Genomic DNA, 55,857 nt, shown 5'->3' on the forward strand with positions numbered 1-55,857 from the left:
CCCCGAGTCGAGTGTCGCCCTGGCGTGGCCCGAGGACGCGACGACGGACCAGGTGGAGGACTTCATCGGCATCGTCCGGGGCCGCACGGTCAACAGCACGCGGGGCCGCAAGCAGTCTCCGGCGCAGGAGAAGCCCGGGCGCGCGGACAAGGACGGGCCCCGGCGGAAACCGACGGCAGCCGGGCAGTCGGGCGGGAACCGGCGCGGGAGCGGTTCCGGCGGCTCCTCGAAGGGCGGCAGGCGGGGCAGGCCGCGCCGCCGGTCGTAGCGCTCAAGGACTGGCCCGGTCCCGCCGCCCTCGCTCACCCCGCCGTCGGAGTCGGCTGCGGCTGCCCGAAGGACGGGTTCGGAGCGACCGTCTGAAGATCCTTCAGTTCCTCGGGGATCGGCAGCACCCGCACCGGCGCACCCGCCTGCGGAGGCGGCGGCGTCGTCTGGTCCTGGGGCAGCTTGGCCGGGGCGGTGATCTGGAAGCTGACCTGCTCGTAGTTGATCAGACCGGTCTTCTCCAGCACCGAGATGTGGTCGAGCACGGTGTCGTTGGTCTGGTCGGCGAGCTCCCGCACCAGGCTGTTGCGGGTGGTCGCCCGGATCTTGGCGACCGTCGGGAAGATGCCCCCGTGCGCGACGCGCATGATGGTCACGGCCGTGGAGTCGAACTCCTTGCCGGTGCTGCCCTCCGCCGTCGCCACGAACTGCTGCTGCTGCGGCGACGCCTCGTTCGGCAGGGTGATGCCCAGGTCCTGGGAGATCTTGCGGCAGGTCGCGTCGAGCCGGCCGTGGCCCACGAGCAGGTGCTCACCGGCCTCCTTCATCGCCGGCGTCGTGCCCCGCTGGAGCACCAGTTGCCCCAGGGGGTACTCCCACAGGCCGGCCGCGCGCACCCGGACCACGAAGTCGCGGTCCGCCTCGGTCAGCGGCCCCCACTGGGTGTTGGCGATGATGCGGTCCTGGCCGGAAGCCGCGTTCTGCACGCCCATCATGCTCGGGTAGGCGAGCGCTGTGAGCGTCAGGATCATCGCACCGCCCACGAACGCGGTTCCTGCCGTGCTGCGCGAGATGCGCATCGTGCCTCCTGGGATATGAACGGCCCAACACCAAGAGGTACGGATGCCAGGGGCGAAACAATCACCTCTGCCGCAAAAAAGTTCGCGCACTCCCCAGGCCCGGTGCCGCAGGCCGCACGGCACCGGACCCGGACGCGGGTGCTCAGGGCTGGTACGAGGCCGCGCCCGCCGTGCTCACCACCTTGTCGCCGTCGGCCCTGCTCAGCAGCCCGGCCGTCACCCACGCGTCCACCGTGGACCGCACCCGCGCCACCAGCGCCCCCTTGTTCCGGAAGGGCGCCCCGGCCCAGATCTCGTCCAGGAGCGTGGTGCCGTCGGCCTTCGCCGGGTTGGCGACGCCCGAGTCCCTGCCACCGAAGACGACCTTCGGCTCCGCGCGGCGGAAGTACGCGTGCGTCGGATCCTCCGTCCCCTCGGAGAACGGCGCCCACTCCCGTCCGCCCAGCGTGAAGTGGAGCGGCTTGCCCGGCACCGGTGTCAGGGAGTGCGCCAGGTCGCCGGAGAGACCGGCGTTGCCGTACAGCCCGACCTTCAGCCACTCGGTGGACGCGTCACGGGCGACCAGGTTGACCGGGCCGTGGAAGAGGGTCTGGAGCGACGGGTCGTCGAGGGCCTTCTCCACCCGTGTCCGGAACGGCATGGCGATGCGGACGGTGTCGCCGGCCCGCCAGGTCCGGGACACCTCGAAGTAGCTCCCCGGCTTCGGAGTCCCGGACACAGCCCTCCCGTTGACGGTCACCCGGAACCCGGCGGTCGCCCACGACGGCACCCGCAGCCGCAGCGTGAAGGAGGCCCGGCTTCCCCCGAAGGTCAGCGTGCTGCCCTGCTCCTCCGGGAAGCGGGTGGTCTGGGTGACCGTGACGCCCTTCTCCGCCCAGGTCAGCGTGGACGGGCTGTACAGGTTGACGTACAGGGCGCTGCCGTCGGCCTTCGCGAAGTACACCGAGTCCTGGTACTTCGTGGCGCTCTCCATGCCGGTGCCCTCGCAGCAGGTGGTGCCTTGCTTGGGCGTGTAGTCCCGGACATGACCGGGCGTCAGCCCGATGAAGTACGTGACGAGCGGCTTCTCCGCGTCCGGCTTGTCCTGCTTCGAGCCGAGGACCTGGTTGTACAGGGCCCGCTCGTAGTAGTCCATGTACTTCGGGTCCTGCTCGTGGAAGAACAGGGTCCGGCTCAGCTTGAGCATGTTGTACGCGCAGCAGGTCTCGGCCGTGGTCGCGCTGATCGTGCCCGCGATCACGTCCCGGGCCTTCCAGAACTCTCCGGTGCTGGTGCCGCCGATGCCGTACATGCGGTGCGGTACGACCATGTCCCAGAAGTTCTTCGCCGACGTGAGGTAGCGCTCCTCGCGCGTCTCGTCGTACAGCCGCACATAGCCGGTGAAGATCGGGATGTGCTGGTTGGCGTGCAGCCCGTCGAGGATGTCGTTGTTCGCGGCGCACGCGTCGATCAGCCGGTCCAGGTCGAACAGCTTGGCCAGCGCGAGGTGTTCGGCCTTGCCGGTGATGGTGTGCAGGTCGCAGATCGCCTCGACGATGCCGCCGAACTCGCCGCTGGAGAAGATCCCCCACATGCGCTGGAGCGTGGACTCCGGCAGCTTGGACAGCCGCGAGTACATCCAGTCGCACATGCCGGACGCGAGATCGAGGGCCCGGGCGTCGCCCGTGGCGGTGTACGCGTCCAGCAGACCGCGGAGGATCTTGTGCGCGGTGTAGTACGGCGCCCACACCTTGGTGTAGTCGGGGGTGGTCCTCGACTCCAGTTCGATGAACTGCGTCTCCGGGTACGCCGCGAGGAACCCGGGGTGGCTGGGCCCGCCCCAGGTGCGGCGCAGGGTGGCGCTCAGGCCCCGGCCGGAGGCGTCCGCGAAGCTCCCGCCGGTCGTCTCGTCGAAGGCGTACGACGCCAGGTCGCCCCGGCCCGTCGAGGCGTCGGCGGCGCGGCGGCCCTGCAACTCGGTGATCTCGGCGGCGGTCAGGGCCCGCGAGAAGACGTTGAACTCCTCGAAGGCGCCCGCGAAGGCCGGGTCGGCCGAGTAGTTCGAGCGGCCGAGCCAGTTGTTCTTCAGCGTGCCGAGCGCCGCCGGGGTGAGGTTCATCGCGGTGTTCCGCGCGACGGCGGTGCCGTTGACGTAGAGGGTGCCGGTGCCGCCCGCGATCGTGACCGCCAGGTGGCTCCACTGGTTCAGCGGCAGCGGGGCCGTGCCGTTGAGGCCCTGCTCACCGCCGGGACCCGAGGTCGTGACGGCGAAGCGCGGCACCCCGGCCTGGTTGCGGGCGGCCAGGTACAGGTACCGGTTCGTGTCGTTGCCGAAGTCGAAGATCCGGGCCCAGTCGGCGTCGTGCGTGGGCTTCACCCAGACCGACAGGGTGACGGCCGAGGCCCCGCCGAGCACGGTGGCGGGCAGGTCGACGTACTGGTAGGAGCCCCGTACGTTCTCCGCCGCCGTCCCGAACCTGCCGGCGACGCTGAGCACCGCCGGATCACGCCGCAGCGCCGCGCGCACCTCGGTCAGCGCGCCGACCATGGTGCCGATCCGGTCGGCGAACACCTGCTCCTTCGTGCTGCGGTACGCCTGCGCCAGCATGGTCAGGAAGTGGCCGGGGTAGTGGCCCCGCAGGTTGCCGTTGGCCTCGCCGTCCAGCCCCTCCCAGCCGCCGGGCGCGACCGCGCCGCCCGTGGACAGGCCGGCGTTGGCGCGGAACACCTGGAGCAGCCGGTTCACGTCGTAGCCGCGGGCGTGATCCAGCATCAGTTTCCGCTTGTCCGCGAAGACGCCCCGGCCGAGGCGCACCTCCTCCAGCCCGAACGGCCGTACGGTCCAGGCGGACGGGGCGGCGGCCGCGGCGAGCGCCGCGGCGGCGGGGGCCGCCGTGGCCCGCCCGGTCGCCGTCCGGGAGAGCGCGGGTACGGCCGCGGCGAGGGTCGCGGCCTGGAGAAGGGATCGTCTGGAGAGGGGCCGTGCCATGTGTGTGCTCCTCCACGGGTCCACGTGCTCAATAATGTTCGGGATATCGAACCTTGTGCGAGTGATCGACCAGACCCTAGGGAGGGGACGGGGGAGCGTCAACGGGTCGGGAGAGGTGAGTTCAGGAAAGACCGGCCGAGCGCACCAGCCACTCGTACGCCGTCCGCGCCGTGAACTCCTTCTGGCCACCCGGCAGGAGCAGGCCGGCGGTGCTGAACTCCGGTGCGTCCGCCTGCGCCGGGACGTACGGGATCGCGATGCAGCGCATCCCCGCCGCGTGCGCGGCGGCCGCGCCCGGGGCGGCGTCCTCCAGTACCACGCAGTCCCCCGGGTCCGACCCGAGCCGGCGGGCCGCCTCCAGGAAGACGTCCGGGGCGGGCTTGCCGTGCGCGACCTCGTCGGCCGAGACGACGGTCCGCAGGCGGGTGTTCAGGCCCGTGCCGGCCAGGACCGCCTCGATGGCCTCGGGCGAGGAGCCGGAAGCCACGGCCATGGGGACGCCCTCGGCCGCCAGCAGCTCGACGAACTCGCGCATCTCGGGGTAGGCGCGCGTGGAGGCACGGGCGAGTTCGAGATAGCGGCGGTTCTTGGCGGTGAACAGCTCCTCCACGGAGGCCCGCAGGCCGTACCGCTCCTTCCAGTCCGCGACCGTCTCCTGCGTGCTGATGCCGACGTACCGCTCGTGGTCCGCCCAGCCGAAGTCGGTGACGCCGTGTTCGGCGAGGGTCCGCCGGCCCGCCTCGTAGTAGTTCGGCTCGCTGTCCACGAGCGTTCCGTCGAGATCGAAGATGACCGATATGCCGCCGAGATTGCTCATGGTGTCAGCATGTCAAAGACCAAGATCCAACGACCGGGAGGGGGTCAGGACCGGGCGGCGCGGCCGATCGACTCCACCAGCGGCAGCAGCCGGTGCGGGACCCGCTCGCGCAGGGCGACCTCCGTGCGGGTGCGGACGACCCCGGGCATGCTGATCAGCTTCTGGACGACGTCCTCCAGATGCGCGTTGTCCCGCGCCACGACCCGGGCCAGCAGATCCCCGCCGCCCGTGATCGAGAACGCCTCGACGATCTCCGGGACCGCCGCCAGTGCGTCGCCCACCTCGTCGAGATGGCCCTGGGTGACCTCGATGTGCACGAACGCGAGCACCGGATGCCCGAGCGCGGCGGGGGAGAGGGCCGGTGCCGCGCCCGTGATCACGCCCGCGCGCTCCAGGCGGTCGAGCCGCGCCTGGAGCGTGCCCCGGGCGACACCGAGGATCCGGGCGTACTCGCGCACGCTCGTGCGCGGCTGCTCCAGCAGCAGCCGCAGGATGCGGGTGTCGAGCTCGTCCACGGGCATGCCGCGCCCCTCCTCGTCCGTTGGCTCTGCCGCGGCCGCTCCGCAGCCGCTCTCGCTGTACCAATGGCCCAGTCTAGAAGGAGCCTGTTGAGCCAGTGGCGCCCGGGATGCTGATATGGATGCGTCGATGGCGCTGCGGACCCCGCGGCGCCTTTTTCATGTGTTCTCGTGCCGGGCGTCGAAGGGGGCGGTAAACAGTGCTGAAGAGGGTGTTCGTGGCTCCGGATCCGGGGCGCACGCGGTTGCGGTTCGGCGCGCGAGCCGTGCTCGGCGTCGCGCTCGCGGTCGCCGTGTGCGGTCTCGCCGGGCACTCCCTCACGGGGGCCGTCACCGGCGGTCTCGCCGCCCTGCTCGCCCTGTTCACCGTCACCGACGCCACGGTCCGCGGCCAGGCGGTCACCACCGCGCTGCTGCCCGCCGTCGGACTGCCCGTGCTCACCGCCGCCGCCGAACTGCACGACCACCCGGTGGCCCGGGACCTCGCCTTCCTCGCCGTGGTCGGCGCGGGTGTGTACGCGCGCCGCTGGGGACCGCGCGGCCACAGCCTCGGCGTGTTCGCGTTCATGACCTTCTTCGTGGCGCAGTTCCTGCACGCCACCACGGACCAGCTGCCCGAGCTGTACGCCGCGGTCCTGCTCTCCGTCCTCACCGCCGCCGCGGTGCGCTTCGGGCTGTGGTGCTACGAGCGCCGCCTGCCCCCGCCCGCCGTGCCCGCCCCGCCGGGCGGCACGGGCCTGGCCCGGGTGACCACCCGCCAGGCGATCCAGGCCACCGCCGGAGCGGGTTTCGCCCTCGTCGTCGGGCAGCTGGTCTCCGGGCAGCGCTGGTACTGGGCCGTCGGCGCCACCTGGTGGATCTTCGTCAACACCACCTCGCGCGGCGAGACCCTGGTCCGCGGCTTCCGGCGGCTGCTCGGCACGGTCATCGGCATCGCCCTCGGCCTCGTCGTCGCCCTGCCGGTCGACGGGGACCCGGCCGTCACGGCCGTCCTCGCCGCCGCCTGCGTCTTCGGCGTCTTCTACACGGCCGCCGTGTCCTACACCTGGATGATGCTGTGGGTCACCCTCCTCGCCGGGCTGCTCTACGGCCTCCTCGGCGTGCTCGGCCCCGGCCTGCTCGCCCTGCGGCTCGCCGAGACCGGCGTCGGGGCGCTCGGTGCCGCGCTGGCCGTGATCCTCGTCCTGCCCGTCACCACCCACAGCGTCACCGACGCCTGGATCCAGCGGGCCCTGCGCTGCGTCCACGCCTGCGCCGCCGAGACCGCCCGGCGCCTGGCCGGAGCCGCGGACGCAGACCCGGCCCCGCGGGTCGCCGAGCTGGAACAACTGCTCGCCCGGGTACGGCTCTCGGTCGCCCCGCTGGTGCACCCGCTGAACCCGATGCTCGGCCGCAAGCGGCGGGCCCGGCATGTGCTCGCCCTCCTCGACGACTGCGCCCGCGAGGTCCGCGGCCTGGTCGCCGTCGCCGCCGACCCGGAGGCCTCCCACGACGCCCGGCTGGCCACGGCCTGCCGGCGGGTGGAGGCCGCGGTCGAGGCGCTCACCGAGGGCGGGGACGTCCTGGTCCAGGCGGACGGCCCGTCCGCGACCGAACCGGTCCTGGCCCATCTGCACGGCCTGGAACGGGCCCTGGCCGAGCTAGCCCGGCCGCTGCGCACCCCCTCGGGCTCTCCGCTGGCCGGGGCCTGAGGCGGTCCCGCACGGCTGCCGCCGAGTGCGTGCGGTGGCGCCGGGGCGAGCCACGCCTCCCCGACTCCTTGACCCTTTGGTCTAGACCGCGCATGATCGGCTGCGCGGTCGTTCCGGGCGGCCCGGGGACGAGAGGGGACAGCGGTGGCGGACAACGGCAGGCGGCGGGCATTCATCGGGTCGTTCACGGCGGCCGGCGGCCCCGGCATCGTGACGGCGGAAGCCGACCCCGACAGCGGCGCGCTGACCGTCCTCGGCAGCGTCGAATCCGTCCTCGACCCGTCCTATCTGGCCCTCTCGCCCGACGGTGAGACGCTGTACGCGGTCAGTGAGACGGCCGAGGGCGCCGTGGCCGCGTACCGGGTGAGCGGGGACAGGCCCGAGCCGGCCGGGCCGCCCGTGCCGGTCGGCGGCAGCGGGCCGACGCACCTCAGCCTCTTCGACGGGCATCTCCTCACCGCCAACTACGGCTCCGGCAGCGTCACCGCCGTCCCCGTCCGCCCCGACGGCACCCTCGCGCGCTCGGTCTCCGGCGTGCTCCGGCACACCGGCGCGGGCCCGCACACTCCACGCCAGCAGGGGCCGCACGCCCACCAGGTGCAGCCCGACCCGAGCGGCCGCTGGGCCGTCAGCGTCGACCTCGGCACCGACTCGGTGCGGGTGTGCACGCTGACGGACGGCACCCTCGCCGTGCACCGGGAGACCGCCCTGCGGCCCGGCTCGGGCCCGCGTCACCTGGCCTTCCACCCGGGTGGCGGGCACGCGTACGTCGTCAACGAGCTCAGCCCGTCCATCACCGTCTGCCGCTGGGACGCGGCCGAAGGCGTGCTGACCCCGCTGGCCGAGACCCCGGTCCTGCCCGGCGCGCCGGCGGGCGACGCCTACCCGTCGGGCATCGCCGCCTCGCCCGACGGCCGCTTCGTGTGGACCGCGACCCGCGGCGACGACGTCCTGTCCGTCCTCGCCGTCGAGGGAGAGGGACTGCGGCTGGTCGCCACGGTGCCCTGCGGCGGCCACTGGCCGCGCGCCCTCACGGCCTCCGGCGGCTTCCTCTACGTCGCGAACGAACGCTCGGGTGACGTGACGTGGTTCGCCGCGGACCCGCACACGGGAATCCCACGGCGGGGCGGCTCGATCAGGGTGCCGGCGGCATCCTGCGTGGTCCTCGGCTGAACGGCCCCAAGGGGCGCGGGGCTGTGACATGTGCGGCTCCGCCGCGTGGGCGCGACCAGCCACAACGCACCCGCATCCGGCCGACAAACCAGACCCCGAACGGCGAAGGCCCGCTCCGAACACCGAAGCGGGCCTCCTGAGGAACGTCAGCGAACCGGCGCCCCCTGCGGCTGCTGCGGCGTGATGCCCAGCGCCGTCGTGTACTTGGCCAGGGCCAGCTTCCCGATCGCCGGGTAGGGCCCGAGCGACTCCGCGGCGGAGCACTCCGCCTCCTTCGCGGCCTCCTCGACCAGCCCCGGCTCGATCTCCGGGCCGATCAGATACGGCGCGAGGGCCAGCTGCTGCGAGCCCGAGGACCGCAGCTGCTCGGCGACGGACGCGATGGAGCCCTCCTGGTCCAGGGCCGCAGCCATCACCGGCACCGCGAGGCGCGCGGCGAGCAGCATGCCGGTGATCCCGGCCGCCTGCACGGCCTCGTCACCACCGACGGACGCCAGGATGATGCCGTCCGCGGCGGTCGCCACGGTGAACAGCCGGGCGCGGTCGGCGCGGGCCAGACCGGCCTCGGAGAGCCGCACGTGCAGCGCCTCGGCGAGCAGCGGGTGCGGACCGAGGACGTCGGTCAGCTCAGCGGCGACACGGCTCTCCATGAGGGCCTGGCGGACCTGGCGCAGCAGGGCGCTGTCCGGGCCGGCGAGCAGCGGCACGACGACGGCGACGGGGCCGTCGGGCATCTTGACGTCCATGCCGGCGGCCCGGGCCTGCTCGAAACGGGCCGTGCGCTCCTCGGCGGCGTGCACGAGCACGGCCTGGAGCGAGGGAAATTCCGCGTTGCCCCCGTCGAGGTACCCGATGCGGGCGTCGAGGCCGGGCAGCTCGGAGCGGGCGATGCTCACGACCTCCTCGGCGAGGCTGCGCGTGGCGCTACTGGGCGTCCCCGGCACGGCGAGGACGAGCGCGGGCGCGCCCTCGGGAGCAACCAGCGGCTCGGGACGGCGGTGCCGTCCGGGCTGGCGGGGGCGCGGCATTCGTACTGGCAGGCCATCCGCGGGCCCAGTGGGGGAACTCATGGCGCCGCATGTTACTGGCTTCTTGGGCTCCCCTGTTCGGGGAGGGGGCAGGTGAGCGGTATCCGTCCGGTTTTGTCTGATGAGTTACGTACGGATAAGTTGCGTACGGCTCGGGCGTGATCGGATCAATCACCCGACAGGGTGGTCACGGACAGCATCGCCGCGTCACCCGGCAGGGTGAGCGAACCGGTGCTCAGCTCTGCCGCCATGCGGACCGCGCCGTGCAGCGGGTCGCCCTCGGCCGGCACCCGCCGCGCCCGCGGCAGCCGCGTGGCCAGTTCCTCGTCCAGGGGCCCGAGGAGCGGGTCGCCCAGCTTGAACAGGCCGCCGGTGACGGCGACGCGGGGTTCACCGGCCGCGGGGCACACGGCCGCCGCGGAGTCGGCCAGGTGCCGGGCGGCGGCGCGCAGGATGCCCGTCGCCACGGGATCCGCGTCCGCGCAGGCGGCCACCCAGGGCGCGAAGGAGGCGAGCACGGCGGGCCGGTCCGGCCGTGGATACAGCGCGCCGGGCAGCCCCGCCACGGGCCCGAACATGTCCTCGGCGCACGCCAGCAACCGGGCCGAGCCGCCCTCCCGCCCGTCATGGGCCCGCAGCGCGGCCTCCAGGCCCGCCCGGCCGATCCAGGCGCCGCCGCCGCAGTCGCCGAGCAGATGCCCCCAGCCGTCCGCGCGGCGCCAGCCGGTCAGGTCCGTGCCGACCGCGATCAGTCCCGTACCACCGGCGATCACCGCGCCCGGCCGGGGCCCGAGGGCCCCCACGTACGCGGTCACCGCGTCGGCGGCCAGCGCGACCCTCCGCACCCCCAGCTCCCGGGCCAGGGCACCCGGCAGTTCGGCGCGCAGCGCGTCCCCCAGGGACGCGAGCCCGGCCGCGCCGACGACGGCGGCGGTCAGCGGCACCGGCCCGGCCTCGGCGGTCAACGCGCGGACCAGCGGCAGCAGTTGCGCCATGAAGTGCCCGGGGTCGAGGCCCCGCTCACCCGTGCGGACCGGTTCCCCGGACGCGCTCCGGGCCAGCGGCCCGCGCTCGGCGGTCCCCACGACCGCCCGGAGCCCGGACCCGCCGGAGTCCACGGCGAGGAACCCGGAGCCGCCCGACGCCCCGGTCACGGCAGGCGCCAGTCCACCGGTTGGCCGCCCTGGCGGATCAGCAGGTCGTTGGCCCGGCTGAACGGGCGGGAGCCGAAGAAGCCCCGGTCGGCCGACATGGGGGAGGGGTGGGCGGATTCGACGGAGGGCAGGTCGCCCAGCAGCGGGCGCAGATTGCGGGCGTCACGGCCCCACAGGATGGACACCAGCGGCTTGCCGCGCGCCGCCAGGGCCCGGATCGCCTGCTCCGTGACCTCCTCCCAGCCCTTGCCCCGGTGGGCGCCGGGCTTGCGCGGGGCCGTAGTGAGCGCCCTGTTGAGCAGGAGCACGCCCTGCTGGGTCCAGGGCGTGAGGTCACCGCTGGAGGGCTGGGGCAGCCCCAGGTCGGCGTTCAGCTCCCGGAAGATGTTGATGAGGCTGCCGGGCAGCGGCCGCACCTCGGGCGCGACCGAGAACGACAACCCCACCGCGTGCCCCGGGGTGGGGTACGGGTCCTGACCGACGATCAGGACGCGTACGTCGTCGAAGGGCTGCTGGAAGGCCCGCAGGACGTTCGGCCCGGCCGGGAGGTAGGTGCGTCCCGCGGCGATCTCCGCGCGGAGGAAGTCCCCCATCGCGGCGACGCGTTCGGCCACCGGTTCCAGGGCCTTCGCCCAGCCCGCTTCGACGATTTCATGCAAGGGTCGTGGTGCCACGCGCGTCACCCTACTGCCGTACGGGCAGCGGCCATCAACCGGTGGCCAAGGCCCGCACGCGAGCGCGTCCCAACACCCTCCCGCCCCCCTGCACCTTCCGCGCCTCAGCCGACGACCGCGGCCCGCACGCACAGCACGTCCGGCAGATGCGAGGCGAGCTGCTGCCAGCTGTCGCCGTCGTCCGCCGACGCGAACACCTCGCCGTTGCGGTTGCCGAAGTAGACGCCCGCCGGATCCGCGTCGTCCGTGCACATCGCGTCGCGCAGCACCGTGCCGTAGTGGTCCTCCTGGGGCAGCCCCGCCGAGAGCGGCTCCCAGGTCTTGCCCGCGTCCGCCGTCCGGTAGACGCGGCACCGGCGGTCGGCCGGGACCCGGTCGGCGTCGGCGTTGATCGGGAACAGGTACGCCGTGTCCCCTCGGTGCGGATGGGCCGCCACCGCGAAACCGAACGTGGACGGCAGGCCCTCGCCGATGTCCGTCCAGTGCGCGCCCGCGTCGTCGCTGCGGTACACGCCCCAGTGGTTCTGCAGGTAGAGCCGGTCCGGGTTCGCCGCGTCCCGTGCGATCTTGTGCACGCACTGGCCGAACTCCGGGTTCGGGTCGGGCAGGAACACCGCGGCGACCCCCGAGTTCGACGGCGCCCAGCTCGCGCCGCCGTCCCGCGTGCGGAACACGCCGGCGGTCGAGACGGCGACCGTGACCGCCTGCGGGTCGCGCGCGTCGGTGAGCACCGTGTGCAGTCCCTCACCGCCGCCGCCCGGCATCCACTTCGAGCGCGTCGGGTGCTCCCACAGGGGCCGGACGAGCTCGAACGTCTCCCCGCGGTCCTCCGAGCGGTACAGCGCGGCCGGTTCGGTGCCCGCGTACACCACGTCCGGCTCGGCGGCGGCCGGGTGCAGCTGCCACACCCGCTCCAGGGACGCCCCCGTGTCCTTGGGGAACTTGACGGCCGGGTGGGCCGGTTCGGTCCATGTCCGGCCCAGGTCGTCGGAGTGGAACACGGACGGGCCCCAGTGCGCGCTGTCGCCGCCGGCCAGCAGCCGCGGGGCCGCGGTGCGGGTGTCGATGGCGACCGAGTACACGGCCTGCGCGTTGAAGTAGGGACTCTCGTCGAACTCCCAGGCGCCGCCACCCCTGCGGCGCCCGATGAACAGGCCCTTGCGCGTGCCCACGGCGAGCATTACCTCGGTCATGCCGATCACCTCCGCGGCGTCCTCGTCGACGCCCTCGTCCCAGACACCGGCCAGTCTGCACCCCACCACTGACAGTGACCCCTGGAGCGGGCTCCGGAGCAGGTCAGGAGGGTGTCGGCGGGCGTCGGCACGGACCAGGGGACGCACGCGCGGCCCCCCGCCGACCAGGTGCGGTGAGCATCCAGTGGCCCTCTTCCGTATGGGGAGGGCGGCGGGATGGCCATGGGCTCGTGAGGAGGATGCCCGCGATGGCATTACGTGGTCCGCAGGTGTGGCTGTGGCGCTGGCGGCGCAATCCGCTCAAGCGCCGCGCCGACAGGGTGGAGGCCTGGGTCGTCCTGGGCGTGTGGCTGCTCACCGCGTTCGTCGGGGTGCTGGCGGGCACGGCGGTGGGCCGGTCCGTCGAGGACGGGCTGGACCGGGAGCGCGCCGAGTGGCGTCCCCTCGTGGCACGGCTCACCGAACGGGCTCCGGGGACGGCCGCCGGGAACCACAGCGTCTCCCGCGCCGAGCAGGTGTGGGCGGAGGCGATGTGGACCGCCGCGGACGGTTCCCCGCACTCCGGCCAGGTACGGGTCCCGGCGGGCAGCGCCGCCGGCAGCCCGGTCACGGTGTGGACGGATCCCGAGGGCCGCCAGGTGACCCGGCCCGTCACCGAGACCCAGGCCCGTGTACGGGCCTGTCTGACCGGCGGCGTGGCGGGCCTCGGGGCCGCCGCCGTGCCCCTCGCGGCCGGCCGCGCGGTCCGCGGCCGCCTGGAGCGCCGCCGCATCGACCAGTGGGACGCCGAGTGGTCCCGCTTCGGGCCGATGTGGGGGCGGACGACGGGATGACGCCCTCCCGGCGTCACACCGCGGGGAGCCCATACGGGCGCCACGCCACGGGGAGCCCCTGCTGGTGTCAGGCCACGGGGACCCCTGCCGGCGTCACGCCAGGGGCCGTCTACTGGCGAACGCCACCGGTGACGCCTGCCGGCGCCCTTCCCCGGCCGGTGTCACCGGGCGGCGTTTGTCGGTGCTCTTTCTCGGCCGGTGTCACCGGGTGGCGTTTGTCGGTGCCCTCTCCTCGGCCGGTGCCACCGGGAGGCGTCTAACCGGCACCCCTCCCCGGCCAGTGCCACCGACTGACGCCTACCGGCACCCTCCCCGGCCAGTGCCTCCCGGCACACCCGCACCAACCCCAGGTCCGCGTGGATGCCGGAGCCGCCGGAGTCGGCCAGGTGCCGTCGTGGGGAGGCGAGTTCCGCTCGCAGCAGGTCGTGCAGGGGCGCTCCCGCCGGCCCCAGGGCGGCCACGCACTCGGCGATCGTCGTCCGTGTGCGCGGGTGTTCCGTCCACGCGGAGCGCAGGACGGGAAGGACCTGTTCCGGCTCCCCGGCCGTCCGCCACACCGCACACGCGGCCGTGGCCCGCTCCCGCGCGTCGCCGGAGCCGGTCATCCGGCGCAGTCCGGGCAGGCCGGGACGGGCCGCCGGGCCCAGCCGTCCGAGCACGTCCGCAGCCGCCGCGCGGCGGTGCGGGCCGCTCCCGGGGTCGGTCAACGCCCCGAGCAGGGCGGGCAGTACGGCGTCCACGTCCCCCGTGACCGACCACAGGGCGTCCGCCGCCGCGACGGCGCAGTCCGTCTCCAGCAGCCTCCGCAGATCCGGTATCGCCTCGCCCGCGGCGCTGCCGAAGGCGCCCAGGGCCCGCACCGCCGCCTCCGTGACGGCGTCACGCCCCGGCAGCTCCTCCGGCATGCCGCGCAGCAGGCGCAGCACCGCCGGTAAGGACTCGACGTCGCCCAGTGCCGTGAGCGCCGACAGCAGGGGAACGGCCCGCTGCTGGGTGTCGGGGCCGTCCAGCGGCACCCGCGCGAGGCGCCGGCGCAAGGCCGGAGCGAGCGGCGCGGCGGCCCGGCCCAGGTGGGGTATCACCCGCCCCAGATCGTGCGGTACGACCGGGCCCGCCAGTACCTCGCCCAGCACCGGCACGGCCCGCGTGTCCCCGGTCCTGGCCAGTGCCTTGAGCGGGCCGCCCAGGGTCGGCCCACCCCGCTCCCGGTGCCGTATGCGCAGCTCGGGGCGGTACGTCACCAGCGCGTGGAGGGAATCCGCAGCGGGCGCGGCCAGCTCGTGGAGTTCCACCAGGACGGCGACCGCCGCGTCGTGCAACCGGTCCTCCTCGGCGCCCAGTTGGGTACCAATGAGGGTGACCGGCTCCGCCTGGTCCGTACGCCACTCGCGGAACAGCCCGGCCGCCATCCACACGGCGTTGCACCGGTCGAGGGCATCCGGGCTGGTCAACTGCCCGCACAGCAGGGCGACCCGGTCGGCCACCCGGCTGCCGAGCGCGGAGTGCAGCGTCCGCAGCAGCTGGGAGCCCTCCTCGTCCGAGGGGCGCAGGCGCCGCAGCCGCCCGGCGAGCGTGTCCCCGCCGGGACAGTCCGGTGCGGGTGCCGACCGGGTGCGCTGCCCGGATCTCTCCCTGAGCAGCCGGACGACGGCCGGTACGAGATCCGCGGGAAGCCGCTCCGGGGCGCATGCCGCGAGCTGGCCGAGCGCGGCGAGCCGCAGCCCGGGGCCGTACGGGGGCCCGCTCAGCTCGGCCAGCAGGCGCACCGCCTCGGCGGCGTGGGGATCGCCGGCCGGGCGGTACCGCTGTGTGAACGCGCCGAGGCCCTCGGCCAGGGCGATCAGGACCCGGTCGTCCCGCTCCACGCCGATCCGCTCCCGCACCAGGGCGAGCACCCGCTCCGGCCGGTCGAGGAACCGGACGACCGCCCCGGCGGCGGCCCGGCGCACCCCGGCGTCCGCGTCCCCGGCCAGCCGGACGAAGACCTCGGCGCCCGCGCGCACGGCCTCACGGGCTCGCGCGGCGAGCGCACCGGAGGCCCCGTCGATGTCGCCGATGCTGACGAGGAGCTCCACGACCCCCGCCCGGTCCCGCACCTCCTCGCGGACGGCGAGCGCGAGGAGAAACGGAACACAGGCGAGCGTCGAGTCGTACACGTCTCCCTGGTGGTGCACGGCGCCGTACATCCCGTCGAGCGCGGTCTCCCGCTCGGCCGGGTCGGCGGAGGCCAGTCCCCGCAGTAATCCGGGCACGTCCTCCGCGCTGCCGTACGCATGGCGCAGTGAGGCCCAGTCGACCTCGTCGATCCCCCTGAACACGTTGTCCTCCCCAGCGAAGTGGCGACTGACGGGGAGTCTGCACCACGGCACTGACAACGAAGCGGAATCGGGAGATGACTGTGCGCGAACTGAGTGCTGGTTGGCTGACTGTGGTTCAGTCCCCGCCGGGCAGCGCACGCTCCAGGATCGTGTCGAGCCCCGTCCCCTCGGGCAGTGTCCCGAACGCGTTCCCCCAGTCGCCCCCGAGCCGCGTCGCGCAGAACGCGTCGGCGACGGCCGGTGGGGCGTGCCGGACGAGGAGGGAGGCCTGGAGCGTCAGCGCCATCCGCTCCACGAGCCGGCGGGCGGTCGCCTCGGTCGCCTCGGACAGCTGGTGCTTCAGCCCGGTCACGGCCGCGTCCAGCCGGGCGTCCGCGCCCCGCGCCAGGGCGAGTTCCCCGAACAGCGCCTCGGCGGTGCCCGGTTCGCGGCTCAGCGCCCGCAGCACGTCGAGGGCGTTGACGTTCCCCGAGCCCTCCCAGATCGACAGCAGAGGAGCCTCGCGGTAGTGCCGGGGCATGCCCGAGTCCTCGACGTAGCCGTTGCCGCCCAGGCACTCCAGGGCCTCCGCGGTGAAGGCCGGGCCCCGCTTGGTCACCCAGTACTTGCCGACGGCCGTGGCGATCCGGCGGAACGCGGCCTCGCCCGCGTCCCCGCGGACCGCCCGGTCGGCCGCCCCGGCCAGCCGCAGGGCGAGCGTCGTGGAGGCCTCGGACTCCAGCGCCAGATCGGCCAGAACGTTGCGCATCAGCGGCTGGTCCACCAGCCGGGCGCCGAACGCGCTGCGGTGGCGCGCGTGGTGCCCCGCCTCGACGAGGGACTTGCGCATCAGCGCGGCCGACATCATCACGCAGTCCAGCCGCGTGCAGTTGACCATCTCGATGATGGTCCTGACGCCCTGCCCCTCCGGGCCGACCAGCCAGGCGACGGTCCCGTCGAACTCGGGCTCGGCGGAGGCGTTGGACCGGTTGCCCAACTTGTCCTTCAGACGCTGGATGCGGAAGGTGTTGCGGGTGCCGTCGGGCAGTACGCGGGGCACCAGGAAGCACGACAGCCCGCCCGGGGCCTGCGCCAGCACCAGGAACACGTCGCACATCGGCGCCGAGGTGAACCACTTGTGCCCGCGCAGGGTGTACACGCCGGGCTCGGCCGTGGGCGTGGCCGCCGTGGTGTTCGTCCGGACGTCGGAGCCGCCCTGCTTCTCGGTCATCCCCATGCCCGCCAGCAGGCCCGGCTTCTGCGTGGGCACCCGGAGGTCCGGGTCGTACTCCCGGCTGGTCAGCAGCGGCTCGTAGACCTTCGCCAGCTCCGGCTGCCTGCGCAGCGCGGGGACGGCCGCGTAGGTCATCGACGTCGGGCAGCCGTGCCCCGCCTCCGTGTGGCCCCACACCAGTCCGCCCGCGGTCCGGGCGACATGGGCGCCGGGCCTGTCGTCGGCCCAGGGCGCCCCGGCCAGTCCTTCGGCGATCGCCGTGCGCATCAGGTGGTGCCAGCTCGGGTGGAACGCGACCTCGTCGACACGGTGGCCGTACCGGTCGTGGGTGCGCAGCTCCGGCTCGTGCCGGTTGGCCAGGTCGGCCCACTCCTGCGCCTGGGCGCTGCCGGCCAGCCTGCCGAGCCGCCGCAGGTCCTCCTCTGCCCAGCCGGCCCCCTCCCGCCGCAGCCCCTGGAGCAGCGCCGTGTCGTCGGAGGCGTCGTACGGAGCGAGGGGCGGGGCCTGGTTGGTGACGTCGTGCGTGGCGGGTCCGCCGGGAGCCCGCTGTCCGTCGCGTGTCGAGACCATATTCCGAGTGTTGCACTCTTCCTACGGCCGCAGCAATCGTGCAACACCGAATTCCGCCGCGTACAGTACGTGACCATGCCGATGAACGACCCGGCCAGGTCCGGCGCGCTAGACCTGCGCCCGCTGTCCGCGCGGTCGGTCGTGCTGAGCCTGCTGCTCGGCACGCATCCCGCCGAACTGCCGGTCAGGGAGCTGGTGCGGCTCGTGGAGGGCTTCGGTGTCGGCGGCTCCACGCTGCGGGCGGCGCTCAGCCGGATGGTGGCCGCCGGCGATCTGCGCCGCACGGACGCCGGCTACCGCCTCAGCGACCGGCTGCTGGAACGCCAGCGCCGCCAGGACGACGCCGTGCACCCGCGCACGCGCGCGTGGGACGGCGACTGGGAGATGGTGGTGATCACCGCGACGGGCCGCGGCCCCGCCGAACGCGCCGACCTGCGGACCCGGCTCACCGCTCTGCGGCTCGCCGAACTCCGCGAGGGCGTCTGGCTCCGGCCCGCCAACCTGAGCCGGACCCTGCCCGACGACCTCGACCGGGTGGCCGAGCGCTGCACGGCCCGCCCCGCCCGGCCGGCACGCGAGCTGGCGGCGAGCCTGTGGCCGCTGGAGACCTGGTCCGCCACCGCGCGGGCGCTGCTCGCCCACGTCACCCGCGCGGACCGCCCCGCCGACCGCCTGACCGCGTTCGCGGCCGTCGTACGCCATCTGCTGTCCGACCCGGTACTGCCGGCCGAACTGCTGCCCGCCGACTGGCCGGGCGCCGAGCTGCGCGCCGCGTACACCCGCTATCAGCGGGAGATGGCCGACGGGCCGCGAACGCGCCGGGCGTGACGCAGCGGCCGTACGAAGCACCGGGGTGCTCCGTACGGCCGCGTTCACCGTGGGAGGACTACCTGTAGGTGATGTCCGAGGTGCTGTACTTGCAGTTCGTGCTGTCGGGGCCGGTGCCCACCGCCGTGTTGTTGTTGTACTTCTGGCAGGGGACGACCTTGCGGGAGGCGTCGTTGCGGATGGTGATGCCGCGCAGCGTCGCCACGTCGTTGCGGTTGACGTTGATGCCGACGATCCGCGCGAGGGAGCCCGTGCCGGTCACGTCGATGGTGTTGAGGTTGACCTTGCGCGTGTGCTGCTGGGAGCAGTCGCCGCAGGAGCGGTAGAACGTCTTGAACTCCTGCACCGCGAAGTTGGAGATGTTCACCGTGCCGCCGCCGTTGTGCTGGAACACCTTGTCCGCCGCCTTCTTGGCGCCGCCGCCGATCACGTGGTACGTGGCGCCGGAGCCGCCGCGGAAGGTGGCGGCGTCCTCGCCGACGTCCTCCCACCAGACGTTCTGGAGCGTGCAGCTGCCCTCGCAGTGGATGCCGTCGGCCGCGGGGGCGCCGAGGATGACGTTCTTCAGCACCGCGCCGTTTGCGAGCTTAAAGATCGGGTCCTGGCCCTCCTCCTGGCCGTCACCGGCCAGGCTTCCGGTGCCGTAGAACCGCTTCATCCCGTAGTCCTTGGTGCCGGACACGGAGATGGTGGAGGAGGTCCCCTGGCTGCCGTTGGGGGTCGGCCAGGTGGCGGCGCTCGCCGTGGGGGCATTGGTAGTCATGATCATGCCAACCGACAGGCCGAGGGTGGCCAGCGCGCCGGTCAGCGCGCGCCTGCGGGCGCGCGGACGTGTCGCAGAAGTCATGTCCCGATTCCTTCTGTCGTGGGGGTGGTTGGGGCTCACAGCTTCCCGGCGCCCGCCTGCGACGTCACCGAGGCGACGACGGAGGAGGCGGGCTCGGCCGAGTAGCCGTAGGGCGGGCTCGTGAAGCTGCCGACCCGCGAGATCTCGGTAGCGGCTCCACCGAGATCATTGCCGCGCAGGTTGGCGTATCCGTCGACGTCGCTGCTGCGGTTCGTGGTGACCGCGACCTTCGTCGAGCGGAAGACGTTGTTCTCGACCAGCATCTGGGCGCCCATGCGCGAGTGGCAGGCGGTGTCGGCGCCCTCGACGTAGTTGTTGTAGAAGTGCCCGGTGCCGAAGCGCAGGCTGGGGATGCGCGAGTAGACGTTGCTGAAGTGGTTGTGGTGGTACGTCACCTTCAGGCGGCCCGTGTCCTCGCTCGCGTTGTTGTCGCTGTGGCCGACGAGCGAGCCCTTGAAGTGGTTCTTGAAGGTGTTCCAGGACACCGTCACGTTGTCCGCGCCGTGGTTGATGTCCAGCAGGCCGTCGTAGTAGTCCTTGTCGTGGTCGCGGTCGGCCGAGAAGGAGTTGTGGTCGATCCAGACCTTCGTGGACCCCTCGACGGTGATGCCGTCGGCGGGTGCGACCGGCTTGCTGATGTTCAGGTTGCGGATGACGACGTTCGTGACCTTCTTCAGCCGCAGCCCGCCGCCCGTGAATCCGGAGGCCGAACCGACGCCCAGCACCGTGGTGTTGGACCCGACGTCGACCTGGCCGCTCAGCGAGATCAGGCCGTTGACCCGCACGACCTTGGCCGCGTTGCCGGTCACGGCGGACTTGAAGGCGCTCAGTGACGAGACGGTGACCGCCGAGGCGCTGCCGCCGCCGGTCGTCCCGGCGCCGAACCCTACCGGTGAGGACTCGGCGGCCCCGGCCGGCTGGGGAACGGCCAGGACCGCCATGGTTACCAGGGCGGATGCGGCGGCGACGGCCAGGGTGGATCTGTGTACGGCTGTGCGTGGGGGGCGAGTACGCATGTGGGGTGCGTCCCTTCGTGGTGCCGTGATGGTGCCTGGTGGTGCCTGGTGGTGCAGATACATGAACTTCGTCCGCCAGGTTGTTCACCGCGCGCGCTGCGGATGGCCGATCCGGAGGCGTTGCCATGCTCCAGGGGTGCACGTCCCCGGTGCTGGCAGCCTTCGTCGGGCGTCTTCGCGTGGCGGCGCGATGACGCTGATGGGTCACACTGCTGAACGGAACGTAGGGGGCAAGCGCTTTCTAGTCAACGCCTCGCGCAGAACACATTCGGCCAGCCCTGGTCATCGGGAGACGATGGTGTGGGAGCGCTTCCATGAAAGCCATGTCCATGTCACCATGCCGAGCGGACGCTTCCCTTCAGGAGAGGGCGGGTCGATGAGGACTCCGCGTATGCGTACGTTCGTCAGCGGGCTGGTGTTCATGCTGGTGGCCGTCGGCGCCCTGACCCTGTCACCGGGACCGGCCGCCGCGGGCTCGCCGCAGCCCGGCCGCGAGGGCTCCCTGCCCGGGTCGTTCACCTGGTCGTCGAGCGGCCCGCTGATCGGCCCCCGGCCGGACGCCGCCCATCCGGTCCTCTCGGTCAAGGATCCGACGGTGTTCCGGTACCGGGGCCGCTGGCACGTCTACTTCACCACCGCCGACGCCGCGGGACGCTGGAGCCTCGGGTACACCAGCTTCGCCCAGTGGTCGGACGCCGCCACGGCGCCGCAGACGTTCCTCGACGCCAACCCGAACATCGGCACCCGGTACGCCGCCGCACCCCAGGTGTTCTACTTCGCGCCGCAGAAGACCTGGTACATGGTCTACCAGACGGGGCCGCCGTCCTACTCCACCACCAAAGACCCCTCCGACCCGCTCAGTTGGAGCGCGCCGCGGAACTTCTTCGCCGGCGAGCCCCCGATCGTCACCGAGAACAAGGGCGAGGGCGCCTGGCTGGACTTCTGGACGATCTGCGACGCGGCGGACTGCTACCTGTTCTTCTCCGACGGCAACGGCCACCAGTACCGCTCGCGCACCACGCGCGCCGAGTTCCCGAACGGCTTCCGCGACACCGCCATCGTGCTGTCCGAGCCCAACCGCTTCGACCTCTTCGAGGCGGGCAACGTCTACCGGCTCGGCGACGGCAGCGGCTACCTCATGCTCGTCGAGGCGCTCGCGACCGGATCCGACTGGCGGCGCTACTTCCGGGCCTGGCGGGCCGACACCCTCGGCGGCGCCTGGACACCGCTGGCCGACACCGAGGCCAACCCCTTCGCCCGCTCCACCAACGTCGCCTTCCAGGCCGGACAGCTCGCCTGGACCAGGGACTTCAGCCACGGCGAGATGATCCGCGCCGGCGTCGACCAGACCCTCACCATCGACCCCTGCCGCCTCCGGTTCCTCTACCAGGGCATGGACCCCGCCGCCAGCGGCGAGTACTACCGGCTGCCCTGGCGCCTGGCCCTGCTGACCCAGACGAACTCCACCTGCTGAACCGCCGCACGACGTCCTGCGAGCCGCGCCTCACCACGGAAGGGACCCGGACGTGCCTGCCACCCCCCACCTCACGGCGAGGAGACGGCCGCGGTCGACGCTCCTCGCGCTCGTCGCCGCGCTGCTGCCGCTGCTCGCGGCCACGGTGCTCACCGCGCCCGCCGCCTCCGCCCGCGAGCGGGCGGTACCCGCCACCCTCACCGAGGTCACGAACTTCGGTACGAACCCCAGCAATCTGCGGATGTACCTGTATGTGCCGGAGAGCGTCACCCCGAAACCGGCGGTCGTGGTCGCCGTGCACTGGTGCACCGGCTCGGGCCCGGACGTGTACAACGGCACCGAGTACGACACGCTGGCCGACCAGTACGGGTTCATCGTGCTCTACCCGTCCGTCACGCGCAGCAGCAAGTGCTTCGACGTCTCCTCGCCCCAGGCGCTGCGCCGCGGCGGCGGCAGCGACCCCGTCGGCATCAAGTCGATGATCGACTGGGTCACCCGCACCTACGACGCCGACACCGGCCGGGTGTTCGCGACGGGCATCTCCTCCGGCGCGATGATGACGAACGTCCTGCTCGGCGACTACCCCGACGTGTTCGCCGCGGGCGCCGCCTTCTCGGGCGTCCCGTTCGGCTGCTTCGCCACCACCGACGGTTCCGAGTGGAACAGCGCCTGCTCCGGCGGCACGGTCACCCGCACCCCCGCCGAGTGGGGCGACCTGGTCCGGGGCGCCTACCCCGGCTACACCGGCCCCCGCCCCCGGATGCAGATCTGGCACGGCACCGAGGACGACGTCCTGCGCTACCCCAACTTCGGGGAGCAGATCAAGCAGTGGACGAACGTGCAGGGCATGAGCCAGACCCCGGCCGCCACCGACACGCCCCAGTCCGGCTGGACCCGCACCCGCTACGGCGGCACGGGCGACCGGGCCCCCGTCGAGGCCATCAGCCTCCAGGGCGTCGGCCACAACCTGTACGCCCACGGCATGGCGTCCCGCGTGCTCACCTTCTTCGGCCTGGACCGCTCGGGCCCGGCGCCCCAGCCCCAGCCCGGCGCCTGCAAGGTGACGGCCGCGGTGAACGCCTGGAACACCGGCCTGACCGCCTCCGTGACCCTCACCAACACCGGCACGACGACCGTCAACGGCTGGAAACTCGGCTTCACCCTCCCCACCGGCCAGACCATCACGGGCGGCTGGGGAGCCACGTACGCGCCGTCCTCCGGGGCGGTCACCGCCACCAACGCGGCGTACAACGGCAGCATCGCGCCGGGTGCGAGCGTCAGCATCGGCTACCAGGCGAGCCACGGCGGCAACAGTGCCGCTCCGGCCGCGTTCACACTCAACGGCACGGCGTGCGCGGCCGGTTGACGGAGGTCCCCGGGTGCCGGATAGGACCGACGGCGGTACTGGTCCGGCACCCGCACCTCACCACCGCGTTCCCGCGCCGCGAGCCGGGCCCGGGTTCCCCGGGCTGTTGAGCGCGCTTCTCGACGCGGCGGCCCGGCAGGCCGGCCGGGTCAGGAACGGGCGGCGTTCAACAGGGACTCCCAGTCGGGGAGCTTGACCACTCCGCGGCCCAGTGACGCCCCCAGCTCCGCCTCCGCGCGCTCGATCGACTGCCAGCCCGTCCACTCGACCGGGTCGGTGCCCTCGGCGCGCAGGGCCGGGAGGGGGTCGTCGAGGACCGGCTTCAGGGCGAGCGCGGGGGCGTCCTCCAGGAGGGAGGCCGCCGTTTCCTTCGCGCAGGGGCGGTTCGTGCCGATGACGCCGGTCGGGCCCCGCTTGATCCAGCCCGCCACGTACTCGCCCGGGGTGACGACGCCCTCGCGCAGGACGCGGCCGGACAGGTTCGGGACGGTGCCGGTGGCCGTGTCGAAGGGCAGGCCCTCCAGGGGTACTCCGCGGTAGCCCACCGAGCGCAGCACCAGCTGGGCGGCGATGTCCTCGTACCGGCCCGTGCCCGTCACGCCGCCGCGTCCGTCCGGTGCCGTCCGCTCGAAGCGCACCGCGCCCACACGGCCCTGCTCGGCGAGCAGTTCGACGGGGCGCAGGAAGAACCGGAGCCGGATGCGGCGGGGGGCACCCTTCGGGGGCGCCTCGGCCCAGCCGCGCAGCACCTCCACGTTGCGGCGCTGCGCGGCGGGCAGCGCGGACGGGTCCGCGTACCCCGGATCCAGCGCCAGCTCCGCCGGGTCCACGGCCACGTCCGTCTCCGGCAGGGTGCCCAGCTCACGCAGCTCCTTGGTGGTGAAGCGGGCCTGGGACGGGCCGCGCCGGCCCACCATGTGGATCTCCGTCACCCGGCTGGCCGCCAGCGCGGTCAGGGCCGCCTGCGGCATGTCGGTCGGGGTGAGCTCGGCCAGGCCCCGCGCCAGCATCCGGGTGACGTCCACGGCGACGTTCCCCACGCCGATGACCACGGCCGACCGGGCGTCGCGCAGGTACCCGTCGTCCACCGCGTCCGGATGAGCGCTGTACCAGGACACGAACTGCGTCGCCGACCAGCTGCCCGGCAGGTCCTCCCCGGGGATGCCCAGATGCCGGTCCGTGGCGGCGCCCACGCAGTACACCACCGCGTGGTAGAGCTCCCGCAGCCGCGCTACCGGCACCCCGCCCGGGCCGACCTGGACGCCGCCGAGGAACCGGACCCGGTCGTGCTCCAGGACCGTGCGCAGGTTGTTCTGGAGCGACTTGATCTTCTCGTGGTCCGGTGCCACGCCGTAGCGGACCAGGCCGTACGGGCACGGCAGCCGGTCCAGGACGTCGACGCGCACCTCGGAGTCCTGCTGGACGAGGCTCTGGGCGGCGTAGCACCCGCTCGGCCCGGAGCCTACGACGGCGACTCGCAGCACGGCGGAACTCCTTACCCGGGGGATCCCGAGGGATCTCAGGAGAGCGCTGACGCCTCCAGCATCGCACCGGCCGGGCTCCGCTGACAGGGTGCTGTGCTCCACCCGGGACGCGTGTCCGACCTGTATGGAATGTGATCATGCGGTTTCGTTCCGTGTGTGCTGGACGCATCCTTCCTTAATCTTTCTGATCGCTCTCCGGTGGACGGTGCGGTGACCGTGCGGCCCGCGTGGGAGGTGCGGGAGAACGAGGACACCACGCGGTGGTTCGACGTCCGGCTGGCCTTCTCGGATGGCGCCCGCGTCGACGCGCTGGCCGTCGTGGCCGGGGCGGGCGTCTGCGTCGAGGATGTGCGGGCCCAGCCCGCGCTGTCCCTCGACGACCTGGCCGTGCTCGCCGACTGGCTCGAGGAATCCCTCGCCGAGGCGTGCGGGGCCGCCGCCGGGCCGGTCCCGGAGGGCTGCCAGGGCCAGGGGCGCCGCGCCCGGCCGGCCTGGCCGCGCGGTGCCGAGGGGCGGAGGCTGGTGGCGCAGGAGTACCGCGCGGCCCAGCGGGAGGGTGCCGACCCGGTCCTCGCCGTGATGTGCGCGACCGGGCACAGTCGCCGCAAGTCGCTCAGACTGATCGGCCAGGCCCGGGACGCGGGCCTCCTGACACCGCGCCGCGCCCGGAGGTGAACGGGCCGCCCACGGCGGCCGCGCGGCCCGCGCGGGAGCTGGGTGCTGCGGCTGGTTCGCCGGCTCGTGTCCTGGTGCCGTGTCGGCGGTGTGGTCGGTCGGCGTGCGGACGCGCGGCGTGCGGGGAGCTGGATGTTCCGGCTGGACCTCCGGCGCGCGTCCCGGTGTGGTGCCGGCCGCCGTGGTCGGTCGGCCCGCGGACGCGCGGCGTGCGGGGAGCCGGCTGCTACGGCTGGACCTCCGGCGCGCGTCCCGGTGCGGTGCCGGTCGCGTGGTCGGTCGTCGGGTCGGTCGGGCTATCGGTTGCCCGGTCGGTCAGTGTGCCGGTCGCGTAGTCGGTCGCCGGGGCGGTCGGTGTGCCGGTCGGGTGCTCGGTCTCCTGGTCGGCTGATGTGCCAGTCGCCTGGTCGGTCGGTGTGCCAGTCGCCTGGTCGGTCGGTGTGCCGGTCGCGAAGAACCGCGACAGATCCGTGTCGCCGCGCCCGCCGGGCCCCTCGGTGTCCGGCGGGACGCCCAGCTCCCAGTCGAGCCGGTAGCGCTTGAACAGCTCGGCCCGCAGCACGGGGACCGGCATCGGCACCCCCGGCACCAGGGCCGCGTACACGGCGCCCATCAGCAGGGCGCGCAGCATCGGGTAGTCGCTGTCGACGTCCCGCGACCCGTGCCGGGCGACGGTGTCCCGCAGCAGTTCGGCCAGGCGGCGCTGCTCCGGGCAGGGCACGAAGCCCTCGGCCTGCAGCAGCCCGGCCATGTGCTGGCGCATCAGCACGGGCCGGTCCCTGGCCAGGCCCAGGATCGCGTCGATGGCCCGCGCCATCCGCTCCCGGCCGTCCTCGGTGCGCGGCTCCCGCTCCAGCGCCTCCTCCAGCGTGCGGTGCATCAGCCGGTGCACCGCGGACTGCACGAGCTGGCGTTTGCCCGGGAAGTAGTACGAGACCAGACCGCGCGCCGAGCCCGCCCGGTCGGCGATGTCGCCGAGCGTCGTCGCCTCGAACCCGCGCTCGCCGACCAGCTCGACCGCCGCCTGGAGAAGCCGCTCCTTGGAACGTCTCCGCAACTCTTCATTGACCGAGGCGCTGCGCGGGGACATGCTGTAACTCCTGCGTTGACTGGCTGCCAGCCAACTATACTCAGAGCGTCCGGCCCGGGCCCGCGCGGTCCGGACCGGCGATGCCGTCTGCCTCGGGCGACGCGGGGGATCGTCCGAGGCGGGCGTGCAGGCGGCTGCTTGCCGCACAGCGGCTGCCTCCCGCCGGCGGAACGGCAGCGACTCCGTCTCGCCGGGCGGCGCGGAGTACCGGCGTGGAGCCCGCTTCAGCTCACCAGGTCCAGGACCGGCCGCAGTCCGTCCGGCCGGTCGGTCACCGGCAGGTGGTCCACGAAGTGCACCCCGCACCCCAGGGCGGTGGCACCGCCGTCGGCCCTGCGGTCGTCGCCGACCATGAGCGTGCGCCGCGGATCGGCGCCGAGCGCCTCGCAGGCGGTGGCGAACAGCCGTGGGTCGGGCTTCTGGATGCCGTGCTCGTACGACAGGACGTACACGTCGACGTAGGGATCCAGGCCGTGCGCCCGGAAGACCGGCCGCGGATCCCAGCCGATGTTGCTGACCACCCCGACGGGCACGCCCCGCTCCCGCAGCGTGCGGAGCACCTCGGCCGCGTCCGGGTACGGGGCCCACGCGGCCGGCGTCATATGGCGGTCGTACAGCGCGTCGTGCAACGCCGGGTCGGGCAGCGGGACCTGGCGGGAGAGGCCGGTGTAGGCGGCCCGGTGCAGTGCGGCGCTCCGGTCCCGGATCGGCCAGGTGCCGGCCAGTTCGTCCGGAATCCGCTCGGGACTGCGGCCGCCCGGCAGCGCCCCGGCCGCCTCCAGCGCCCGGGCCGCGGCGGTCAACTCCGCCTCGGCGAGCCGGATTCCGGCCCCGGCGAGAGCGCCGCGCAGCCAGGAGTCGGTGGACTCGACACGGAAGAGGGTTCCGGAGAAGTCGAAGAGCACGGCGGTCATGGCGTGATCCTACGAGGCCGCGTCCGGCGCACGAGGGGGTGCACCGTCACGGCTGCCGGCGCCGGTGCACCCACACCGCCAGGGCCACCACCGTCGCGCCCAGCAGCCAGCCGCCCACCACGTCCGACGGCCAGTGGACGCCCAGCCAGACTCGGGTCAGCCCGACGCCGACCACGGAGACGACCGCCACGGCCACGGCCGCACGCCACACGGCGGGCCCGACGCCGTGCCGGTGCAGGAGCCACAGCAGCAGGCCGCACACGACCGTGGCCGTCATGGCGTGGCCCGACGGGAACGCCGAGTAGTGCGCCGAGTCGACGGGATCGGGCCACACCGGGCGGGGCCGGTCCACCGCCGCCTTGAGGCCCTGCTGGAGCAGCGTGCCCAGCGCCACGGACAGCGCCAGCCACACCGCCGTCCAGCGCGCCGCGAACCGCATCACCAGCCACACCACGACGACCGCGCACAGCAGACGCATCGTCCAGGGATCCCAGATCCAGTCCGTCAGGATGCGGCACGCCTGGGTGAGGCCCGGTTCGTCGACCGCCCAGCGGTGGCTGGTGGCGGCGATGTCCCCGTCCGCGTCGATCAACGGGCTCCATCTGGCCGCGACGAGGGTCAGCAGCAGGGCCGAGCACAGGGCCAGGACGCCGGCGCAGCGGGCGGCGGTGCGGTGCTCCGGACGGGGCGGGGAGTCGACGGACACGGTGTGCATGATGCGATCCTCGCCGAACCGGGGGGTCCGGATCCAGTTCGGCGACGATCTTCGGCCCGGAATCACAGGCCGGCGGCGTCACCCGCCCTCGCTATCCCAACGCCCGCAGCCCCGGCACGAACGCCACCAGCACCGGCACCACGGGCACCAGCGCGGCCGCCGCCGTCAGCCGCAGCCGCCGGGCCGGGGCCAGCCGGTCCGGGGGAGTGAGCAACCGGTGCACCCGCGCCGGGACATGGGCCTGCGGCGTCGGGCAGGGGCCGAACACGCCGCGGTGCTCGTTCAGTTCCACCAGGGCCAGGGCCGTGGTCAGGCGGCCGAAGCGGCGGGACGCCGTGTCGTCGGCGGCGAGTTCGACCAGGCGGTGCATCTCGTCGCGGAACGCGGCGAACACCGGCACCTGCGGAAAACCGCCCGCCAGCGCGGAGGAGCAGTTCAGCAGCCAGTCGTGGCGGGCCCGCGCGTGCCCCTGCTCGTGCGCCAGCACGGCGTCCAGCTGCCGGCCCTTCAGCCGGCGCAACGCGGCCGTGGTGACGACCAGTTGCGGCGGTGTGCCCGGCTGCCACCAGGCGTCCGGCTGTTCGCTCTCCAGGACGACGAGCCGGCCGGACACCGCCACCTCGCCCGGCAGCAGCGGGGCCCGGACCAGCAGATCGGCCCGCCGACGGCGGCGCCGGGCGCGCGCCCGGCCGACCTCGCGGACCAGCATCGCCGCGCTCCACAGCCCGCCGCAGGCCAGCGCGACGGCGGTGGTCGCCGCCCACGGCCCCGCCGTACCAAGGGGATAGGCATCGACGACCGGGCCGGGTGCCGTCGCGAAGACGTGCCCGCCGACCGCGTGCCAGGCCGCCGCCGCGCTGAGCGTCATCGACAGCGCGCAGCACACGAGTACGGCCGCCACCACACACTGCCACGCCCACAGGGCCACCACCGGCTCACGGTCCGGCCAGTCCGCCCGCGCGAGCAGCCGGGGGCCGACCACGGCGGTCAGGGCGCCGAGCAGCAGCAGCGCCGCGGGGAGCATCATGCAGGGCAGCCTATGAGCGCGGCGCCGCTCACGGGTACGGCTTGTGCCGCCGAAGTGACGCAGGCAACGGATCCGTACGCCGCGAACCGGGGCTGCTCACAACGTCAGCAGCATCGCCACCATCGCGATCCCCATGGACAGCCGGCACGCCCGCGCCAGCTCCGGCCGGTCCCCCCACCCGGCGGAACCGCCGCCACCGCTCCCCGCCACGGCGGCCACGGGGACCAGGCGGACGCCGGCCAGCAGCACGTACCCGGCGAAGTAGAGCAGCAGCGCTCCGGTCAGGAGCGGGACCCCCGATCCGCCCCCGCCGTGCGCGTGCGCCGGGGCGCCGGCCATGACGACGGACATGTAGACCATGGCGGCTGCCCCCACCAGGTGGTGGAGATGGTGCGCCCCCGCCCGCGCCGCCCACAGCGCGTGCAGCGCCGCCGCCCCGAACACGGCCGCGTAGGCGGGCCAGGCCCATGACGGCGGGGTGAACACCGCCGCCGGCACCGCCATCGCGGCCATCCCGAAACCCATCAGCGCCTCGCCGCCCGCGGCGCGCCGCTGTTCCGCGGCGCCGCCGCCGCGCATCCGCATCAGGCAGTAGGTGCCGGTCATGGCGCAGAGCGCCACCAGCAGCCAGCCGGACGAAGCCGGTCCGTGCACGCGCACCTCCCCGCTCGACAGTCGGTCATTCGATGCCCGGGCCATGCGGCGCGCACGCGAGCGCGCGGATGTACACGGGGAGCATTCGCCGGAGCACGGCAGGTGGGGGGATATGTTTTACAGGTAAAACACCTGTTAATCTTGCGGGAATGAGCAGCACGCGCCCCACCTCCACCTCCCCGCCCGTCCGGCGTCTCCCGCTGGCGGGCGTGCTGCGGGCCGGGCGGCCCTCGGACATCTGGTTCAAGCCCGCGCTGAGCGTCGTCGCGGCGATGGCCCCGCCCAATCTCACCCTCCTGGCCCTCGGCCGGCTCGACCTGGCGATGTACACGACGGCCGGGTCCCTGTGCGCGCTGTACGCCCACAACCGCCCCTATGCCGCCCGGGCCGGGGCGCTGGTGTGGGTGGTGCTCAGCATGCTCGGCGGGCTCGCCGTCGCCCTGGTCGCGGCCTCGCTCACCGGCAGCGCCGTCGTGCTCGTCACGGTCGGTGCCCTGCTGGCCGCCGCGCAGAAGGTGCTGTGCGACGCCACGCGGATCGGCCCGCCGGGCAACGTCGTCCTCAGCTTCGTCAGCTCCGCCGCCCTGTTCGCGCCGCAGACCCTCGACCAGGTCCCCGGCCATCTGGCCCTGGCGACCGCGACCGGGGCCTGGGCGTGGCTGGTGTGCATGGCGCCCGCGCTGGTCCGCCCGCACGGCCCGGAGCGCCGTGCCACCGCCACCGCGCTCAAGGCCGCCGCCGCGTATGCCGACACGCGCGGCACGGGCGGCACGGGCGGCACCGGACAGGGCCACGCCCCCGCACGCGCCGCCGGCTACGCCGCGGTGCACGCCGCCTGGCAGTCGCTGCTGGCCACCCGCGCCCCCTCCCGGACCCGGCACGCCCTCGAACGGCTCGTCGTCCGGGCCGAGGTCGCCCTCGCCGCACCGGCGGAGGCGGACGCCGGGCAACTGCGGGCGTGGGCACGCGCGCTGCGCGGTACCGGGCCCGTCCCGCAGGCCGGCCTGCCGCGGTCGGCGGCCGGCGAACTGCTCGGGGTGGCCGCGGCCCGCTCCCTCTGGGCGCGGCTGGGGCCGCTGACCCCGCTCGCGGTGCGTACCGCGCTCGGCTGCGCGCTCGCCGGCTACGCCTCCCTCGCCCTCGGCATCGGCCGTCCCTACTGGGCCCTGGTCACCGCCGCCTCGCTCTACCAGGCCAACACCGCCCTGACCTGGAGCCGGGCCGTCCAGCGCGTCGTGGGCAACGTCGTCGGGGTGCTCGTCTTCGCGGCCGTCGTACCGCTCGCGCACCTGGGGCAGGCGGCCCTCGTGCTGTGCTGCGTCGCGTTCAGCTTCGGTGCGGAGGCGCTGATCAGCCGCAACTACTGGCTCGGCAGCCTCTGCGTGACCCCCATGGCCCTGCTCATCACCGAGTTCGCCGGGTACCAGGCACCCGGTGAGCTGATGCGGGAGCGGGTCGTGGACACCGTCGTGGGCGCCCTGGTCGGCTTCGCCGCCGCCGTGGCGGTCACCGACCGGGGTACGGGCGACCGCGTGGAACGCGCGCTGGCGGCCGCCGACCGGGCCTGCGAACACGCCGCACGCCTCCTGGCCGAGCCGGACCCGGACCCCGCCGCACTGGAGTCCGCCCGCCGCGGCCTCGCCGTCGCCCTGGCCGGCCTGCGGGCCACCGCCGACGCCGCGGCCGGCGAATGGTGGCAGCGGGCCCTGCCCCGGGAGCGGGTCGTGCTCACCGAGCAATCGGGACACCGTACGCTCGCCGCGACGGCACGACGCCAGGGGCTGCTCCCCGACCAGGGCGCGGCCACAGAGACGGAGGACGCACGGCCATGACGCCGACGGAAGGACCAGCGCCCACGGGGGCCGGAGGAGAGCGGGTGCCGGGCGGGGGGACAGCGGACCGGTCGGGCCACCCGGGGGGAGCCGGCGGGGAGGCCGCGGTCGACCGGGACCTCGTCGGCGGGGCGCCCACGGGTGGAGGGAACCTGGCCGGTGGGCCGCCGCTCGGGGACGGAGGGGACCCGGCCGGTGTACGGCGGGGTGACACCGTCGCCGCTGTCGTCCGGCAGTGGCGGGCCGTGCACCCCGGGCTCGACACCGGGCCGATGGAGATCATCGGCCGGATCAACCGCTGCGCCGCCCTCCTTCAGCAGGCCGAGGACGCCCCGCTGCGCCGGGCGGGTCTGAGCCGCCCGGAGTTCGATCTGCTCGGCGCGCTGCGCCGCACCGGGCACGAACTGACCCCCGGGGAGCTGGCGCGGGAGACGTTCTCCTCGGGCGCCGCCGTCACCAAGCGCCTCAAGCAGCTGACCGAGCGCGGCCTGGTCGAACGCCGCGGCGACACCCGCGACCGCCGTGTCGTCCACCTCCGCCTCACCGACGCCGGACGGGACCTGGTCGACGGCATTCTGCCCGCCCAGCTCGCCTACGAGACCGCCGTCCTGTCCGGCCTCGACGGCCCCGAGCAGGGCGAACTCGCGGCTCTGCTCGGGGAGTTGCTCGGCCAGCTGGAGGGCCGCCTGGGCGCGCTGCGGACCTGAGCCCGAACCGTCCGCGCCCCGGCGTCACGCCTGCGGACAGCCTGCGTCACACACCGCCGCCCCAGGACTCGTAGTCGGCCGGGTACACCCCGAACATCGCCCCCTGCGGGTCCCGCAGCACCGCGATGCGCGGCCCGTCGGGCACGGAGGTCGGCACCATCAGGACGGTGCCGTGCCGCTGGACGACGGCGGTCGTGGCGTCCACGTCCGCCACGGCGAAGTACGGCAGCCAGTGCGGCGGCACCTCGGGCGGGAACTTGTCGTCCATCGTCACCATGCCGCCGAAGTCCGCGCCGCCCACGCCCCACTGGGTGTAGCGCTCCGAGGCGGCGACGGTCCAGTCGAACACCCGCGTGTAGAAGGCCACGGCCTGTTCCGGATCCCGGGTGAACAACTCCACCCAGCCCAGCGCGCCCGGCGCGTTGAACAGCCCGGCGCCCGGGAAGGTCCCCGCCTGCCACACCTGGAACACGGCACCGCCCGGATCGGCGGCCACCGCGAAGCGGCCCAGGTCGAACACGTCCATCGGGCCGAACAGCAGCGTCCCGCCCGCCTGTGTCACCGCGCGGGCGGCGGTGTCCGCGTCGGCCACCGCGAACGACACGTTCCACGCGACCGGCTGCGACGGCTGGTACAGCGGAGTGAGCGCGGCGACGGCCGCGTCCCCGAGGTGCGCGATCGTGTAGCCGCCCGCCTCCTGCCGCGGGTCCCTCTCGGGCCGCCAGCCGAACAGCCGCGTGTAGAACCGCTGGGCCGCGTCCAGGTCGCTGGTCCCCAGCTCGGTCCAGCAGGGCCCGCCGGTCACCGGTGCGTCGAGCTTCATGGCGTTCCTTCCGCGAGCGGCGAGGCTGTCCCCCTGAAGCACGCTAAGCCGCGCCCCGGGCTCCCTGCCATCCGGGAAAACCCACTGGTGTGCCGCACCGGCCCCGGCGTACCCTCACCCCCGTACCGCACCGCGTGGCGGCCTCCAGCTCCCTCACCCTGCCCGGAGGTACGTCATGCCCGCGTCCGAGGTGCGCCCCTTCCGCCGAGCCGACCGCGACCAGCTCACCGACCTGGTCAACCTGCATGTGGCGGCCGTCGCCCCCGGCGTCTCCGTCTCCGTGAACACCGTCCTGTCCGACCTGGAGCGGCAGCCCGGCGAGTTCATCACCGACCCGTGGGTGGCCGAGCGGACGACGCTCGTCGCCGAGCGGCGCGAGCACGTCGTCGCCGCGGCCCACCTGCTGCGCTACCGCGCCGACGCCGAGGTCGGCGAGGCCTACCGGGACGCCGCCGAGATCAACTGGTTCGTCCACCGCCCCGCGGCCTCCCTCTGGCCGGACGCCGACCGGGCCGCGGACCGGCTGATGCGGGCCTGCCTGGCACAGCTCGCCCGCTGGAACCCCCGAGTCCGGTACGCCGACGGCTCGCTCCCCGCCCCGCTCGTCTACGGCCTGCCCCGCAACTGGCCCCACATCCGCGCCCTCTACGAACGTGCCGGGTTCCAGCACGTCGGCGACACCGAGGTCATCCTGATCGCCCGGGTGGCCGACCTGCCGGCGCTCGGGCCCCGGCCGGGTGTCACGGTGGAGCGCACGCTGGGGGAGTGCGGCACCCGCTTCACGGCCCGCTCCGACGGGAAGGCCCTCGGCTTCATCGAGATCGACACGGCCCTGGCCCGCCCCGAGCGCCACGCCCGCGCGGCGGGCCTCGCCGACATCGGCAACCTGCACGTCGACCCCGCGCGGCACGGCACCGGCCTGGAGCACTGGCTCCTCGCCCGGGCCGCGGACTGGCTCCGGCTGTGCGGCGTCGACCGGCTCGTCGCCCTCGAACGGGCCACCGACGCCACCGCACTCGACCTCCTGGCGGCGGCGGGCTTTCACGAGCTGACCCGTACCGACCGGGGCTGGGAGCACCGCCCGGGGCGACCTCAGATGCCCGGCCGGTAGCGCATCGGGTGCTCCGGCGGGACCTCCACCAGCACGATCGGCGTCCCGTCCGGATCCGCGATCCACATCTCGACCAGCCCCCACGGCTCCTTCACCGGAGGCCGCACGATCTCCACGCCCTTCTCCCGCAGCTCGTCCCGCGCCGCCGCGACGTCGTCCACCTGGAGCCACAGCCGTACGGCGGGCGCCGGGGGCGTCTCGGACCGGCCCGAGACCTCCAGGAAGCCACCGCCCATGAAGTAGACCGTGCCGCGCTCGGGCCCGGTACCGAACTCGCGGTAGACGGCGAGCCCGAGCTGTTCGCCGTAGAAAGCACGGGACTTATCCGGGTCGGTGGGGCGGATCAGGATCCGGCTGCTGAGTACCTGCACCATGCGGCGGAGCCTAGTGGCGGCGTTACGCTCAACCCTGCCCAGCCTCGCCGCGACAACGGAGACGTACGCCCATGGAGACCGCCGCCACCGCACTGACCTTCCGCGACGCCACCGACGCCGATGTGGACGAGCTCGTCGCGCTGATCGAGTCGGCGTACCGGGGCGACGCCAGCCGGGCCGGGTGGACGACCGAGGCGGACATTCTCCAGGGGCAGCGGACCGACCCCGAGGGTGTGCTGGCCGTCATCAAGTCGCCCGACAGCCGGCTGGTGACGGTGGAGCGGGAGGGCCGGATCGTCGCCTGCTGCCAGCTCGAGCACCGCGGTGACCACGCCTACTTCGGGATGTTCGCGGTCAGCCCCCGGCTCCAGGGCGCGGGCCTCGGCAAGGTGATCATCGCGGAGGCGGAGCGGCAGGCCCGTGAGACGTGGGGCGTGACCGAGATGCACATGACGGTGATATCCGTGCGCGACGACCTCATCGCCTGGTACGAGCGGCGCGGCTACCGCCGTACGGGACGGATGACCCCGTTCCCGTACGGCGACGAGCGCTTCGGCATCCCGCAGCGCGACGACCTGGAGTTCGAGCTGCTGGTCAAGGAACTCGCCTAGGCGCTAGGCACTAGGCCGTGAAACGCCCGGTGCGCTTGATGTCCGGGTGGTCGGTGGTCGCGCCGTCCAGGCCGAAGGCCCGCACCAGACGCAGGTGGTCCTGCGTGTTCACCACCCAGCCGATGATCCTCAGGTCGGCCTTGCGCGCCTGCTCCACGATCTCCAGGGTGAGCCGGCGGATGTTCAGGCAGACGGTCGCGGCACCCACCTGCACCGCGCGCTCGACGATGTCCGTGCCGTAGCGGCTCGCGATCAGCGCGGTGCGCACGCCCGGCACCAGACGGGCGATCTCGGCGACCGCGTCGTCGTGGAACGAGGACACCTCCACCCGGCCCGCCAGTCCGCGCCGGTTCATCACCTCGGCCAGGGCCCGCGCCGCCTGCACATCCTTGATCTCCGCCTGGAGCGGCGCCTGGACGGCCTCCAGGACCTCCTCGAAGACCGGCACCCGCTCGCCCCGGCCCGCGTCCAGGGCCCGCAGCTCGGCGAGGGTCTTCTCGGCGATCGGCCCGGTGCCGTCGGTCGTCCGGTCCACGTCCGTGTCGTGCATGACGACGAGCGCGCCGTCCTTGCTCAGATGCAGATCGAGTTCGATGGCGTCGAGGCCGGCCTCCTGCGCGGCGACGAAGGACCGGAGGGTGTTCTCGGGTTCCACACCCATGACTCCGCGGTGACCGATGGTGAGGAAGTTCAAGACGCGACTCTCTTCCGTCGACAGGCGGCACTGGGGGCCTGACGGCCCATCTGACGGTATCGCCTGGACCCACCCCGTGCAGAGGGTGAGGGCATGGTCGGCGCGCGCCCGGGCACAAGCGTGACCGGCAGGAAAAAGTGCGGTGAAGGGCGGGGTCGGGCAGGATAATTTCCCGAGGTGGCCCTTGCTGGGAGGAACCTCGTGTGTATACGGTCGGGGTACGCGAGATTCTCCCGTGGAAGGTGTGACATGACGGAAATTCTTGTGCGGACGGGTTCGGAGGAGCGGCTTCCTCCCGTGGCCAGGGTGGTGGAGCACCCGGCATGGCCCGTGCTCAAGGATGCCGTGGAGCGGATCCGGCCATGGCAGTCCAAGGACGGGTCGATCGACTTCGACGCCGAGGGCGCGCCCGACCCCGCCGACGCCGAGCTGGCCGTCCGCCGGGTCACCGACGCGGTGCTGGAGCTCTCCCCGCTGCTGCCGCACGACAGCGCGTACCACGAGGCCCTGGTCAAGGACCTCGGCCGGTGGGCCGACGACGGCTTCCGCGTGCCCGACTTCCTCGACTCGCTGCTGGCCTTCCAGCCCGCCGCGAACCGCGCGGACGGCCTCCAGCACCTGGTCGTCTTCCCGATGTACACGCAGAACGGCAACCCGGACCGCAACCTCGAGGCGGTCGTGCTGCGCATGGTCTGGCCCGACTGGCTGGCCGAGCTGGAGCGCACCCGCTACGACAACCCGCTCTTCTGCGGCATCAAGTTCGAGGACTTCACGTCCGGCTACGACACCAACTCCGCCGTCCTCTTCCCCGAGACGATCGCCGTGCGCGAGGCCCCCGAGCGGTTCACCTGGGGCGGCATCTTCTGCGACCGCGAGGCCGCCCGCTTCCGCCGGGTGACCGACGCCGCCGTCGACATCCTCGGCCTGGAGCTGCCCGAGGACGTCGCCGCGATGGTCCACGACCAGAAGCGCTGCGAGGAGGCGTTCGTGCTGTGGGACATGGTCCACGACCGCACCCACAGCCACGGCGACCTGCCGTTCGACCCGTTCATGATCAAGCAGCGCCAGCCGTTCTGGATGTACGGCCTGGAGGAGCTGCGCTGCGACCTCACCGCCTTCAAGGAGGCCGTGAAGCTGGCGGCCGAGGGCGTCCCGCAGGCCCGTGACGTCCAGGTCGCGGTGCTCTTCGACCGCATGTTCCGCTTCCCCGTCACCGGCGAGCGGGTCCGCAACTACGACGGCCTGGGCGGCCAGCTCCTCTTCGCCTACCTGCACAAGCACGACGTCGTGCGCTGGACCGACAACAAGCTCTCCATCGACTGGGAGCGCGCCCCGCAGGTCACCAACCAGCTGTGCGGCGAGATCGAGCAGCTCTACCGCGACGGCATCGACCGCCCCAAGCTCGTCCACTGGTTCGCCGGGTACGAGCTGGTCGCCACCTACCTCTCCCCGCACCCGGGATCGAAGTGGGCCAAGGGCCCGGACGCCCTGGACCTGACGCAGCCGCCGCGGAAACTCGTCGATGACGTGCTTCCGGACGAGTTTCCGCTGAGCATGTTCTATGAGGCACTGTCCAAGAAGCTGAAGAACGTGATCGCCTCCACCAAGGGCATCACGGCGGACGGCGCCGAGCGGATCGCCGCGTGAGCGATCGGCGTACCGAGAACACTGCACAGGAGGCGAAGATCATGGCGGGGAACGGGGCGCTCAGCGGTGCGGTGATCGCGGTGGCCGGAGCGGGTGGACCCGCGGGCCGGGCGGCACTGCTCAGGCTGGCCGAGGCGGGAGCGACCGTCATCGGCTCGGACAACGACCCGGAGCGGCTGGCCGAGGCCGTGGACGCGGCGAGCTACGCGACCGGCGGCGCCACCGTCACCGGCGACACGGTCGACCTGCTCGACCTGCGGGCCACCCGTGACTGGGCCACCCGCATCGAGAAGGACTTCGGCCGCGTCGACGGCCTGGTCCACCTGGTCGGCGGCTGGCGCGGCAGCGAGACCTTCACCCGGACCAGCCTCGACGACTGGGACTTCCTGGAGATGCTGCTGGTGCGCACCGTGCAGCACACCTCCCTCGCCTTCCACGAGGCGCTCCAGCGCAGCGACCGCGGCCGGTACGTGCTGATCAGCGCCGCGGGCGCCAGCAAGCCCACCGCGGGCAACGCCGCGTACGCCGCCGCCAAGGCCGCCGCCGAGGCGTGGACCCTCGCCATGGCCGACTACTTCCGCAAGGCCGGGGGCCCCGAGGGCCCGACGTCGGCGGCTGCGATCCTTGTGGTGAAGGCACTGGTGCACGACGCGATGCGCGCCGAGCGACCCAACGCGAAGTTCGCGGGCTTCACCGACGTCAAGGACCTGGCCGAGGCCATCACCGGGGTCTGGGAGAAGCCCGCCGCCGAAGTGAACGGAAACCGTCTGTGGCTCACCGAGAAGCCGTGAACCCGCCGAAGACCGACGCCCGTCGCCACCACGACCCCGAGGTCCGCGGTTTCGCCAGCGACAACTACGCCGGCGCCCACCCGGAGGTGCTCGCCGCCCTGGCCCTGGCCAACGGCGGGCATCAGGTCGCCTACGGCGAGGACGCGTACACCGAGAACCTCCAGAGTGTCGTCCGCAGCCACTTCGGGCCCACGGCCGAGGCGTTCCCAGTCTTCAACGGCACCGGCGCCAACGTCGTCGCCCTCCAGGCGGTCACCGACCGCTGGGGCGCGGTGATCTGCGCGGAGAGCGCCCACATCCACGTCGACGAGTGCGGGGCGCCCGAGCGGGTGGGCGGACTGAAGCTGCTCACCGTCCCGACGCCGGACGGCAAGCTCACCCCCGAGCTGATCGACCGGCAGGCGTACGGCTGGGACGACGAGCACCGCGCGATGCCGCAGGTCGTCTCGATCACCCAGGCCACCGAACTGGGCACGGTCTACACGCCGGACGAGATACGCGCCCTGTGCGACCACGCCCACGCGCACGGCATGAAGGTCCACCTGGACGGCTCCCGGCTGGCCAACGCCGCCGCCACCCTGGACGTCCCGATGCGCACGCTCACCAACGCGGCCGGCGTCGACATCCTCTCCCTGGGCGGCACGAAGAACGGCGCCCTGTTCGGCGAGGGGGTCGTGGTCCTGAACCAGGACGCCGTCAGCCACATGAAGCACCTGCGCAAGCTGTCCATGCAGCTCGCCTCCAAGATGCGGTTCGTGTCGGTGCAGCTGGAGGCCCTGCTCGCCCGGGACCTGTGGCTGCGCAACGCCCGGCACGCCAACGAGATGGCCCAGCGCCTCGCCGAGGGCGTACGGGCGGTGCACGGTGTGGAGATCCTCCACCCGGTGCAGGCCAACGCGGTCTTCGCCCGCCTGCCGCACGACGTGACCGAGCGCCTCCAGAAGCGGTTCCGCTTCTACTTCTGGGACGAGGCCGCGGGCGACGTCCGCTGGATGTGCGCCTTCGACACGACCGAGGAGGACGTGGACGCGTTCGTGGCGGCACTGAAGGAGGAGATGGCCCGCTGAGGGCCATCCCCCCGCCGGGGTGCTGTCAGTTGACGACGATCCGCGCGCTGTTGTTGCGCAGGTTCGGGTCGAACTCCCGGATGCTCAGCTCGGGATCGTCGTTGACGGTGGCCACGGTGGCCTGCGCCCCGCGCACCAGCCGGTCGATCCGCAGGGGGATGTCGAAGGTGTACGACGCCTTGTCGTGCAGGTAGATCGGCGTCTTGCAGTAGTACGTCGCGGGGGAGGCGCCGTCGGCCGACGCCCAGCAGTCCTCCTCCGGCGGGAGCATGACCGTGGTGCCCTCCGGCGCCTGGAACCGCACCGTCGCCACGGCCGCTCCCGCGCCCAGCGACGCCACCCAGGCCGGGCCGCGGTTGTGGACGGTGACCTGGGCCGTCACGGTGTCGCCCGCGGCCCCGCCCACCTTGCTGCCGGTGAGCTTCAGGTCGGCGGTGTTCCGGGCCTCGAGGATGACGCTCCCGTAGTTGTCCTGCGGATCGATGTCGGGATCGGCGGCCGCGGCCCGGGCGGCCAGGGGGCGCAGGTTCAGTTCCGAGCCCGTTCCCCCGGTCCACGTCCACTCGCCGCGGGCCTCCTGGAGCGCCTCGTCCGAGTAGGGCTGGACGACGTGGTCGAACCGCTCGTACAGCGCGTTCCGCCCGACGCCGAGTCGCGTGACCAGCGCGTACCGCTGCCCCGGCGCCACCGCCTCGTCCAGCACGCACAGGGCGGAGGTGCCCCTGGCGTCCGCCCGGTACTCGCAGTTCGCGTGCCGCTCCTTGAAGCGCAGGCCGTACGAGGCGTCGAGGTGCAGCAGCGTGCGCTCGGCGGTGCGGTTGCCGCTGTTGGACAGCGTCGCCCGCAGGCTCGTCTCCGTGCCCGGCCTGAGGTCCCGCTGGTCGTCGACCTGGCCGATCCCGAGATCCGGCCCGTTGCCCACGCCGACCCGGGTCTCTCCGGCGTGGGACGTCAGGTCACCGGCGGCGGCCGAGTAGCGCACGTACCCCGAGTCGCCCGCGTCCGCCCCGGGCAGCGCGCGCAGCCCGAATGAGGCGGCCGGCACGCTCTCCGTTCCGTCGGGCATCTCCGGGAACGCGCAGACCGCCCTGACCTCCGACTCGGGCACGCAGTTCGCGGGCCAGGACACCCGCGCGAAGGCGGCGACCTCGCTCACGTCGACCGTCAACCGCCCCGCCGGCACCCTGCCGTCGGCGACATCGCGGCTGACCCGCACGTCCAGGGTGCGCTCACGCGCGCTGCCGTCCTCGTCCGCGCCGGGCAGCACCGTCTCGTACGGTGCGCTGATCCACAACTCGTTCTCCAGGGCGTACGCGGGCCCGGCCGCCGCTCCCGCCGCCGCGAGGGCGCAACCGGCGAGCGCCACGCCCAGCAGGCGCTGTAGGTGCTTCATGCCGTCTCCTTGTCGCTGATCTGCCGAGCCCAGACCCGTGGAGGGCGGCAAGGGTTGTGGCGGGTCGCGGGGTTGCGGCGGAGTTCAGCCGTTCTTCGCGCGATGCATACATATGCGAGCGAGGGAAAAGTCATTGACCGGGGAGTGGATCTCTCCCTATGCTCGGGCCGCATGCAGCTGATCCAGGAAACCCTCGACCTGTCCGCCTGCTTGGCCGCCGACGAGGCGATAGACCATCACCACCCGCTGGTGCGCGAGACGGCCGCGAAGCTCGCCGACGGTGTGGCGAACTCGTATGAGTATGCGCGGGCGGCGTTCGAATTCGTGCGCGACACCATCCCGCACTCGCAGGACTCCGGCGACCTCCGGGTCACCTGGCGCGCCTCCGATGTCCTGGAACAGCGCACCGGCATCTGCTACGCCAAGGCCCACGCGCTCGCCGCGCTGCTGCGGGCGGAGGACATCCCGACCGCGCTCTGCTATCAGAAGTTCGACGAGGTGCACGGCCTGGTCGCCGTGCGGTTCAACGGCGCCTGGCACCGGCAGGACCCTCGGGGCAACAAGCCGGGTGTGGACGCGCAGTTCTCCCTGGACGGGGAACAGCTCGCCTTCACGCCCGACCCAGCGTCCAATGAACTGGACTATCCAGTCCTGTATGCTGCACCACACCCGGTCGTGCTCGACACCCTCAAAGCGGCTCGCGACCGGCCCCACCTGTGGCAGACGCTCCCCACCGCACTCTGAGGCAAGCCCACCATGACTCTCACGCTGACCGTGTCCGACGACGTACGCGCCCTCGCGCCCGGCTTCACACACGTCGCGATCGAGGCGCACGGCCTGGTCAACGGACCGAGCACCGACGCCGGTTCGGCACTCCTGGGCGACGCGGCCCGCCGGCTCGCGGCCCGGCTGGACGGCCGCGCCCCGCACGAGGACCCGCACATGGCCGCCTGGCGCGAGGCCTACACCGCCTTCGGCGCCAAGCCGTCCCGTACGCGCAACTCCGCGGAGGCACTGGCCAAGAGGGCCCTCTCGGAAGCGGGCCTGCCCCGCATCAACCTGCTCGTCGACCTCTACAACGCCGTCAGCGTCGCCCATCTGATCCCCGTCGGGGGCGAGGACATCGACCGCATCCAGGGCGGCATGCGCCTGGTCGGGCATCTTCCTGCTGGAGAGCATGGCCCCGATGCCGGTCGCCGAGGTGGTGGAGGCAGCCGCCGAACTCGCCGAACTGCTGGAGAAGTTCAACCCGGGAGCGGACATCGACGTACGCGCTCCCGAGTCCTCCGCCTGAGCCCGGGCCCCGGGCGTCAGCGCGCCTCGGCCTGCCGCACCTGCTCCGGCGTCGGCGCCGTGCCGCCGAGGTGGGCCGGCATCCACCAGGTGTCCTCCGGGCCCTTCGGGCGCACCGGGTAGGCGCGCTGGGCGGCCTCCAGGAGCTCCTGGACGCGCTCGCGCAGCTGGCGCGTGATCGCACCCGCGTACTTGTCGCGGGAGGCCTCGATCGCCTCGCCGACCCGGATCGTGACGGGGATGTGGCTGCGCTTGAAGTTGCGCGGGTGGCCCTTGGTCCACAGCCGCTGGGTGCCCCACACCGCCATCGGGATCAGCGGGACGCCGGCGTCCTGGGCCAGGCGCGCGGCGCCCGACTTGAAGCTCTTCAGCGTGAACGACGGCGAGATGGTCGCCTCCGGGAAGACGCCGACGATCTCGCCCGACCGCAGCGAGTCCAGGGCGTGCGCGTACGCCGCCTCGCCCTGCTTGCGGTCCACGGGGATGTGCTTCATGCCGCGCATCAGCGGACCCGAGATCCGGTGGCGGAAGACGGACTCCTTCGCCATGAAGCGCACGAGACGTTTCTGCGGCAGTGCCGCCAGGCCGTTGAAGACGAAGTCCAGATAGCTGATGTGGTTGCTCACCAGCACGGCGCCGCCCGAGCGCGGGATGTTCTCCGAACCCTGGCAGTCGATCTTGAGGTCCCACACCTTGAACAGCGTGCGGGCGAAACCGACGACGGGACGGTAGACGAGCTCTGCCATGGGCGGTTCGGACCCTTCCTGCTCGGCCTGGGAAGGGATTCCCAGCGGACAAGTTACGCAGCCGTAGGTTTACGGCTTGTCGCAGATCGTGCCCCAAGAACGGCCGGGTAGCCAGTCCTCGTGCCCGTGGTGGGAGAGATTCTCGTCACGTCGCCGCCGGATCCACCTCGTGCTTTTACGCCCGCATTACTCCGCGCGGACGGTCATCCGCCGCACGAGCAGGTACAACTCGCAGCCCAGGCAGTACCCGAACGCGGCGTTCAGGAAGGCGGCGGCGAGCGCGGCGCCGGTCGCCGCGAGGCCCAGCCAGCCGGGGCCCAGGGTGTAGCCGACGAGCCCCAGGCCGGCGAAGAGCAGCCCCACCGCCTGGGCGAAGCGCGGCGGTTCGGGCGCCTCGAACTCGGTCGGCGGCCCGAGCCGCGGCCGGACGGCCTTGCGGAACAGCCGGCCGTACGGCGACCGGCTCACCCCGCCGGCCGCGCCCAGCAGGAACGCCAGCACCTGCCAGGCCAGCAGCCACGCGCTCCCCGTGACCAGAACGACCGCCAGGACGGCGGTCGTCACGGCCGCGCCGAAGCGCGGTCCTCGTGCGTCGATGTCCATGGGAGCCAAGCATTCCGCAACGCGGCTCCGCAGGGAGGGCGGGAATCTTTGCGGTCTCGTGAACGCTTGCAGGAGGTGATGACCGGACTGGTGGTGTGCGTACTGGTGCTCGCGGCGGCGAGCGCCTACGGAGTGCTGCGACGGCGGCGGAGCGGGAGAGTGCGGGTGCGCGGGCGGGACGACGGCAAGCGGCTCGATGCGGCGGAGCTGGGCGCGGAACTCGGGGAGCGGGCCACGCTCGTGCAGTTCTCCAGCGCCTTCTGCGCGCCCTGCCGGGCGACCCGGCGGGTCCTCGGCGAGGTCGCGGGACTGGTCCCGGGCGTGACCCACGTCGAGATCGACGCCGAGGCCCACCTGGACCTGGTCCGCCGGCTGGACATCCTCAAGACCCCGACCGTGCTGGTCCTCGACGCCGACGGCCGGGTGGTGCGACGGGCCACCGGCCAGCCGCGCAAGGCCGACGTGATCGCCGCGCTGGGGGAAGCGGTGTGAGGGTCCTGCGGGGTGCGGCGCAAGAGGCGGGGCACCGCCAGTGAGCCATCTCCCACATCACGGAACGAACTTGACTGTGCCTACCATTTATCGTCAGCCTGACCCCATGCCTGCGGACCTCCTCGCCACGACCGACCTCCTGCGCTCGGTCTTCCGGCGGCACGCGGCGGGAGTCGCCGTCATCACCGCCCGTGGCGACACCGGTCCGGTGGGCTTCACCGCCACCTCCCTCACCTCCGTCTCCGCCGAGCCGCCCCTGCTCTCCTTCGGCACCGGCACCGGCGCCTCCAGCTGGCCCGCGCTCGCGTCGGCCGGCCATGTCGGCGTCCACGTCCTCGGCGAGCACCAGCAGGAGCTGGCCGCCACCTTCGCCCGCAGCGGGGCCGACCGCTTCGCGGCGCCCACCGTCTGGCGCGAGGGGCCCGAGGGCGTCCCCGTGCTCGACGGTGTGCTCGCCTGGCTGGTGGGCCGGGTCGTCGCGCGCGTGCCCGCCGGAGACCACCGGATCGTGATCGCCGAGGTCGTGCACGGCGACCCCACGGGCACCGGCCGCCCGCTCCTCTACCACCAGGGGCGTTTCCAGCGTCTGCGCGACTGAGCCGCGTGTCCCCCTGGGCTGCGTGACCGTCGAGTTCCGGTTACGCTGCGTTGCGAAGGTCACAGTTCAAAGCGCTTGCTTAGCGGGAACGAACTGGGTGTACTGACGAGTAATATTTCGCTCGGAGCGTGGGTTGCCCCGACCGGGATCGGCCGCTTGTGGCGCCTATGCTGCCTGCAAGAGGCAGCCGAGAAATGACGATGCAGTAGGAGAGCCGGCGTGAGCTTGAGGATCGTTGTCACTGTGAAGTACGTGCCCGACGCCACTGGCGACCGGCACTTCGCCGATGACCTGACCGTCGACCGGGACGACGTGGACGGTCTGCTCTCCGAGCTCGACGAGTACGCGGTCGAGCAGGCGCTGCAGATCTCCGAGAACTCCGACGACGACGTGGAGATCACCGTCCTCACGGTGGGCCCCGAGGACGCCAAGGACGCCCTGCGCAAGGCGCTGTCCATGGGCGCCGACAAGGCCATCCACGTCGAGGACGACGACATCCACGGCACCGACGCCATCGGCACCTCCCTGATCCTGGCCAAGGCGATCGAGAAGGCCGGCTACGACCTGGTCATCTCCGGCATGGCCTCCACCGACGGCACCATGGGCGTCGTGCCCGCGCTGCTCGCCGAGCGCCTGGGCGTCCCGCAGGTCACCCTGCTCTCCGAGGTCTCCGTCGAGGACGGCACGGTCAAGGGCCGGCGCGACGGCGACGCCGCTTCCGAGAACCTGGAGGCGTCCCTGCCGGCGGTCGTGTCGGTGACCGACCAGTCGGGCGAGGCGCGCTACCCCTCCTTCAAGGGCATCATGGCGGCCAAGAAGAAGCCGGTGGAGTCCTGGGACCTGTCGGACCTGGACATCGAGGCCGAGGAGGTCGGCCTGGAGGGCGCCTACACCACGGTCGACTCCGCGGCCGAGCGCCCGGCCCGTACCGCGGGCACGATCGTCAAGGACGAGGGCGAGGGCGGCAAGCAGCTCGCTGAGTTCCTCGCGGGCCAGAAGTTCATCTGAGCCCGGCATTCGCTGACCGCCCCTCATCTTTCGCAAGCAGGAGAGAAGAAGTCCCATGGCTGAAGTTCTCGTCTACGTCGACCACGTGGACGGTGCCGTCCGCAAGCCCACCCTGGAGCTGCTGACCCTCGCCCGCCGCATCGGCGAGCCGGTCGCCGTCGCGCTGGGCAACGGCGCCGCCGACACCGCCGCCACGCTCGCCGAGCACGGCGCGGTCAAGGTCCTCACCCACGAGGCCGCCGAGTACGCCGACTACCTGGTCGTACCGAAGGTGGACGCCCTCCAGGCCGCCCACGAGGCCGTCTCCCCGGCCGCCGTGCTGGTGCCGTCCTCCGCCGAGGGCAAGGAGATCGCCGCGCGTCTGGCGCTGCGCCTGGGCTCGGGCATCATCACCGACGCCGTCGACCTGGAGGCCGGTGACGAGGGCCCGGTGGCCACGCAGTCGGTGTTCGCCGCCTCCTTCACCACCAAGTCCCGTGTCTCCAAGGGCACCCCGGTCATCACGGTCAAGCCCAACAGCGCCGCCGTCGAGGCCGCCCCGGCCGCCGGTGCCGTCGAGGCCCTGAACGTGTCCTTCTCCGCGCAGGCCACCGGCACCAAGGTCACCGGCCGCACGCCGCGTGAGTCGACGGGCCGCCCGGAGCTGACCGAGGCCGCGATCGTGGTCTCCGGCGGCCGTGGCGTCAACGGCGCGGAGAACTTCGCGATCATCGAGGCGCTCGCCGACTCCCTCGGTGCCGCCGTGGGTGCCTCGCGCGCCGCCGTGGACGCGGGCTGGTACCCGCACACCAACCAGGTCGGCCAGACCGGCAAGTCGGTCTCGCCGCAGCTGTACATCGCCTCCGGCATCTCCGGCGCGATCCAGCACCGCGCCGGTATGCAGACCTCGAAGACGATCGTGGCGATCAACAAGGACGCCGAGGCCCCGATCTTCGACCTCGTCGACTACGGCGTCGTCGGCGACCTCTTCGACGTCGTCCCGCAGCTCACCGAGGAGATCAAGGCCCGCAAGGGCTGATCGCCTCCCGGCCGCGGCAGGCCCCCGTGACCACGCCGGTCACGGGGGCCTCGTCGTCATCCGAGGTCCAGTGACGCCTGCACCGGAAGGTGGTCGCTCGGGAACTGCCCGTTCTGCGCGAACGTGTTGATCGCCGCGCGGTGCACGGTGACGCCCGGCGTGGCCAGGATCCAGTCGATGCGAGGTCCGCCGGGCACCAGCGGCTTGTACCCGTGGAACGTCCCGTAGAGCTCGCCGCGCTCGGCCGCCGCGTCCCAGGTGTCGACGAGACCGGCGCCCAGCATCGTGTCGTAGACCGGGTTCCCGTGGGCCGGGACGTTGAAGTCGCCCGTCACGATCACGGGCAGGGAGCGGTCGAGCCCGGAGATCCGCTCCGCCGTGAGGGACGCGGCACGCGCGCGTGCGTACTGGCTCGCGTTGTCCAGGTGGGTGTTCAGCACGTAGAACTCCCGCCCGCCGCCCCGCAGATCGCGGAAGCGCACCCAGGTGACCATGCGGATCGAGGCGTTCCCCCAGGTGTTGGAGGCGATCACGTTCGGGGTGTCGGAGAGCCAGAAATGGTCGTACTCGACCGGGGCGAGCCGGCGGGTGTCGTAGAAGATCGCCATGAACTCGTCGCGGCTGCCGCCGGCGCGTCCGGTGCCGATCCAGTCGTAGTGCGCTCCGAGGCCGGCCTCGATGTCCTGTAACTGCTGGTAGAGGCCCTCCTGGGTGCCGAGGACATGGGGGCGCTCGCGGTGCAGCAGGGCGCGCATGACCGGTCTGCGGACGGCCCAGCTGTTGGGCGCGGTCGTACTGGCGAAGCGGAGGTTGAACGACATGACCTCCAGGCGGCCGTCCTCGCGCTCCTCGGCCGAGGCGGACACGGGGGAAGCTGCTGTACTGGAGAGCGGCAGGGCGACCGCGGCGGCCAGCGCGGTTTTCAGGCCCAGACGGCGCGTGACGCGGAAGTGCGGCACAGGGGCTCCTTCTGTGGGTGCTTCCGGTGGTGTGCGTGCTTCCTGGGGAAACGGTGCCAGATGGATGTGAACATGCCGAGATGGCGGAGTGGATCGGGACGTAAGACGGTGTTGACCAGCGGGAAGGTCGGCCGATAACTTCGCTCTACGGATTGTTGATTCCGTACAGCGGAAAACAGGAGGATGTCGGAATGGGTCAGGGCCAGCAGGAGAAGGTGGCGACGAGCCTCGCGGGCGCCGTCAGCGAGGAGATCAGCGCCTCTCTCGCGCCGGTCGACGCCGAGCTGGCGCGCCACTATCCCGGAGACCCCGGCACCCGCCAGCCCGTCCACACCGTCTACGTCCCCGGCGACGTCTTCGCCGCCGACACCATCCGCTCCTGGGGCGACCGCGCCCTGGCCGCCCTCGACGAACACGCCCCGGACGCCGCGTCCTTCGCCGCGGTCCTCGGGCTCTCGGACGAACTCGCCGAGCCCGTCCACGCGCGTGTGCGCGCCAAGCTGGAGCGCGAGCCCGTCGAGGACCTCCGCGTCGACTTCGAGGACGGCTACGGCAACCGCCCCGACGCCGAGGAGGACGAGACCGCCGCCCGCGCCGCCCGCCTCGTCGCCGAGGGGTATGCCGACGGCACCGCCGCCCCCTACATGGGCATCCGCATGAAGTGCATGGAAGCGCCCGTCCGCGCCCGGGGCATCCGCACCCTCGACATCTTCCTCACCGGCCTGATGGAGGCCGGCGGCCTGCCCGACGGGCTGGTGCTGACGCTGCCGAAGGTTACGTACCCGGAGCAGGTCACCGCCATGGTGCGGCTCCTGGAGGCCTTCGAGAAGGCGCACGGGCTGGAGCCCGGCCGGATCGGCTTCGAGATCCAGATCGAGACCAGCCAGGCGATCCTCGCCGCCGACGGCACCGCCACCGTCGCCCGCATGATCCAGGCTGCCGAGGGCCGCGCCACCGGCCTGCACTACGGCACCTTCGACTACAGCGCCTGCCTCGGCGTCTCCGCCGCCCACCAGGCCAGCGACCACCCCGCAGCCGACCATGCCAAGGCCGTCATGCAGGTCGCCGCGGCCGGCACCGGCGTCCGGGTCTCCGACGGCTCCACCAACGTCCTGCCCGTGGGCCCCACCGAGAAGGTGCACGCCGCCTGGCGCCTGCACTACGGCCTCACGCGCCGCGCCCTGGCCCGCGCCTACTACCAGGGCTGGGACATGCACCCCGGCCACATCCCCACCCGGTACGCGGCCGTCTTCGCCTTCTACCGCGAGGGCTTCGAGCAGGCCGCCGGCCGCCTCGCCCGCTACGCCAACCGCACCGGCGGCGACGTCATGGACGAGCCCGCCACCGCCAAGGCCCTCAGCGGCTACCTGCTGCGCGGCCTGGACTGCGGCGCCCTGGACATCGGGGAGGTCGCCCGCCTGACCGGCCTGACCCGGGCCGATCTGGAGAGCTTCGCGGCGCCCCGGCGGGGGAACCTGACGGCGTCCGCCTGAGGCGCCGCCGGGCCGCACGTACCGGCACGGTCACAGCCGTCGCCACCGGCTGTCGCCGTCATCGCCGCCCCGTAGTCTGTACGCCACGTACGGACGTGTCAGTGCATCCGGTGGGGTCACAGGAACGGGGCAGCGGTGTCAACGGGGGAGTACGGGCAGGCGGACGGGGCCGGTCGGCTGCTGGCGGGCCGCTATCGCGTCACGGCCCGGCTGGGCCGCGGCGGCATGGGCGTCGTCTGGAAGGCCGTCGACGAGGTCCTGGGCCGCGAGGTCGCCGTCAAGGAACTGCGCACCTACAACGACGCCGCCAGCCCCGAACTGGCCGCTCTGCAACTGCGGATGCGGCGCGAGGCACGCGCGGCGGCCCGGGTGCGCCACCCCGGTGTCATCGCCGTGCACGACATCGCCCAGGTCGACGGACGGCCGCTGATCGTCATGGAACTGGTCGACGGGCCGTCCCTGGACGACGTCCTGCGCGACCGCGGCACGCTCGACCCGCGCGAGGCGGCCGGCGTCGGCGCCAAGGTCATGGACGCGCTGGCCGCCGCCCACCAGGCGGGCGTCCTGCACCGCGACGTGAAGCCCGGCAACATCCTGCTCGACCGCTCGGGCCGGGTCGTCCTCACCGACTTCGGCATCGCCACCATGGACGACCCGGGCGACGGCTCGGCCACGCACCTCACCCGCAGCGGCGAACTCGTCGGCTCCCTTGACTACCTGGCGCCCGAGCGCGCCCAGGGCGCCGACCCGGGCCCCGCCTCCGACATCTGGGCCCTGGGCGCCACGCTGTACGCGGCCGTAGAGGGCGCCTCGCCCTTCCGCCGCACCTCCACGTTCTCCACGCTCACCGCGATCGTCACCGAGCCGCTGCCGGAGGCCCATCGCGCCGGCCCGCTCGGCCCCGTCCTGCAACGGCTGATGGACAAGCGCCCCGAGGCCCGCCCGGAGGCCGACGAGGCCCGTGAACTCCTCCGGACGGTGGCGGACTCGGGCGGCACGGACACGCCGACGTCCTCCCTGCGGGGTCCCGCGGTCGCGCCCCCGCGCCCGGAGACCGAGCGCAGCGTGCCGTCGGTACCGCCGGGCTTCGGCCCGCCACAGCAGGTGCGGCCGGGCGCCGCCGGGCCGCCCGAGAGCCAGGGCACTCCCGGGCCCGGCTCGGCGGCGGCCTTCGGGGCCGCCGGGGCACCGGGAGCGGCGGGGCACACAGGACCGGGCACCTCCGCCCCCACGCAACGCCGCAACAAGACCCGCGCCCTCCTCGCCGCCGCGGCCGTCACCGTCGTCCTCGCGGCGGCCGGCACCACCGTCGCCCTGCTCCGGGGCCCGGACGGCGCGGACTCCGGCGCCCGCACCGACGCCGCCGACGCCGCGGCCTCCGAGCCCGGCCCCACGGACGACGGTTCGAACGCCCCGAGGCCCACACAACAAGGCGACGAGAAGGGCAAGGCCCCCTCCGAGAAGCCCGAGGACAAGAAGGAGCCCGAGCCCTCCGGCCGGCCCTCCACCTCGGCTCCCGCGAAGTCCTCCGGCGGAACCTCCGGCGACACGACCGGAGGGACGTCGGGCGGCACCTCCGGCGGCGGCAGCACCGGCGGCGGTTCCGGCGACGGCGGCACGACAGGCGGCGCCCCGACCACCCCGGCCCCGTCCTGCCACGCCATCGGCGGCGGCAAGTACAACTGCCACGTCTGGAAGACCGCCAAGTCGTACACCGCCTCCGGCACCGAGGTCGGCGTCCTCAACGCCGGCACCAACTACTTCTACTGCCAGCAGAACCTGGGCCGGCGGGAGACCGACGGCCAGTGGACCAACGTCTGGTGGGCGAAGACCGACGACGACAGCGGCAACACGGACGTCTGGGTCAGCGACGTCTACATCAAGGGCGGCGACAACGACGCGCCGGTCCCGGGGCTCCCGGTCTGCTGAGCACGCGCCGACACCGCCGCGTACCGCTCCAGCCCGGAGGCCGTCACCATCTTCTCCTCGACGAACAGCCGCGTGCCCCGCTCGCACAGCCGCCGGTCGCCGCGGGCCCGCTCGCAGAACTCCTCGGGCACGACGCCGAACAGCTCCCGGAAGCGCGGCAGGCCGACCAGGAGCTCGGTGAGCAGCGCCCGCTGGCCCGGGTGGGTGCGGGGTGCGCCCGTGCCGTCCTGCAGCACGCCGTGCCGGTTGACGTAGGCGTACGCGCCGGGCAGCCGGGTGCCGTCCGCCAGGTCGATCCGCACGTCGGGCCCGGGCAGCCAGGCCCGGTCGAAGTTGCCGCCCGGCACCGGCGCGCCCTCGCTCGCGTCGATCACCGCGAGCTGCTCGGCGTCGAGCCAGAGGACGAACAGCTCCCGCACGGTGTCCGGGGCGCTGACCGGCGAGGCCGAGACGTATCCCATGCGGCTCACATGCGCCGAGACCCCGGCGTCGACACCGGTCACCCGGGCCTTCACCATCGGGAGCGGCGACATGATCCCGAACTCCAACATCTTGTGCCGCAGCTGCCCCGGGCAGGCGTTCGAGCCGATGGCCAGGACCGGCGTGCGGTCCTCGTGCACGAGCCGCTCCAGCGGCAGGAAGCAGTCGCCGTCGAGCAGCCCGGAATCGGCCGGCCACGCCCCCGGATACAGCAGGGGGTGCTCGCGCGGCGCCTCGGCGAGGCCGAGTGCTCGCAGCGTGCGATCGGTGTGGTGGTCCATGGGCCGCTCAGTCCGCCGGGGGGATCTCGCCCGAGCCGCGGGTGATCAGCCGGGTCGGCAGCTCGATGCGCTCGGGGGTGACGAGGATGCCGTCCAGCTGCCGGAAGAGGCGGTCCGCGGCGGTGCGGCCGATCTCCGCCGCGTCCTGGGCGACGACCGTGACGCCCGGCTGGAGCAGGTCGGCGAGCTCGATGTCGTCGAAGCCGACCAGGGCGACGCGGCGGGTCTGCTCGGCGAGCACGCGGATCACGGTCACCGTCACCCGGTTGTTGCCCGCGAAGACCGCGGTGACCGGGTCCGGGCCGGACAGCATCTCCCCGGCGGCCCTGCGCACCCGCTCGGGGTCGGTGACGCCGAGGGACATCCAGGAGTCCGCCACGGGTATGCCCGCGTCCTCCATCGCCGCCCGGTAGCCGCGCAGCCGCTCGGCGGCGGTGTGGATGCGGGGCATGTCGCCGATGAAGCCGATCCGGCGGTGGCCGTGCGCGATGAGGTGGGCGACGCCGTCGCGGGCGCCGCCGAAGTTGTCCGACAGCACCACGTCGGCGTCGATGTGCCCGGCCGGCCGGTCCACGAACACCGTGGCGACCCCCGCCTTGAGCTCCGGCTCCAGATACCGGTGGTCGTCCCCGGCCGGGATCACCACCAGGCCGTCCACCCGCCGCGCGCACAGGGCCAGCACCAGTTCCTGCTCGCGTTCCGGGTCCTCCGCGCTGGAGCCGTTGATCAGCAGGGCGCCGTGCGCGCGGGCCACCTCCTCGACCGACCGGCTCAGCGGCCCGTAGAACGGGTCCGCGAGGTCCTCCAGGACCAGGCCGATGCTCGCCGTACGGCCCTTGCGCAGCACCCGGGCGCTGTCGTTGCGCCGGAAACCGAGGGCGTCGATCGCCTCCTGGACCCGCCGCTCCGTCTCCGGTGTGACCCCGGGTTCTCCGTTCACGACCCGCGAGACCGTCTTGAGGCCCACCCCGGCACGGGCGGCCACGTCCTTCATGGTCGGACGGTTGCCGTAGCGCGTTGCGGAGCGGAGGTGGGTCTGGGGCACGGTGCGGTGTCCTGTCCTGTCGTCCACGGGGGTGCGTCGGTCCTGGGTTTGTATGAGGATGTGGCGTCGAGCATAGAGCCTGGACAACGTTGTCAGGCTCGGGGGAGACTGTCCACCGCACTCTCCGGCTCGCGCACCATCGCGGGACCGGCCCGCTGTTCGCCCTGCCTGATGGCTGTTCTCGGCGTTTTTTCTCATGGTTGACGGGGAGATCCGACACTGATGCACACCGACCTCGTGGCCGCGCTCGACATAGGCGGCACCAAGATCGCCGGCGCTCTGGTGGACGGCCACGGCCGGATCCTGGTCCGCGCCCAGCGGCCGACGCCCGCCCGGGAAGGCGGCGACACCGTGATGCGGGCCGTGGAGGAGGTGCTCGGCGAGCTCACCGCGTCGCCGCTGTGGGTGCGCGCCACGGCCGTGGGGATCGGCAGCGCCGGGCCGGTGGACGCCTCGGCGGGCACGGTGAGCCCGGTGAACGTGCCCGGCTGGCGCGACTACCCGCTCGTCGCCCGGGTCCGCGCCGCGGCCGGGGACCTGCCCGTCGAGCTGATCGGCGACGGCGTGGCGATCACGGCGGCCGAGCACTGGCAGGGCGCCGCCCGCGGCCACGACAACGCGCTGTGCATGGTCGTCTCGACGGGCGTCGGCGGCGGCCTGGTGCTCGGCGGCCGGCTGCACCCCGGGCCCACCGGGAACGCCGGGCACATCGGCCACATCAGCGTGGACCTCGACGGTGACCTCTGCCCGTGCGGCTCGCACGGCTGCGTGGAGCGCATCGCGAGCGGCCCGAACATCGCCCGCCGGGCCCTGGAGAACGGCTGGCGCCCGGGCCCCGACGGTGACACGTCCGCCGCCGCGGTGGCCGCCGCCGCCCGGTTCGGCGACCCGGTCGCCGTCGCCTCCTTCGAACGGGCCGCCCAGGCCCTGGCCGCCGGGATCGCCGCCACCGCGACCCTGGTGGAGATCGACATCGTCGTGATCGGCGGGGGAGTGGGCAAGGCGGGCGACATCCTCTTCGCCCCGCTGCGCAAGGCCCTGCGCGCCTACGCGACCCTGTCCTTCGTGCAGCACCTGACCGTGGCACCGGCCCAGATGGGCACCGACGCGGGCCTGGTGGGCGCGGCGGCGGCAGCGCTGGCGAAGCGCGCGGACGCTGCCGCGGCGGGGGTCTGACACCGGGCAGGAACGTTCAGGCGGTGGGGACGGGAAGTCTCCCGAGCCCCACCCGCCGCTGATCCGGAGGGAACCGCTCCGACACGGTCCGCATCTGGCCCGGCGTGAGCGTCGTGATGTTCTTCTTCGGGCTGGTCTTCATGGCCGGGTGGGCGGCGGCCCTGGCCGCGCTGGTGTACGCCGTCGTCACGCTGGTGCGCGCCCGGTCGCAGGACTGGACGCGGCGCCGGGGACACCCCGCGGTACGGCTGCTGGTGCCGGCGCCCGCGTACCGGCGCTTCGACGTCACGCTCGCCGTGACGGCCCTCCTCGCCGACCTCTGGCTCGTGTCGGCGGTGATCGTGTTCGGGGCGGACGGCGTCTTCACCGAGGACTGGATCGGCTACCCCGGCATGATCGACCCCACCGGGCAGGGATACCAGGCCGGCGTGGAGAGCATGCTGCGCACAACCGCGTGGTGGACCTCGGGGATCGCGGTCCTCGCCCGCTGCTGGATCACCGCCGGCGTCCAACTGTGCGTACTGCCGCCCGCGGCGTGGTGGATCGGCTCGTTCGACACCTACTACACCTGACGGAGACCGGTACTGCACCTGACGGAGACCGGTACTGCACCCGACGACCGGCCTTCGACGTGTCGGTCAGTACCGTACGGATCCGGCTGTCCAGGAGATGACGTGGCGTTGGACGCTCCGCTGGGCATGGCGCCCCCTTCGGCACCGCCGACCGCCGGGCCATGACCAGCCCTACGAGCGGCTGGTCCCCTGGACCGTCGTGCCGGCCGCACCGCCGGTGCCACTGCAGGAAGTGAACGTCCCGCACGACCGGCCGCTGGTACCGATCCCGTTCCTTGATGGCGGCAATCCGGTCGACGTAGGCCGGCGGGACTCGTACTCTCCCGTGGTGCGCCCACACCGCGACATCGACTCCTGGCAGCAGGTGAAATCCAAGCGTGACTTCACCGCCTACCTTCAGCTGATGTCGGCCGACTGCGAGACCGCGTGCGGCGGGCAAGACCCCGGCATGCCCACAGCACAACACTGGACCAACCAGTCGGTCGATGGCTTCCTCTGGGCCTGGGTCCGGCTGCTGGAAAGCCGGATCAACGGTACGGACCTGCTGCACGAAGAGGCTCCCGGCAGGCCCGGGTGGCAGGGACTGGCCTTCCAACTGGACACCCTCCGCACCTCACCGCCCGGATTCGACAGCGCTCCCGCCGATGTGGTCACCGCACCGGGCTCGGTGGGCAGTGCCCGCGACCTGCGCCTCTATGCCGCGACGCTCGCTACCGACTTCGCCCGCGACCAGCGGGAGAGGCAGGCGAAGCTCAGCCGTGGTGAATGGGCCGGTGACGGAGGAACCTGGGCGCACGGCACCCTGTACAACGTGCTCGATGCCTGGGCCGCCTGGCTGGGTGCCGACTCGCCGTTCCATGCCCGACTCGAACCGGTCACCTGGTGGTCCATCGCCCACCAGCTCTCGGCCGCCCGGATCTACGAATAGCCCCGACTGACCAGATCGTCGGGGACGACGAGCGAGTCGGACCAGATCATCTGAGAGGCACCTGACGTTCGGCGCGAAGTTGAACCCGGCGTGGGACCCGGCCCTGGCCGAGCGGCGTATCCGCCTGGTGGGGCGGAATCCCGAGCAGAAGGCGGGGCAGCTCTCGGGTGGTCAGCGGGCGCGGCTGGCGCTGACCATCGCGGCGGCCAGCGGCCCGAGCTGCTGATCTCGACGAGCCGGCGGCGGCGCTCGACCCACTGGCCCGCAAGGGGTCAAGCACATCGCGTACCGTCCGAAAGTACGGAAGAGCGTTGACCGTGCGGGATACCGGGCTCTGTCTCGGAAACCGACCGCATGTCCGTGCGATATGGCACGATCGCGCATGTGAGCAGCAGACCCGCCTCGGCGCAGCGCCTGAGCGACCTCGCCCGGCTGCGCCGGGTCAAGGACCGGATCGACCGGGAGTACGCGCAGCCTCTGGACGTCGAGGCGCTGGCCCGGGGTGTGCACATGTCGGCCGGGCATCTCAGCCGGGAGTTCCGGCAGGCGTACGGGGAGTCGCCGTACAGCTACCTCATGACGCGCCGCATCGAGCGGGCGATGGCGCTGCTGCGCCGCGGCGACCTCAGTGTCACCGAGGTGTGCTTCGAGGTCGGCTGTTCGTCGCTGGGCACCTTCAGCACCCGCTTCGCCGAGCTGGTCGGCATGCCGCCGAGCGCCTACCGGCGCGAGGCGGCGCGGGCGACCGCGGGTATCCCGTCGTGCGTGGCCAAGCAGGTCACCAGACCGGTCAGGAATCGAGAAGCGCCCGCCGGGAGCCGAAATTAGCGTGGAGGCCATGGACATCACCATTCACGCCAGTTTCCTTCCGCACGACGA

General features: G+C 73.1%; 54 protein-coding genes and 2 pseudogenes (2 of these 56 running past the window's edge). 29 read left to right on the plus strand and 27 right to left on the minus strand.

Annotated features, from left to right (window positions below; all coding sequences use genetic code 11):
- Nucleotides 1-268, plus strand: the final stretch of a protein-coding gene (locus IE255_RS16925) for a LysR substrate-binding domain-containing protein (RefSeq protein ID WP_190051090.1). 497 nt of this gene lie to the left of the window's left edge; 268 of the gene's 765 nt are visible here — the last part of the coding sequence; its start codon lies beyond the left edge, outside the window; it ends in the stop codon at nt 266-268.
- A 34-nt stretch (nt 269-302) separates the two neighbouring features.
- Here the strand turns inward: IE255_RS16925 and IE255_RS16930 are convergent, their stop codons facing one another.
- From IE255_RS16930 to IE255_RS16945, 4 genes are all read right to left on the minus strand, one after another.
- Complete coding sequence (locus tag IE255_RS16930) at nt 303-1,067, minus strand: DUF4142 domain-containing protein (RefSeq protein ID WP_190051091.1); 765 nt, start codon at nt 1,065-1,067, stop codon at nt 303-305.
- Between the two features lie 142 nt (nt 1,068-1,209).
- Nucleotides 1,210-4,035 carry a beta-L-arabinofuranosidase domain-containing protein gene (locus IE255_RS16935; RefSeq protein ID WP_190051092.1) on the minus strand — a complete coding sequence of 942 codons (2,826 nt, stop codon included), beginning with the start codon at nt 4,033-4,035 and terminating at the stop codon, nt 1,210-1,212.
- Between the two features lie 121 nt (nt 4,036-4,156).
- Nucleotides 4,157-4,852, minus strand: a complete 696-nt coding sequence (locus IE255_RS16940; RefSeq protein WP_190051093.1) for an HAD family hydrolase — start codon at nt 4,850-4,852, stop codon at nt 4,157-4,159.
- A 44-nt stretch (nt 4,853-4,896) separates the two neighbouring features.
- Nucleotides 4,897-5,373 carry an Lrp/AsnC family transcriptional regulator gene (locus tag IE255_RS16945; protein WP_190051094.1) on the minus strand — a complete coding sequence of 159 codons (477 nt, stop codon included), beginning with the start codon at nt 5,371-5,373 and terminating at the stop codon, nt 4,897-4,899.
- Nucleotides 5,374-5,570: 197 nt separating this feature from the next.
- On the opposite strand from IE255_RS16945, the gene IE255_RS16950 reads away from it, so the two are divergent.
- Both IE255_RS16950 and IE255_RS16955 read left to right on the plus strand, forming a co-directional pair.
- Nucleotides 5,571-7,061, plus strand: a complete 1,491-nt coding sequence (locus IE255_RS16950; protein ID WP_190051095.1) for an FUSC family protein — start codon at nt 5,571-5,573, stop codon at nt 7,059-7,061.
- Between the two features lie 144 nt (nt 7,062-7,205).
- Nucleotides 7,206-8,234, plus strand: a complete 1,029-nt coding sequence (locus IE255_RS16955) for a lactonase family protein (protein ID WP_190051096.1) — start codon at nt 7,206-7,208, stop codon at nt 8,232-8,234.
- A gap of 146 nt (nt 8,235-8,380) precedes the next feature.
- Here the strand turns inward: IE255_RS16955 and IE255_RS16960 are convergent, their stop codons facing one another.
- The 4 genes from IE255_RS16960 to IE255_RS16975 all read right to left on the minus strand — a co-directional run bounded on the left by IE255_RS16960 (nt 8,381) and on the right by IE255_RS16975 (nt 12,352).
- Entirely contained in the window at nt 8,381-9,304 is a 924-nt protein-coding gene (locus IE255_RS16960; protein WP_190051097.1) for a sirohydrochlorin chelatase, read from the minus strand.
- Between the two features lie 125 nt (nt 9,305-9,429).
- Nucleotides 9,430-10,416 (minus strand): N-acetylglucosamine kinase, encoded by a 987-nt coding sequence (locus IE255_RS16965; protein WP_190051098.1) that lies wholly within the window; start codon nt 10,414-10,416, stop codon nt 9,430-9,432.
- Complete coding sequence (locus tag IE255_RS16970; protein ID WP_031120513.1) at nt 10,413-11,090, minus strand: uracil-DNA glycosylase; 678 nt, start codon at nt 11,088-11,090, stop codon at nt 10,413-10,415. The genes IE255_RS16965 and IE255_RS16970 overlap by 4 nt, the downstream gene beginning before the upstream one ends.
- A 104-nt stretch (nt 11,091-11,194) precedes the next feature.
- On the minus strand, nt 11,195-12,352 hold the full coding sequence (locus IE255_RS16975) for a WD40/YVTN/BNR-like repeat-containing protein (RefSeq protein ID WP_190051099.1): 1,158 nt from the start codon (nt 12,350-12,352) through the stop codon (nt 11,195-11,197).
- Between the two features lie 179 nt (nt 12,353-12,531).
- On the opposite strand from IE255_RS16975, the gene IE255_RS16980 reads away from it, so the two are divergent.
- Nucleotides 12,532-13,116, plus strand: a complete 585-nt coding sequence (locus tag IE255_RS16980; protein WP_190051100.1) for an Rv1733c family protein — start codon at nt 12,532-12,534, stop codon at nt 13,114-13,116.
- 161 nt (nt 13,117-13,277) lie between these two features.
- Here IE255_RS16980 and IE255_RS16985 read toward each other — a convergent pair whose 3' ends face one another.
- Together IE255_RS16985 and IE255_RS16990 are read right to left on the minus strand one after the other, a co-directional pair.
- The gene (locus IE255_RS16985) at nt 13,278-15,434 is read right to left on the minus strand and encodes a HEAT repeat domain-containing protein (protein WP_229906448.1); all 2,157 of its coding nucleotides are present in this window, start codon (nt 15,432-15,434) and stop codon (nt 13,278-13,280) included.
- A 115-nt stretch (nt 15,435-15,549) separates the two neighbouring features.
- The gene (locus tag IE255_RS16990; RefSeq protein ID WP_190051101.1) at nt 15,550-17,217 is read right to left on the minus strand and encodes a DNA alkylation response protein; all 1,668 of its coding nucleotides are present in this window, start codon (nt 17,215-17,217) and stop codon (nt 15,550-15,552) included.
- A 75-nt stretch (nt 17,218-17,292) separates the two neighbouring features.
- Between IE255_RS16990 and IE255_RS16995 the strand changes: the two genes are divergently transcribed.
- On the plus strand, nt 17,293-18,045 hold the full coding sequence (locus tag IE255_RS16995) for a PaaX family transcriptional regulator C-terminal domain-containing protein (RefSeq protein WP_190051102.1): 753 nt from the start codon (nt 17,293-17,295) through the stop codon (nt 18,043-18,045).
- A gap of 58 nt (nt 18,046-18,103) precedes the next feature.
- On the opposite strand, the gene IE255_RS17000 is transcribed toward IE255_RS16995, so the two are convergent.
- Both IE255_RS17000 and IE255_RS17005 read right to left on the minus strand, forming a co-directional pair.
- Nucleotides 18,104-18,892, minus strand: a complete 789-nt coding sequence (locus IE255_RS17000; RefSeq protein WP_190051103.1) for a pectate lyase — start codon at nt 18,890-18,892, stop codon at nt 18,104-18,106.
- 35 nt (nt 18,893-18,927) lie between these two features.
- Nucleotides 18,928-19,908, minus strand: a complete 981-nt coding sequence (locus IE255_RS17005) for a pectate lyase family protein (RefSeq protein ID WP_190051104.1) — start codon at nt 19,906-19,908, stop codon at nt 18,928-18,930.
- Nucleotides 19,909-20,299: 391 nt separating this feature from the next.
- Here IE255_RS17005 and IE255_RS17010 point away from each other — a divergent pair, with 391 nt between their 5' ends.
- Complete coding sequence (locus IE255_RS17010) at nt 20,300-21,382, plus strand: glycoside hydrolase family 62 protein (RefSeq protein ID WP_229906449.1); 1,083 nt, start codon at nt 20,300-20,302, stop codon at nt 21,380-21,382.
- 52 nt (nt 21,383-21,434) lie between these two features.
- Nucleotides 21,435-22,748, plus strand: a complete 1,314-nt coding sequence (locus IE255_RS17015) for an extracellular catalytic domain type 1 short-chain-length polyhydroxyalkanoate depolymerase (RefSeq protein ID WP_190051106.1) — start codon at nt 21,435-21,437, stop codon at nt 22,746-22,748.
- A gap of 149 nt (nt 22,749-22,897) precedes the next feature.
- Here the strand turns inward: IE255_RS17015 and IE255_RS17020 are convergent, their stop codons facing one another.
- Complete coding sequence (locus IE255_RS17020; protein WP_190051107.1) at nt 22,898-24,232, minus strand: FAD-dependent oxidoreductase; 1,335 nt, start codon at nt 24,230-24,232, stop codon at nt 22,898-22,900.
- A gap of 210 nt (nt 24,233-24,442) precedes the next feature.
- Here IE255_RS17020 and IE255_RS17025 point away from each other — a divergent pair, with 210 nt between their 5' ends.
- Nucleotides 24,443-24,907: a DUF6214 family protein gene (locus IE255_RS17025; protein WP_190051108.1), complete on the plus strand. Its 465-nt coding sequence runs from the start codon at nt 24,443-24,445 to the stop codon at nt 24,905-24,907.
- A gap of 436 nt (nt 24,908-25,343) precedes the next feature.
- Here IE255_RS17025 and IE255_RS17030 read toward each other — a convergent pair.
- The 5 genes and pseudogenes from IE255_RS17030 to IE255_RS17050 form a co-directional block, all read right to left on the minus strand.
- Nucleotides 25,344-25,997 (minus strand): annotated as a pseudogene (locus IE255_RS17030) (TetR/AcrR family transcriptional regulator); the annotation flags it as partial.
- 224 nt (nt 25,998-26,221) lie between these two features.
- The gene (locus IE255_RS17035) at nt 26,222-26,911 is read right to left on the minus strand and encodes an HAD family hydrolase (RefSeq protein WP_190051109.1); all 690 of its coding nucleotides are present in this window, start codon (nt 26,909-26,911) and stop codon (nt 26,222-26,224) included.
- A gap of 46 nt (nt 26,912-26,957) precedes the next feature.
- Entirely contained in the window at nt 26,958-27,626 is a 669-nt protein-coding gene (locus IE255_RS17040) for a phosphatase PAP2 family protein (protein WP_190051110.1), read from the minus strand.
- 91 nt (nt 27,627-27,717) lie between these two features.
- Entirely contained in the window at nt 27,718-28,653 is a 936-nt protein-coding gene (locus IE255_RS17045; protein ID WP_190051111.1) for a M56 family metallopeptidase, read from the minus strand.
- A 96-nt stretch (nt 28,654-28,749) separates the two neighbouring features.
- Nucleotides 28,750-29,307: a DUF5134 domain-containing protein gene (locus IE255_RS17050; RefSeq protein ID WP_190051112.1), complete on the minus strand. Its 558-nt coding sequence runs from the start codon at nt 29,305-29,307 to the stop codon at nt 28,750-28,752.
- A 149-nt stretch (nt 29,308-29,456) separates the two neighbouring features.
- Here IE255_RS17050 and IE255_RS17055 point away from each other — a divergent pair, with 149 nt between their 5' ends.
- Together IE255_RS17055 and IE255_RS17060 are read left to right on the plus strand one after the other, a co-directional pair.
- Complete coding sequence (locus IE255_RS17055) at nt 29,457-31,139, plus strand: FUSC family protein (RefSeq protein ID WP_190051113.1); 1,683 nt, start codon at nt 29,457-29,459, stop codon at nt 31,137-31,139.
- 152 nt (nt 31,140-31,291) lie between these two features.
- Nucleotides 31,292-31,846: a MarR family winged helix-turn-helix transcriptional regulator gene (locus IE255_RS17060; protein WP_190051373.1), complete on the plus strand. Its 555-nt coding sequence runs from the start codon at nt 31,292-31,294 to the stop codon at nt 31,844-31,846.
- Nucleotides 31,847-31,892: 46 nt separating this feature from the next.
- On the opposite strand, the gene IE255_RS17065 is transcribed toward IE255_RS17060, so the two are convergent.
- Nucleotides 31,893-32,669, minus strand: coding sequence for a VOC family protein (locus IE255_RS17065; RefSeq protein ID WP_190051114.1), 777 nt, complete (start codon nt 32,667-32,669; stop codon nt 31,893-31,895).
- A gap of 175 nt (nt 32,670-32,844) precedes the next feature.
- Between IE255_RS17065 and IE255_RS17070 the strand changes: the two genes are divergently transcribed.
- Nucleotides 32,845-33,780, plus strand: a complete 936-nt coding sequence (locus IE255_RS17070; RefSeq protein WP_190051115.1) for a GNAT family N-acetyltransferase — start codon at nt 32,845-32,847, stop codon at nt 33,778-33,780.
- Here IE255_RS17070 and IE255_RS17075 read toward each other — a convergent pair.
- Complete coding sequence (locus IE255_RS17075) at nt 33,762-34,154, minus strand: VOC family protein (protein ID WP_190051116.1); 393 nt, start codon at nt 34,152-34,154, stop codon at nt 33,762-33,764. The genes IE255_RS17070 and IE255_RS17075 overlap by 19 nt on opposite strands.
- A 71-nt stretch (nt 34,155-34,225) precedes the next feature.
- Here IE255_RS17075 and IE255_RS17080 point away from each other — a divergent pair, with 71 nt between their 5' ends.
- Complete coding sequence (locus IE255_RS17080) at nt 34,226-34,765, plus strand: GNAT family N-acetyltransferase (protein ID WP_190051117.1); 540 nt, start codon at nt 34,226-34,228, stop codon at nt 34,763-34,765.
- A gap of 10 nt (nt 34,766-34,775) precedes the next feature.
- Here IE255_RS17080 and IE255_RS17085 read toward each other — a convergent pair whose 3' ends face one another.
- Complete coding sequence (locus IE255_RS17085) at nt 34,776-35,459, minus strand: glycerophosphodiester phosphodiesterase (RefSeq protein WP_190051118.1); 684 nt, start codon at nt 35,457-35,459, stop codon at nt 34,776-34,778.
- A 249-nt stretch (nt 35,460-35,708) separates the two neighbouring features.
- On the opposite strand from IE255_RS17085, the gene IE255_RS17090 reads away from it, so the two are divergent.
- From IE255_RS17090 to IE255_RS17100, 3 genes are read left to right on the plus strand one after another with little or no spacing between them, the layout of a single operon-like run.
- Nucleotides 35,709-37,106 (plus strand): DUF6421 family protein, encoded by a 1,398-nt coding sequence (locus tag IE255_RS17090; RefSeq protein WP_190051119.1) that lies wholly within the window; start codon nt 35,709-35,711, stop codon nt 37,104-37,106.
- 41 nt (nt 37,107-37,147) lie between these two features.
- Nucleotides 37,148-37,897: an SDR family NAD(P)-dependent oxidoreductase gene (locus tag IE255_RS17095; RefSeq protein WP_190051374.1), complete on the plus strand. Its 750-nt coding sequence runs from the start codon at nt 37,148-37,150 to the stop codon at nt 37,895-37,897.
- Nucleotides 37,894-38,964 (plus strand): threonine aldolase family protein, encoded by a 1,071-nt coding sequence (locus tag IE255_RS17100; RefSeq protein ID WP_190051120.1) that lies wholly within the window; start codon nt 37,894-37,896, stop codon nt 38,962-38,964. The genes IE255_RS17095 and IE255_RS17100 overlap by 4 nt, the downstream gene beginning before the upstream one ends.
- 25 nt (nt 38,965-38,989) lie before the next feature.
- Here the strand turns inward: IE255_RS17100 and IE255_RS17105 are convergent, their stop codons facing one another.
- Nucleotides 38,990-40,357, minus strand: coding sequence for a COG1361 family protein (locus IE255_RS17105; RefSeq protein WP_190051121.1), 1,368 nt, complete (start codon nt 40,355-40,357; stop codon nt 38,990-38,992).
- Between the two features lie 171 nt (nt 40,358-40,528).
- On the opposite strand from IE255_RS17105, the gene IE255_RS17110 reads away from it, so the two are divergent.
- Nucleotides 40,529-41,101 carry a transglutaminase domain-containing protein gene (locus tag IE255_RS17110; RefSeq protein ID WP_190051122.1) on the plus strand — a complete coding sequence of 191 codons (573 nt, stop codon included), beginning with the start codon at nt 40,529-40,531 and terminating at the stop codon, nt 41,099-41,101.
- 12 nt (nt 41,102-41,113) lie between these two features.
- Nucleotides 41,114-41,651: pseudogene (locus IE255_RS17115) on the plus strand (B3/B4 domain-containing protein).
- A 16-nt stretch (nt 41,652-41,667) separates the two neighbouring features.
- On the opposite strand, the gene IE255_RS17120 reads toward IE255_RS17115, so the two are convergent.
- A complete protein-coding gene (locus IE255_RS17120) occupies nt 41,668-42,396 on the minus strand; it encodes a lysophospholipid acyltransferase family protein (RefSeq protein WP_190051123.1) in 729 nt (242 codons plus the stop codon).
- Between the two features lie 186 nt (nt 42,397-42,582).
- Nucleotides 42,583-42,999: a DUF4395 domain-containing protein gene (locus IE255_RS17125; RefSeq protein WP_190051124.1), complete on the minus strand. Its 417-nt coding sequence runs from the start codon at nt 42,997-42,999 to the stop codon at nt 42,583-42,585.
- 78 nt (nt 43,000-43,077) lie between these two features.
- On the opposite strand from IE255_RS17125, the gene IE255_RS17130 reads away from it, so the two are divergent.
- From IE255_RS17130 to IE255_RS17145, 4 genes are all read left to right on the plus strand, one after another.
- The gene (locus IE255_RS17130) at nt 43,078-43,491 is read left to right on the plus strand and encodes a thioredoxin family protein (RefSeq protein ID WP_190051125.1); all 414 of its coding nucleotides are present in this window, start codon (nt 43,078-43,080) and stop codon (nt 43,489-43,491) included.
- A 106-nt stretch (nt 43,492-43,597) separates the two neighbouring features.
- The gene (locus IE255_RS17135) at nt 43,598-44,089 is read left to right on the plus strand and encodes a flavin reductase family protein (protein ID WP_190051126.1); all 492 of its coding nucleotides are present in this window, start codon (nt 43,598-43,600) and stop codon (nt 44,087-44,089) included.
- 219 nt (nt 44,090-44,308) lie between these two features.
- Nucleotides 44,309-45,097, plus strand: a complete 789-nt coding sequence (locus IE255_RS17140) for an electron transfer flavoprotein subunit beta/FixA family protein (protein WP_190051127.1) — start codon at nt 44,309-44,311, stop codon at nt 45,095-45,097.
- A 55-nt stretch (nt 45,098-45,152) separates the two neighbouring features.
- Nucleotides 45,153-46,115: an electron transfer flavoprotein subunit alpha/FixB family protein gene (locus IE255_RS17145; RefSeq protein WP_190051128.1), complete on the plus strand. Its 963-nt coding sequence runs from the start codon at nt 45,153-45,155 to the stop codon at nt 46,113-46,115.
- A gap of 56 nt (nt 46,116-46,171) precedes the next feature.
- Here the strand turns inward: IE255_RS17145 and IE255_RS17150 are convergent, their stop codons facing one another.
- Complete coding sequence (locus IE255_RS17150; RefSeq protein ID WP_190051129.1) at nt 46,172-47,074, minus strand: endonuclease/exonuclease/phosphatase family protein; 903 nt, start codon at nt 47,072-47,074, stop codon at nt 46,172-46,174.
- Nucleotides 47,075-47,265: 191 nt separating this feature from the next.
- On the opposite strand from IE255_RS17150, the gene IE255_RS17155 reads away from it, so the two are divergent.
- On the plus strand, nt 47,266-48,567 hold the full coding sequence (locus IE255_RS17155) for a DUF6986 family protein (protein ID WP_190051130.1): 1,302 nt from the start codon (nt 47,266-47,268) through the stop codon (nt 48,565-48,567).
- Between the two features lie 135 nt (nt 48,568-48,702).
- Entirely contained in the window at nt 48,703-50,496 is a 1,794-nt protein-coding gene (locus IE255_RS17160; RefSeq protein ID WP_190051131.1) for a serine/threonine-protein kinase, read from the plus strand.
- Here IE255_RS17160 and IE255_RS17165 read toward each other — a convergent pair.
- Nucleotides 50,442-51,257: a hypothetical protein gene (locus IE255_RS17165; protein ID WP_190051132.1), complete on the minus strand. Its 816-nt coding sequence runs from the start codon at nt 51,255-51,257 to the stop codon at nt 50,442-50,444. The two genes, IE255_RS17160 and IE255_RS17165, sit on opposite strands and share 55 nt — an antisense overlap.
- 7 nt (nt 51,258-51,264) lie before the next feature.
- Nucleotides 51,265-52,251 (minus strand): LacI family DNA-binding transcriptional regulator, encoded by a 987-nt coding sequence (locus tag IE255_RS17170; RefSeq protein ID WP_267974635.1) that lies wholly within the window; start codon nt 52,249-52,251, stop codon nt 51,265-51,267.
- Between the two features lie 273 nt (nt 52,252-52,524).
- Here IE255_RS17170 and IE255_RS17175 point away from each other — a divergent pair, with 273 nt between their 5' ends.
- From IE255_RS17175 to IE255_RS17200, 6 genes are all read left to right on the plus strand, one after another.
- A complete protein-coding gene (locus IE255_RS17175) occupies nt 52,525-53,478 on the plus strand; it encodes an ROK family protein (protein WP_190051134.1) in 954 nt (317 codons plus the stop codon).
- Nucleotides 53,479-53,582: 104 nt separating this feature from the next.
- A complete protein-coding gene (locus IE255_RS17180) occupies nt 53,583-54,050 on the plus strand; it encodes a hypothetical protein (RefSeq protein ID WP_229906450.1) in 468 nt (155 codons plus the stop codon).
- Nucleotides 54,051-54,249: 199 nt separating this feature from the next.
- On the plus strand, nt 54,250-54,978 hold the full coding sequence (locus IE255_RS17185) for a hypothetical protein (protein WP_190051135.1): 729 nt from the start codon (nt 54,250-54,252) through the stop codon (nt 54,976-54,978).
- 79 nt (nt 54,979-55,057) lie between these two features.
- Entirely contained in the window at nt 55,058-55,204 is a 147-nt protein-coding gene (locus tag IE255_RS17190; RefSeq protein ID WP_229906451.1) for a hypothetical protein, read from the plus strand.
- A 128-nt stretch (nt 55,205-55,332) separates the two neighbouring features.
- Nucleotides 55,333-55,806 carry a helix-turn-helix transcriptional regulator gene (locus IE255_RS17195; RefSeq protein WP_267974571.1) on the plus strand — a complete coding sequence of 158 codons (474 nt, stop codon included), beginning with the start codon at nt 55,333-55,335 and terminating at the stop codon, nt 55,804-55,806.
- Between the two features lie 10 nt (nt 55,807-55,816).
- Nucleotides 55,817-55,857, plus strand: the 5' end (the start) of a protein-coding gene (locus tag IE255_RS17200; RefSeq protein WP_190051137.1) for a VOC family protein. 376 nt of this gene lie beyond the right edge of the window; the window shows 41 of its 417 coding nt (coding positions 1-41); its start codon is at nt 55,817-55,819; its stop codon lies beyond the right edge, outside the window.

Source organism: Streptomyces lomondensis, from assembly GCF_014651035.1.
GTDB lineage: Bacteria > Actinomycetota > Actinomycetes > Streptomycetales > Streptomycetaceae > Streptomyces > Streptomyces lomondensis.

What these genes read in the sequence shown, in the direction of transcription:
- IE255_RS16960 (WP_190051097.1), bottom strand. Translation starts at nt 9,304, where the DNA reads ATGAGTTCCCCCACTGGGCCCGCGGATGGCCTGCCAGTACGAATGCCG.
- IE255_RS16980 (WP_190051100.1), top strand. Translation starts at nt 12,532, where the DNA reads ATGGCATTACGTGGTCCGCAGGTGTGGCTGTGGCGCTGGCGGCGCAAT.
- IE255_RS17090 (WP_190051119.1), top strand. Translation starts at nt 35,709, where the DNA reads ATGACGGAAATTCTTGTGCGGACGGGTTCGGAGGAGCGGCTTCCTCCC.
- IE255_RS17040 (WP_190051110.1), bottom strand. Translation starts at nt 27,626, where the DNA reads ATGCACACCGTGTCCGTCGACTCCCCGCCCCGTCCGGAGCACCGCACC.
- IE255_RS17110 (WP_190051122.1), top strand. Translation starts at nt 40,529, where the DNA reads ATGCAGCTGATCCAGGAAACCCTCGACCTGTCCGCCTGCTTGGCCGCC.
- IE255_RS17065 (WP_190051114.1), bottom strand. Translation starts at nt 32,669, where the DNA reads ATGAAGCTCGACGCACCGGTGACCGGCGGGCCCTGCTGGACCGAGCTG.
- IE255_RS17125 (WP_190051124.1), bottom strand. Translation starts at nt 42,999, where the DNA reads ATGGACATCGACGCACGAGGACCGCGCTTCGGCGCGGCCGTGACGACC.
- IE255_RS17120 (WP_190051123.1), bottom strand. Translation starts at nt 42,396, where the DNA reads ATGGCAGAGCTCGTCTACCGTCCCGTCGTCGGTTTCGCCCGCACGCTG.
- IE255_RS17175 (WP_190051134.1), top strand. Translation starts at nt 52,525, where the DNA reads ATGCACACCGACCTCGTGGCCGCGCTCGACATAGGCGGCACCAAGATC.
- IE255_RS17055 (WP_190051113.1), top strand. Translation starts at nt 29,457, where the DNA reads ATGAGCAGCACGCGCCCCACCTCCACCTCCCCGCCCGTCCGGCGTCTC.
- IE255_RS17165 (WP_190051132.1), bottom strand. Translation starts at nt 51,257, where the DNA reads ATGGACCACCACACCGATCGCACGCTGCGAGCACTCGGCCTCGCCGAG.
- IE255_RS16995 (WP_190051102.1), top strand. Translation starts at nt 17,293, where the DNA reads ATGCCGATGAACGACCCGGCCAGGTCCGGCGCGCTAGACCTGCGCCCG.
- IE255_RS16930 (WP_190051091.1), bottom strand. Translation starts at nt 1,067, where the DNA reads ATGCGCATCTCGCGCAGCACGGCAGGAACCGCGTTCGTGGGCGGTGCG.
- IE255_RS17075 (WP_190051116.1), bottom strand. Translation starts at nt 34,154, where the DNA reads ATGGTGCAGGTACTCAGCAGCCGGATCCTGATCCGCCCCACCGACCCG.
- IE255_RS16935 (WP_190051092.1), bottom strand. Translation starts at nt 4,035, where the DNA reads ATGGCACGGCCCCTCTCCAGACGATCCCTTCTCCAGGCCGCGACCCTC.
- IE255_RS17080 (WP_190051117.1), top strand. Translation starts at nt 34,226, where the DNA reads ATGGAGACCGCCGCCACCGCACTGACCTTCCGCGACGCCACCGACGCC.
- IE255_RS17135 (WP_190051126.1), top strand. Translation starts at nt 43,598, where the DNA reads ATGCCTGCGGACCTCCTCGCCACGACCGACCTCCTGCGCTCGGTCTTC.
- IE255_RS17170 (WP_267974635.1), bottom strand. Translation starts at nt 52,251, where the DNA reads ATGAAGGACGTGGCCGCCCGTGCCGGGGTGGGCCTCAAGACGGTCTCG.
- IE255_RS17045 (WP_190051111.1), bottom strand. Translation starts at nt 28,653, where the DNA reads ATGATGCTCCCCGCGGCGCTGCTGCTGCTCGGCGCCCTGACCGCCGTG.
- IE255_RS17130 (WP_190051125.1), top strand. Translation starts at nt 43,078, where the DNA reads ATGACCGGACTGGTGGTGTGCGTACTGGTGCTCGCGGCGGCGAGCGCC.
- IE255_RS17105 (WP_190051121.1), bottom strand. Translation starts at nt 40,357, where the DNA reads ATGAAGCACCTACAGCGCCTGCTGGGCGTGGCGCTCGCCGGTTGCGCC.
- IE255_RS17000 (WP_190051103.1), bottom strand. Translation starts at nt 18,892, where the DNA reads ATGACTTCTGCGACACGTCCGCGCGCCCGCAGGCGCGCGCTGACCGGC.
- IE255_RS16990 (WP_190051101.1), bottom strand. Translation starts at nt 17,217, where the DNA reads ATGGTCTCGACACGCGACGGACAGCGGGCTCCCGGCGGACCCGCCACG.
- IE255_RS17035 (WP_190051109.1), bottom strand. Translation starts at nt 26,911, where the DNA reads ATGACCGCCGTGCTCTTCGACTTCTCCGGAACCCTCTTCCGTGTCGAG.
- IE255_RS17195 (WP_267974571.1), top strand. Translation starts at nt 55,333, where the DNA reads ATGTCCGTGCGATATGGCACGATCGCGCATGTGAGCAGCAGACCCGCC.
- IE255_RS17010 (WP_229906449.1), top strand. Translation starts at nt 20,300, where the DNA reads ATGCGTACGTTCGTCAGCGGGCTGGTGTTCATGCTGGTGGCCGTCGGC.
- IE255_RS17155 (WP_190051130.1), top strand. Translation starts at nt 47,266, where the DNA reads ATGGGTCAGGGCCAGCAGGAGAAGGTGGCGACGAGCCTCGCGGGCGCC.
- IE255_RS16940 (WP_190051093.1), bottom strand. Translation starts at nt 4,852, where the DNA reads ATGAGCAATCTCGGCGGCATATCGGTCATCTTCGATCTCGACGGAACG.
- IE255_RS17095 (WP_190051374.1), top strand. Translation starts at nt 37,148, where the DNA reads ATGGCGGGGAACGGGGCGCTCAGCGGTGCGGTGATCGCGGTGGCCGGA.
- IE255_RS17145 (WP_190051128.1), top strand. Translation starts at nt 45,153, where the DNA reads ATGGCTGAAGTTCTCGTCTACGTCGACCACGTGGACGGTGCCGTCCGC.
- IE255_RS16945 (WP_190051094.1), bottom strand. Translation starts at nt 5,373, where the DNA reads ATGCCCGTGGACGAGCTCGACACCCGCATCCTGCGGCTGCTGCTGGAG.
- IE255_RS17070 (WP_190051115.1), top strand. Translation starts at nt 32,845, where the DNA reads ATGCCCGCGTCCGAGGTGCGCCCCTTCCGCCGAGCCGACCGCGACCAG.
- IE255_RS17005 (WP_190051104.1), bottom strand. Translation starts at nt 19,908, where the DNA reads ATGCGTACTCGCCCCCCACGCACAGCCGTACACAGATCCACCCTGGCC.